The sequence below is a fragment of the Streptomyces sp. NPDC058864 genome, from assembly GCF_042742985.1.
GTDB lineage: Bacteria > Actinomycetota > Actinomycetes > Streptomycetales > Streptomycetaceae > Actinacidiphila.
Window position 1 is genome coordinate 1 of the sequence record NZ_JBHYMQ010000044.1, and the last position, 54,125, is coordinate 54,125.

The 54,125-nt window shown below is 73.0% G+C and carries 56 protein-coding genes and 2 riboswitches (1 of these 58 running past the window's edge); of the genes, 24 read left to right on the top strand and 32 right to left on the bottom strand.

The genetic code is table 11. From position 1 onward, the window contains the following. Window positions 1–37 precede the first annotated feature (37 nt). Complete coding sequence (locus ACFW3D_RS27705) at window positions 38–511, bottom strand: carboxymuconolactone decarboxylase family protein (RefSeq protein WP_500508254.1); 474 nt, start codon at window positions 509–511, stop codon at window positions 38–40. A gap of 110 nt (window positions 512–621) precedes the next feature. Here ACFW3D_RS27705 and ACFW3D_RS27710 point away from each other — a divergent pair, with 110 nt between their 5' ends. Then, a complete protein-coding gene (locus ACFW3D_RS27710; RefSeq protein ID WP_500508256.1) occupies window positions 622–1,368 on the top strand; it encodes a class I SAM-dependent methyltransferase in 747 nt (248 codons plus the stop codon). A 173-nt stretch (window positions 1,369–1,541) separates the two neighbouring features. Here the strand turns inward: ACFW3D_RS27710 and ACFW3D_RS27715 are convergent, their stop codons facing one another. The 3 genes from ACFW3D_RS27715 to ACFW3D_RS27725 all read right to left on the bottom strand — a co-directional run bounded on the left by ACFW3D_RS27715 (window position 1,542) and on the right by ACFW3D_RS27725 (window position 5,477). Next, window positions 1,542–3,842, bottom strand: a complete 2,301-nt coding sequence (locus tag ACFW3D_RS27715) for an esterase-like activity of phytase family protein (protein ID WP_500508258.1) — start codon at window positions 3,840–3,842, stop codon at window positions 1,542–1,544. 338 nt (window positions 3,843–4,180) lie between these two features. Then, a complete protein-coding gene (locus ACFW3D_RS27720; RefSeq protein WP_500508261.1) occupies window positions 4,181–4,798 on the bottom strand; it encodes a superoxide dismutase in 618 nt (205 codons plus the stop codon). Between the two features lie 79 nt (window positions 4,799–4,877). Beyond that, on the bottom strand, window positions 4,878–5,477 hold the full coding sequence (locus ACFW3D_RS27725) for a Fur family transcriptional regulator (RefSeq protein ID WP_500508264.1): 600 nt from the start codon (window positions 5,475–5,477) through the stop codon (window positions 4,878–4,880). A 122-nt stretch (window positions 5,478–5,599) separates the two neighbouring features. Here ACFW3D_RS27725 and nicT point away from each other — a divergent pair, with 122 nt between their 5' ends. Then, window positions 5,600–6,736: a Nickel transporter NicT gene (gene nicT, locus ACFW3D_RS27730; RefSeq protein ID WP_500508266.1), complete on the top strand. Its 1,137-nt coding sequence runs from the start codon at window positions 5,600–5,602 to the stop codon at window positions 6,734–6,736. 194 nt (window positions 6,737–6,930) lie between these two features. On the opposite strand, the gene ACFW3D_RS27735 is transcribed toward nicT, so the two are convergent. The 4 genes from ACFW3D_RS27735 to ACFW3D_RS27750 all read right to left on the bottom strand — a co-directional run bounded on the left by ACFW3D_RS27735 (window position 6,931) and on the right by ACFW3D_RS27750 (window position 9,930). After that, complete coding sequence (locus ACFW3D_RS27735; protein ID WP_500508268.1) at window positions 6,931–7,821, bottom strand: nickel/cobalt transporter; 891 nt, start codon at window positions 7,819–7,821, stop codon at window positions 6,931–6,933. Next, complete coding sequence (locus ACFW3D_RS27740) at window positions 7,818–8,615, bottom strand: hypothetical protein (protein ID WP_500508271.1); 798 nt, start codon at window positions 8,613–8,615, stop codon at window positions 7,818–7,820. The genes ACFW3D_RS27735 and ACFW3D_RS27740 overlap by 4 nt, the downstream gene beginning before the upstream one ends. A 450-nt stretch (window positions 8,616–9,065) precedes the next feature. Continuing rightward, entirely contained in the window at window positions 9,066–9,320 is a 255-nt protein-coding gene (locus ACFW3D_RS27745) for a hypothetical protein (RefSeq protein WP_500508274.1), read from the bottom strand. A gap of 61 nt (window positions 9,321–9,381) precedes the next feature. Continuing rightward, the gene (locus tag ACFW3D_RS27750; protein WP_500508277.1) at window positions 9,382–9,930 is read right to left on the bottom strand and encodes a universal stress protein; all 549 of its coding nucleotides are present in this window, start codon (window positions 9,928–9,930) and stop codon (window positions 9,382–9,384) included. A gap of 126 nt (window positions 9,931–10,056) precedes the next feature. Between ACFW3D_RS27750 and ACFW3D_RS27755 the strand changes: the two genes are divergently transcribed. Next, window positions 10,057–10,965: a LysR family transcriptional regulator gene (locus ACFW3D_RS27755; protein ID WP_500508279.1), complete on the top strand. Its 909-nt coding sequence runs from the start codon at window positions 10,057–10,059 to the stop codon at window positions 10,963–10,965. A gap of 55 nt (window positions 10,966–11,020) precedes the next feature. On the opposite strand, the gene ssuE is transcribed toward ACFW3D_RS27755, so the two are convergent. The 11 genes from ssuE to ACFW3D_RS27810 form a co-directional block, all read right to left on the bottom strand. Then, the gene (gene ssuE / locus ACFW3D_RS27760; RefSeq protein WP_500508282.1) at window positions 11,021–11,578 is read right to left on the bottom strand and encodes an NADPH-dependent FMN reductase; all 558 of its coding nucleotides are present in this window, start codon (window positions 11,576–11,578) and stop codon (window positions 11,021–11,023) included. A 68-nt stretch (window positions 11,579–11,646) separates the two neighbouring features. Beyond that, window positions 11,647–12,438, bottom strand: coding sequence for an alpha/beta hydrolase (locus ACFW3D_RS27765; protein WP_500508285.1), 792 nt, complete (start codon window positions 12,436–12,438; stop codon window positions 11,647–11,649). A gap of 1 nt (window position 12,439) precedes the next feature. Further along, the gene (locus ACFW3D_RS27770) at window positions 12,440–13,486 is read right to left on the bottom strand and encodes an LLM class flavin-dependent oxidoreductase (protein WP_500508288.1); all 1,047 of its coding nucleotides are present in this window, start codon (window positions 13,484–13,486) and stop codon (window positions 12,440–12,442) included. 20 nt (window positions 13,487–13,506) lie between these two features. Further along, the gene (locus ACFW3D_RS27775) at window positions 13,507–14,847 is read right to left on the bottom strand and encodes an NtaA/DmoA family FMN-dependent monooxygenase (protein ID WP_500508291.1); all 1,341 of its coding nucleotides are present in this window, start codon (window positions 14,845–14,847) and stop codon (window positions 13,507–13,509) included. A gap of 27 nt (window positions 14,848–14,874) precedes the next feature. Then, on the bottom strand, window positions 14,875–15,756 hold the full coding sequence (locus ACFW3D_RS27780) for an ABC transporter ATP-binding protein (protein WP_500508293.1): 882 nt from the start codon (window positions 15,754–15,756) through the stop codon (window positions 14,875–14,877). Beyond that, window positions 15,753–16,631 (bottom strand): ABC transporter ATP-binding protein, encoded by an 879-nt coding sequence (locus tag ACFW3D_RS27785; RefSeq protein ID WP_500508296.1) that lies wholly within the window; start codon window positions 16,629–16,631, stop codon window positions 15,753–15,755. The genes ACFW3D_RS27780 and ACFW3D_RS27785 overlap by 4 nt, the downstream gene beginning before the upstream one ends. Further along, entirely contained in the window at window positions 16,628–17,524 is an 897-nt protein-coding gene (locus tag ACFW3D_RS27790) for an ABC transporter permease (protein WP_500508299.1), read from the bottom strand. Before ACFW3D_RS27790 ends, ACFW3D_RS27785 begins: the two co-directional genes overlap by 4 nt. Then, window positions 17,521–18,549, bottom strand: a complete 1,029-nt coding sequence (locus ACFW3D_RS27795; protein WP_500508301.1) for an ABC transporter permease — start codon at window positions 18,547–18,549, stop codon at window positions 17,521–17,523. The genes ACFW3D_RS27790 and ACFW3D_RS27795 overlap by 4 nt, the downstream gene beginning before the upstream one ends. Window positions 18,550–18,580: 31 nt before the next feature. Beyond that, window positions 18,581–20,155: an ABC transporter substrate-binding protein gene (locus ACFW3D_RS27800; RefSeq protein WP_500508303.1), complete on the bottom strand. Its 1,575-nt coding sequence runs from the start codon at window positions 20,153–20,155 to the stop codon at window positions 18,581–18,583. Window positions 20,156–20,639: 484 nt separating this feature from the next. Further along, a complete protein-coding gene (locus ACFW3D_RS27805; protein WP_500508306.1) occupies window positions 20,640–21,557 on the bottom strand; it encodes a DsbA family oxidoreductase in 918 nt (305 codons plus the stop codon). Next, entirely contained in the window at window positions 21,554–21,988 is a 435-nt protein-coding gene (locus ACFW3D_RS27810; protein ID WP_500508309.1) for an RrF2 family transcriptional regulator, read from the bottom strand. The genes ACFW3D_RS27805 and ACFW3D_RS27810 overlap by 4 nt, the downstream gene beginning before the upstream one ends. A gap of 138 nt (window positions 21,989–22,126) precedes the next feature. Between ACFW3D_RS27810 and ACFW3D_RS27815 the strand changes: the two genes are divergently transcribed. Further along, the gene (locus tag ACFW3D_RS27815; RefSeq protein WP_500508311.1) at window positions 22,127–22,633 is read left to right on the top strand and encodes a cupin domain-containing protein; all 507 of its coding nucleotides are present in this window, start codon (window positions 22,127–22,129) and stop codon (window positions 22,631–22,633) included. A 71-nt stretch (window positions 22,634–22,704) separates the two neighbouring features. Here the strand turns inward: ACFW3D_RS27815 and ACFW3D_RS27820 are convergent, their stop codons facing one another. Continuing rightward, window positions 22,705–23,496: a glutathione S-transferase C-terminal domain-containing protein gene (locus ACFW3D_RS27820; protein WP_500508313.1), complete on the bottom strand. Its 792-nt coding sequence runs from the start codon at window positions 23,494–23,496 to the stop codon at window positions 22,705–22,707. Between the two features lie 200 nt (window positions 23,497–23,696). Next, a riboswitch (SAM riboswitch) is annotated at window positions 23,697–23,800 on the bottom strand. 170 nt (window positions 23,801–23,970) lie between these two features. Next, window positions 23,971–24,084: riboswitch (SAM riboswitch) on the top strand. A gap of 348 nt (window positions 24,085–24,432) precedes the next feature. Between ACFW3D_RS27820 and ACFW3D_RS27825 the strand changes: the two genes are divergently transcribed. The 3 genes from ACFW3D_RS27825 (at window position 24,433) to ACFW3D_RS27835 (ending at window position 28,237) form a co-directional block, all read left to right on the top strand. Continuing rightward, on the top strand, window positions 24,433–25,656 hold the full coding sequence (locus ACFW3D_RS27825) for an LLM class flavin-dependent oxidoreductase (RefSeq protein WP_500508315.1): 1,224 nt from the start codon (window positions 24,433–24,435) through the stop codon (window positions 25,654–25,656). A 15-nt stretch (window positions 25,657–25,671) separates the two neighbouring features. Further along, entirely contained in the window at window positions 25,672–27,048 is a 1,377-nt protein-coding gene (locus ACFW3D_RS27830) for an NtaA/DmoA family FMN-dependent monooxygenase (RefSeq protein WP_500508317.1), read from the top strand. A 61-nt stretch (window positions 27,049–27,109) separates the two neighbouring features. Continuing rightward, window positions 27,110–28,237, top strand: coding sequence for an LLM class flavin-dependent oxidoreductase (locus ACFW3D_RS27835; protein ID WP_500508319.1), 1,128 nt, complete (start codon window positions 27,110–27,112; stop codon window positions 28,235–28,237). An 18-nt stretch (window positions 28,238–28,255) separates the two neighbouring features. Here ACFW3D_RS27835 and rpmF read toward each other — a convergent pair whose 3' ends face one another. The 4 genes from rpmF to rpmG are packed head-to-tail and all read right to left on the bottom strand — an operon-like array spanning window position 28,256 to window position 30,147. Further along, entirely contained in the window at window positions 28,256–28,426 is a 171-nt protein-coding gene (rpmF, locus tag ACFW3D_RS27840; protein ID WP_500508321.1) for a 50S ribosomal protein L32, read from the bottom strand. 30 nt (window positions 28,427–28,456) lie between these two features. Further along, window positions 28,457–28,723 (bottom strand): 30S ribosomal protein S18, encoded by a 267-nt coding sequence (gene rpsR, locus ACFW3D_RS27845; RefSeq protein ID WP_500508323.1) that lies wholly within the window; start codon window positions 28,721–28,723, stop codon window positions 28,457–28,459. 34 nt (window positions 28,724–28,757) lie between these two features. Beyond that, window positions 28,758–29,933, bottom strand: a complete 1,176-nt coding sequence (locus ACFW3D_RS27850) for a CobW family GTP-binding protein (RefSeq protein ID WP_500508325.1) — start codon at window positions 29,931–29,933, stop codon at window positions 28,758–28,760. 49 nt (window positions 29,934–29,982) lie between these two features. Then, window positions 29,983–30,147 (bottom strand): 50S ribosomal protein L33, encoded by a 165-nt coding sequence (gene rpmG, locus ACFW3D_RS27855; protein WP_500508328.1) that lies wholly within the window; start codon window positions 30,145–30,147, stop codon window positions 29,983–29,985. A gap of 85 nt (window positions 30,148–30,232) precedes the next feature. Between rpmG and rpmB the strand changes: the two genes are divergently transcribed. The 4 genes from rpmB (at window position 30,233) to ACFW3D_RS27875 (ending at window position 32,034) form a co-directional block, all read left to right on the top strand. Next, entirely contained in the window at window positions 30,233–30,469 is a 237-nt protein-coding gene (gene rpmB / locus ACFW3D_RS27860; protein WP_500508330.1) for a 50S ribosomal protein L28, read from the top strand. Next, window positions 30,469–30,774, top strand: coding sequence for a 30S ribosomal protein S14 (gene rpsN, locus ACFW3D_RS27865; protein WP_500508332.1), 306 nt, complete (start codon window positions 30,469–30,471; stop codon window positions 30,772–30,774). Before rpmB ends, rpsN begins: the two co-directional genes overlap by 1 nt. Before the next feature lie 68 nt (window positions 30,775–30,842). Continuing rightward, on the top strand, window positions 30,843–31,115 hold the full coding sequence (locus ACFW3D_RS27870) for a type B 50S ribosomal protein L31 (protein WP_500508334.1): 273 nt from the start codon (window positions 30,843–30,845) through the stop codon (window positions 31,113–31,115). A 217-nt stretch (window positions 31,116–31,332) separates the two neighbouring features. Continuing rightward, window positions 31,333–32,034, top strand: a complete 702-nt coding sequence (locus tag ACFW3D_RS27875; RefSeq protein WP_500508337.1) for an alpha/beta fold hydrolase — start codon at window positions 31,333–31,335, stop codon at window positions 32,032–32,034. A gap of 49 nt (window positions 32,035–32,083) precedes the next feature. Here ACFW3D_RS27875 and ACFW3D_RS27880 read toward each other — a convergent pair whose 3' ends face one another. The 3 genes from ACFW3D_RS27880 to ACFW3D_RS27890 are packed head-to-tail and all read right to left on the bottom strand — an operon-like array spanning window position 32,084 to window position 34,373. Then, on the bottom strand, window positions 32,084–33,019 hold the full coding sequence (locus tag ACFW3D_RS27880) for an AraC family transcriptional regulator (protein WP_500508339.1): 936 nt from the start codon (window positions 33,017–33,019) through the stop codon (window positions 32,084–32,086). A 42-nt stretch (window positions 33,020–33,061) separates the two neighbouring features. Beyond that, window positions 33,062–33,769 (bottom strand): NADPH-dependent F420 reductase, encoded by a 708-nt coding sequence (locus ACFW3D_RS27885; protein WP_500508418.1) that lies wholly within the window; start codon window positions 33,767–33,769, stop codon window positions 33,062–33,064. 40 nt (window positions 33,770–33,809) lie between these two features. Next, on the bottom strand, window positions 33,810–34,373 hold the full coding sequence (locus ACFW3D_RS27890) for a TetR/AcrR family transcriptional regulator (protein ID WP_500508341.1): 564 nt from the start codon (window positions 34,371–34,373) through the stop codon (window positions 33,810–33,812). Between the two features lie 61 nt (window positions 34,374–34,434). On the opposite strand from ACFW3D_RS27890, the gene ACFW3D_RS27895 reads away from it, so the two are divergent. From ACFW3D_RS27895 to ACFW3D_RS27920, 6 genes are all read left to right on the top strand, one after another. After that, a complete protein-coding gene (locus ACFW3D_RS27895; protein ID WP_500508343.1) occupies window positions 34,435–35,214 on the top strand; it encodes an SDR family NAD(P)-dependent oxidoreductase in 780 nt (259 codons plus the stop codon). A 225-nt stretch (window positions 35,215–35,439) separates the two neighbouring features. Then, on the top strand, window positions 35,440–36,840 hold the full coding sequence (locus ACFW3D_RS27900; protein WP_500508346.1) for a hypothetical protein: 1,401 nt from the start codon (window positions 35,440–35,442) through the stop codon (window positions 36,838–36,840). 82 nt (window positions 36,841–36,922) lie between these two features. After that, the gene (locus ACFW3D_RS27905) at window positions 36,923–38,176 is read left to right on the top strand and encodes an AAA family ATPase (RefSeq protein WP_500508348.1); all 1,254 of its coding nucleotides are present in this window, start codon (window positions 36,923–36,925) and stop codon (window positions 38,174–38,176) included. Beyond that, entirely contained in the window at window positions 38,173–39,507 is a 1,335-nt protein-coding gene (locus ACFW3D_RS27910; RefSeq protein WP_500508350.1) for a vWA domain-containing protein, read from the top strand. Before ACFW3D_RS27905 ends, ACFW3D_RS27910 begins: the two co-directional genes overlap by 4 nt. A gap of 44 nt (window positions 39,508–39,551) precedes the next feature. Further along, window positions 39,552–40,961, top strand: a complete 1,410-nt coding sequence (locus tag ACFW3D_RS27915) for an APC family permease (protein ID WP_500508352.1) — start codon at window positions 39,552–39,554, stop codon at window positions 40,959–40,961. Continuing rightward, window positions 40,958–41,980: an acetamidase/formamidase family protein gene (locus ACFW3D_RS27920; RefSeq protein ID WP_500508354.1), complete on the top strand. Its 1,023-nt coding sequence runs from the start codon at window positions 40,958–40,960 to the stop codon at window positions 41,978–41,980. The genes ACFW3D_RS27915 and ACFW3D_RS27920 overlap by 4 nt, the downstream gene beginning before the upstream one ends. Before the next feature lie 120 nt (window positions 41,981–42,100). Here the strand turns inward: ACFW3D_RS27920 and ACFW3D_RS27925 are convergent, their stop codons facing one another. Both ACFW3D_RS27925 and ACFW3D_RS27930 read right to left on the bottom strand, forming a co-directional pair. Next, window positions 42,101–42,574 (bottom strand): carboxymuconolactone decarboxylase family protein, encoded by a 474-nt coding sequence (locus ACFW3D_RS27925; protein ID WP_500508357.1) that lies wholly within the window; start codon window positions 42,572–42,574, stop codon window positions 42,101–42,103. A 93-nt stretch (window positions 42,575–42,667) separates the two neighbouring features. Beyond that, the gene (locus ACFW3D_RS27930; RefSeq protein WP_500508359.1) at window positions 42,668–43,258 is read right to left on the bottom strand and encodes a flavodoxin family protein; all 591 of its coding nucleotides are present in this window, start codon (window positions 43,256–43,258) and stop codon (window positions 42,668–42,670) included. Window positions 43,259–43,808: 550 nt separating this feature from the next. Here ACFW3D_RS27930 and ACFW3D_RS27935 point away from each other — a divergent pair. Next, window positions 43,809–44,417 carry a flavin reductase family protein gene (locus ACFW3D_RS27935; protein ID WP_500508361.1) on the top strand — a complete coding sequence of 203 codons (609 nt, stop codon included), beginning with the start codon at window positions 43,809–43,811 and terminating at the stop codon, window positions 44,415–44,417. A 59-nt stretch (window positions 44,418–44,476) separates the two neighbouring features. Here the strand turns inward: ACFW3D_RS27935 and ACFW3D_RS27940 are convergent, their stop codons facing one another. Further along, a complete protein-coding gene (locus ACFW3D_RS27940) occupies window positions 44,477–45,505 on the bottom strand; it encodes a LacI family DNA-binding transcriptional regulator (RefSeq protein WP_500508364.1) in 1,029 nt (342 codons plus the stop codon). Between the two features lie 209 nt (window positions 45,506–45,714). Here ACFW3D_RS27940 and ACFW3D_RS27945 point away from each other — a divergent pair, with 209 nt between their 5' ends. From ACFW3D_RS27945 to ACFW3D_RS27960, 4 genes are read left to right on the top strand one after another with little or no spacing between them, the layout of a single operon-like run. After that, window positions 45,715–47,019, top strand: a complete 1,305-nt coding sequence (locus tag ACFW3D_RS27945) for an ABC transporter substrate-binding protein (protein WP_500508366.1) — start codon at window positions 45,715–45,717, stop codon at window positions 47,017–47,019. Window positions 47,020–47,024: 5 nt separating this feature from the next. Further along, window positions 47,025–48,011, top strand: coding sequence for a carbohydrate ABC transporter permease (locus ACFW3D_RS27950; protein ID WP_500508369.1), 987 nt, complete (start codon window positions 47,025–47,027; stop codon window positions 48,009–48,011). 16 nt (window positions 48,012–48,027) lie between these two features. Continuing rightward, window positions 48,028–48,849, top strand: coding sequence for a carbohydrate ABC transporter permease (locus tag ACFW3D_RS27955; RefSeq protein WP_500508371.1), 822 nt, complete (start codon window positions 48,028–48,030; stop codon window positions 48,847–48,849). Between the two features lie 33 nt (window positions 48,850–48,882). Beyond that, complete coding sequence (locus ACFW3D_RS27960) at window positions 48,883–50,826, top strand: glycoside hydrolase family 127 protein (protein WP_500508374.1); 1,944 nt, start codon at window positions 48,883–48,885, stop codon at window positions 50,824–50,826. A gap of 88 nt (window positions 50,827–50,914) precedes the next feature. Here the strand turns inward: ACFW3D_RS27960 and ACFW3D_RS27965 are convergent, their stop codons facing one another. Then, window positions 50,915–52,135, bottom strand: a complete 1,221-nt coding sequence (locus tag ACFW3D_RS27965) for a threonine synthase (protein WP_500508377.1) — start codon at window positions 52,133–52,135, stop codon at window positions 50,915–50,917. A gap of 75 nt (window positions 52,136–52,210) precedes the next feature. Here ACFW3D_RS27965 and ACFW3D_RS27970 point away from each other — a divergent pair, with 75 nt between their 5' ends. Both ACFW3D_RS27970 and ACFW3D_RS27975 read left to right on the top strand, forming a co-directional pair. After that, window positions 52,211–53,113 carry an alpha/beta fold hydrolase gene (locus tag ACFW3D_RS27970; protein ID WP_500508379.1) on the top strand — a complete coding sequence of 301 codons (903 nt, stop codon included), beginning with the start codon at window positions 52,211–52,213 and terminating at the stop codon, window positions 53,111–53,113. 42 nt (window positions 53,114–53,155) lie between these two features. After that, window positions 53,156–53,677, top strand: a complete 522-nt coding sequence (locus ACFW3D_RS27975) for a GNAT family N-acetyltransferase (RefSeq protein WP_500508381.1) — start codon at window positions 53,156–53,158, stop codon at window positions 53,675–53,677. A gap of 3 nt (window positions 53,678–53,680) precedes the next feature. Here ACFW3D_RS27975 and ACFW3D_RS27980 read toward each other — a convergent pair whose 3' ends face one another. Continuing rightward, a protein-coding gene (locus ACFW3D_RS27980) for a TetR/AcrR family transcriptional regulator (protein WP_500508384.1) crosses the window boundary here: on the bottom strand, window positions 53,681–54,125 show its 3' portion. 164 nt of this gene lie beyond the right edge of the window; the window shows 445 of its 609 coding nt (coding positions 165–609); its start codon lies off the right edge, out of view; the stop codon is at window positions 53,681–53,683.

Consider the following 54,125-nt stretch of genomic DNA (forward strand, 5'->3'; position numbering starts at 1 on the left):
GCCGGGTACCGGGCCGTCCGTGACCGGGAGCCCGGACTCAGCCGAACTGGCCGGGCTGGTAGTCGCCGGCGGGCTGACGGTTGATCACGTTGATGCGGTTGTAGGCGTTGATGACGGCGATGAGACCGATCAGGGCGACGAGCTGGTCCTCGTCGAAGTGCTTGGCGGCGTTCGCCCAGACCTCGTCCGTGACGCCGCCGGCGCCGTCGGCGATGCGGGTGCCCTGCTCGGTGAGTTCGAGGGCGGCGCGCTCGGCGTCGTCGAAGACGGTGGCCTCGCGCCAGGTGGCGATCAGGTTCAGGCGCACCGAGGTCTCGCCGGCCGCGGCGGCCTCCTTGGTGTGCATGTCGGCGCAGAAGGCGCAGCCGTTGATCTGGCTGGCGCGGATCTTCACCAGTTCCTGGGTCGCGGCCGGCAGGCCCGACTCCGCCGGCACCCTGCCCGCGGAATTGATGTGCTTGAAGAACTTGAGCGCGAGCGCGTTGCCGAACAGGTTCACACGGGCTTCCATCGTGGGCTCCTCCTGCGTGGTGACGGTTGTGCAGCCATGACGGACGGGCCGCCGGAAACGTGACGCGGACACGGATGTGACGTGGGTCTCCCCGGGGTAGCGTCACCCGCATGGCTGACGAGGAGTTCCGGAACCCGCGCCTGGCCGCGCTGTACGACGACCTCGACCCCGACCGCGGGGACCTGGACGCGTACACCGCCCTGGTGCGGGAGTTCGACGCGCGCCGCGTGCTGGACATCGGTTGCGGCACGGGGGTGTTCGCCCTGCGGCTGGCCGGGCTCGGCATCGAGGTCTTCGCCGTCGACCCGGCCCGTGCGGTCCTCGACGTCGCCCGGGCCAAGCGGGGGAGCGCGCGCGTGCATTGGATCCAGGGGGACGCCACGGCCCTTCCGCCGCTGCGCGTGGACCTGGCGACGATGACGGCCAACGTCGCCCAGGCGATCGTCGATCCCGGGGCGTGGCGGCGGACCCTGCGGGGGGCTTACGAGGCGCTGCGGCCCGGGGGCCGCCTGGTGTTCGAGACGCGGGACCCGGCCGCGCGCGCATGGGAGGGCTGGAACCGCGAGGCGTCGCACCGGGTCGTGGACGTGTCCGGCACCGGGCCGGTGGAGCACTGGGTCGAACTGCTCGACGTCAGCGGGCCGCTGGTGACCTTCCGCTGGACCTACGTTCTCGGCGCGGGCCGGGAGGTGCTGACCTCGACCTCGACCCTGCGGTTCCGCGGGCGGGAGGAGGTCGAGGAGGCACTCGCCGCGCAGGGGTACGTCGTGGACCATGTACGGGACGCCCCGGACCGGCCCGGCCGGGAATTCGTCTTCGTCGCGCGCCGGCCGGAAGCGCCACCGGAACCCCGCTGACACCCGCACGGCATCACGGCGGGCGCGACGGGTCCTGGCCGTCCCCGGCCCGTGCCGCCGCCGAACCGGGGTGGACGCCCCGGCACTCCGACCCGCCGGCCGAGCTCGCACGCAACTGACGCGTACGGCCGCCGGGGAACCGGCGGCCGTACGGGTGAGGTCGGCGCGGAGGATCAGCGCTTCCCGAAGACCTTCTTGCCGGAACCGAGGTCCAGGAAGACCGTCTCGCCGGTGGCGTCGGCCAGGCCGTCGTTGTCGGTCACGGCGTAGACGTGGCCGTCGCCGCCGACGGTGAGGCCCTCGAGCTTCTCCTGGGTCCACCCGTTCGTCGCCCGCAGGTCGGGCAGCACGTCGTGGGCCGGCTTCTTGGGCAGCACCTGGAGCGGGCCCGACGGGGCGGCGGACTTGGGCATGTCGACCGTGTACACGCGCTTGATCTTCGCGGAGGGGCCGTTGAGCTTGTCCCGCTCGATCAGGGCGAGCTTGTCGCCGACCGCCGTGATCTCGGACAGGCCGATCCAGTCGCCCGGGGTGTCGGTGGTGCCGATCCGGTAGCCGAACCAACTCCAGGTGCCCGACTGGACGTCGTAGCGGCCGATCCTGACGACCCCGGCCGGGTCGCCCTTGACCTCGCGCTGCAGGGTGGCCCAGACCACCTCGCGGCCGTCCCGGTCGGTGGTGGCGGTGACGCCCTCGAATCCCTGCTTCGCCAGGCCCGCGGCGACGTCCGCCGGGAGCGGGACGACCTGGCGGGTCACGCCGTCGCGGTCGAGCCGGACCAGCTTGTTGCCGTCGCCGGTCGCGCCCTCGACGGCGAGCCAGAAGCCGCCCTGGGGACGGGCGTGGATGCCCTCGGCGTCGTAGCCGACCGGCTTGCCGTCGGCGTCCTTGACGGTCAGGGCCCGGGTGATGACCGCCGGCTTCCGCGAGGTGTCGATGGTCATGATCCTGGTGACGGAGTACGCCGCGTCGGTGACCGTGTACAGCTCGTGCGGCCTGCCGGGGACGGCGGACAGCGCGCCGAGCGCGCCCCAGCCGATCGGCGCGCCGGTGGAGTCCGGGGCCGAGACGATGCCGGGGAACGACGGCGTGCCCTTGCCCAGCTGGAACAGGCTCACCGAGGCCCGCACGTTGACCGAGGCGTCGTCCTCCTCGCTGGAGACCGCGAGCATGTCGCGCGACGGGATCGGCAGCAGCCCCTCGGGGCCGTTGGTGGTGGCCAGCATCTGGCGGAAGACCGGGGCGGTCGGGCGGCTGACGTCGTAGACGGCGACGAAGTTGCTGCGCTCGGAGCCCACGAAGGCGTACCGCACTCCGTGGAACGTGGCGACGACCACGCCCTCCGGCTCGGTGCCCTTCTTGCCCGCGCGGTCCTCGTTGTGCAGGCCGTAGCGGACGGCCAGGCGCTCGAAGCTGTTGCCCGCGTCCCAGACGACCTTGCCGGTGCGGCTGTCGAAGACGGTCCAGCCGCGCGTGCCGCCCTTCCAGTCGCCCTCGTTGGCGGTCGCGAAGTAGCGGTCGTCGATCCAGTTGACGGCGTCGGGCTCGCGGCGCACATCGGTGATCGAGCCGGTCTGGTCGATGACGCCGTCCTTGACGGTGTCGATGCCGCGGACGGTGGCCGTGCCGGCGCTGAAGGCCTTGGTGATGCGGCCCGTCGGCAGGTCCACCAGGACGAGCCCGTTGTTCTCCTGCAGCGTCACGACCAGCTGGTCGCGGCCGTTGACCGCGACGTACTCCGGCTCCGGGTCGGTGGGCTCGACGATCCCGGCGGCGGTCAGCACGGGCAGCGCGCCGCCGTCGGGCCGGGTCAGCGGCACGGCCCGGGTGCGCCAGTGCTGCGGTGAGGCGCCCTTGAGGTCGACGATCTGCACGAAGCCGGCCGGGGCCTGGGGCAGGTCGCCCTCCTCGCCGCCGGGCGGGGTCGCCTCCTCGTCGCGCTCGTTCTCGATCGCGATGGCGGCGTACCGCTTGTCCTTGGTGATGGTGATGGAGTCCGGCTGGCCGCCCAGGTCGATGCTGGTGACCCGCTCGCGGTCGCGCAGGGATATGACGTCGAGGCGTCCGGAAGGCGTGGAGTAGCCGCTGCTGGTGTTCACCACGACCAGCACGTACTGGCCGACCACGGCCACGGAGGTCGGCTCGTCCTCGGTGTCGCCGAGTTCGGCCAGCGACAGCGTGCCCAGCCCGCGCGGGCTGCCCGGCCTGGTGATGTCGAGGAAGCCGATCCGGCGCGCCAGGGCGTCGGTGTAGACCAGGGTGCGGCCGTCCTCGCTGACCGCCGAGATCTCGGCGACGGTCGCGGTGGCCGGGTCCTCGCCCGCCGGGCGGTTCTGGAAGACCGGGTAGGTCGCGGTGCGCTGGAAGGTCGGCGTCACCTGCGGGTGGTGGGCACTCGCCGGGCTCGCGGCCACCAGCGTGCCGGCAGCGACAGCCGCGGTCGTGAGCGCGGCGTAGGTTCTCTTGGGGAGCATCGTCTCTCCGTTGCGCTAACGGTCGGAAAGGCGATCATCTCGCCACCGGACCAGCGCAATCGGGCGCACAGGTGAACAAACGGCGAAGATCGTCCGCATGGCGTGACCGGAACACCCCGGTCCGTGCGGGTGCGGGTGCGGGTGAGGGTGCGGGACGCGGGCCGGGCGCGGCGCGAACCGCGGGGTGGTGACGCCCTGTCGGTTCGGCCGGATCCCACGGGGTGGGAGCGGCCGCGGCGATGGCACGTGGTCGCATCGGCCGGGGCGGAGGCGTGGCCGTGCCCGCCGGCGCGGGGGCCCCGCCTGCTGTGCGGGCGGGGCCGGATGCGCGCCGTGCGTCAGACGCCGGACGCGGCCTTCGCCGCCTCGAAGCGGGAGATGACGTCGTTCCAGTTGACGAGGTCCCAGAGCTTGGTGACGTAGTCGGGGCGGACGTTCTTGTACTGGAGGTAGTAGGCGTGCTCCCAGGCGTCGAAGACCAGGAGCGGGGTGGTGCCCTGGCCGACGTTGCCGTGGTGGTCGTAGACCTGCTCGACGATCAGGCGCTTGCCGAGGGGTTCCCAGGCCAGCACGCCCCAGCCGGAGCCCTGGACGGAGGCGGTGGCGACGGTGAGCTGCTTCTTGAAGGCCTCGAAGCCGCCGAGGTGTTCGTCGATGGCATCCGCGAGGGCGCCGTCGGGGCGGTCGCCGCCGTCGGGGGAGAGGTTCTGCCAGAAGATCGAGTGCAGGACGTGGCCGGAGAGGTTGAAGGCGAAGGTCTTCTCCAGGCCGACCAGGCCGGTCGGGGTGAGCTGGTCCTTGTCCCGGATCTCGGCGATCTGCTCGAGGGTGTCGTTGGCGCCCTTGACGTAGGCGGCGTGGTGCTTGGCGTGGTGGAGCTCGAGGATCTGCCCGGTGATCGCGGGCTCCAGTGCGGCGTAGTCGTAGGGCATATCGGGAAGCGAGTACGTGCCCATCAGGCACAACCCCTTTCAGGCGATGTGATCGGTTGAGCCACGGTCAGCCTACGTCGTTATTGCGAAGAACTTGCAACAGCTACATTAGTGCAGCAGTATGTCCTTCAGGCGGGGTCGGCCCGTCAGCCTTCGGAGTCGTCGTGCCCGCGGTCCCGGGTGCGGTCCTTCCCGCGGGGTGATCGTCTTTCCAACCGGCAACCCGCCGGCCCTGGCCGGCCCCGCCCGTGCGGCAATCGGGGCACAGGCCGCGCAGCATGAGGCCGTCCTCCGCGTCGAGCCGGAAGCCGGTGGCCTCCTCGGCGGCGCGCATCGCGGTCGTCAGGCGCTCTGCATCCTGCTCGGTGACGGATCCGCAGCGGCTGCAGGTGGCGTGATGGTGTGAGCTGCGGGTGAGGCAGTAGACGGTGGTGGCGGGGCCGTGGGTCATGCTCACCACGCCCCGGTCGGTGAGGGTTTCCAGGGTCCGGTAGACCGTCGTGATGTCGACGCTCACGCCCCGGTCGGCCAAGTGGCCGCGGATCTGGTTCGCGGTCAGGTGTCCGCCGTGGTCGCGGAGCAGGGCCAGGAGGCTGAGCCGGGGCCGGGTGCACCGCAGTCCGTACGCTCGCAACACGTTGGCCTCATGCCCGCTCGGGCGGTTCGCGTTCCATGCGTCCCTCGTTGCTGCCGTCGGCCTCATGCCCGCCTTCCCCTTGACCACTTCATTGCCTTATGAGCACTGTTAACTGCAAAGAGATTGCAGGTAATTTTCGCTCGCGCCTAATTTGACATGTCGGCAGGCATGTCCAGAAAGAGGCGCTCATGTCCACCGCTCCACCCGCCGTACCGGCGGCCCAGCCCCTGCTCCACCGCGTCCGCCACGCGCTCAGCCGCCAGGAATGGGCCCGCGTGGGGGGCATGGCGGCCTTCGTCGTCGGCCTGCACGTGATCGGCTGGTTCACTCTGGTGGCCGTCGTCGCCCCGGAGCACTACAACCTCGGCACGAAGTCCTTCGGAGTCGGCATCGGCGTGACCGCCTACACCCTCGGCATGCGGCACGCCTTCGACGCCGACCACATCGCGGCCATCGACAACACCACCCGCAAACTGATGGGCGAAGGGCGGCGGCCGCTCTCGGTCGGCTTCTGGTTCTCCCTCGGACACTCCTCGATCGTCTTCGGGCTGGCGTTCCTGCTGTCGCTGGGCGTCAAGGCGCTCGCGGGGCCGGTGGAGAACGACGACTCCGGGCTGCACAACGTCACCGGCTGGATCGGCACGACCGTCTCCGGCACGTTCCTCTACCTCATCGCCGTCATCAACCTGCTGATCCTGGCCGGGATCTGGAAGGTCTTCCGCCAGATGCGCTCCGGCCACTTCGACGAGGCCGCCCTGGAGGAGCAGCTGAACAACCGCGGCTTCATGAACCGGCTGCTCGGCCGGCTGATGAAGTCCATCACCAAGCCCTGGCAGATGTACCCGCTCGGCCTGCTCTTCGGACTGGGCTTCGACACCGCCACCGAGGTCGCCCTGCTCGTCCTCGCAGGGTCCGGCGCCGCCTCGGGGCTGCCCTGGTACGCGATCCTCTGCCTGCCGGTGCTCTTCGCGGCCGGCATGTCGCTGCTGGACACCATCGACGGCTCGTTCATGAACTTCGCCTACGAATGGGCCTTCTCCAAGCCCGTCCGGAAGGTCTACTACAACCTCACCATCACCGGACTGTCGGTCGCCGTCGCCCTCATCATCGGCACCGTCGAACTCCTCGGCCTGATCGCCGACAAGGCCGGCCTGCACGGCGCGTTCTGGGACCGGGTCTCCGGCCTCGACCTCAACATCATCGGCTTCGTCATCGTCGGGCTGTTCTTTGCCACCTGGCTCGTCGCCGTGCTGGTGTGGAAGTTCGGCCGCATCGAGGAGAAGTGGACGGCGAACCTGCGTCCCGCGGAACCGCACGCCGACTGAGCCCTCTTCTTCGGGATCCCGCCCGATACCGACGCCCCCGGACCACGCCGACCGGTCCGGGGGCGTCCGCGTTCCTTCGGACGGAGGTGCCCGGGCAGCGACCGGACCACCGACCGGCCGTGCGGGGCCCGGGAGGCCGACGAGTTCGAGCAGCTTGTGACCGAGAGGGGAGGGCGACTACACACGCACCAGACCTACGGCACCCTCGCGGTGCTGGAGGTGGGCACCAGGTTGTCGTTTCCGTCGTCCTGCAGCGTGGAGACCGCACTGAAGATGTAGAAGCAGCCCGCCGTCACCACCGCCACACCGGCCAGGAGGGGCGTCCACGTGCGCAACTTGGCGGTCGCCGTGCGGCCGCGGAACTGCCGCTCCACGAGCGAGAATCCGCGGATGGTGGCGACACCGACGCCGGTGAGCGTCAGCGCCATGCCGACTCCGAAGGTGATCACGATGGCGAGGGCCCCGAGCGCGCGACCCGTCAGCAGTCCGCTGACGAAGATCAGGAACGCCGACGGCGACGGCAGCAGACCACCGGAGAGGGCCAGCGCCGCCAGTCCCTTGCGTGACCAGGGATTGGTCAGTTGCTCCACGTGGTGGTGGGCGTGGGCGCTGTCGTCCTGTGCGGCCGCGTCGTGGGTGTGATGTTCGTGGGTGTGGTCATGCCCATCGGTGTGCTCATGGGAGTGACCGTGCCCGTGGGAGTGCCCGTGGGAGTGGCCGCGGCCACGCAGGTGCCGGTTCACCAGGCCCGCGCCCACGATCGCGACGACCGCTCCCGCCGCGACCTGCATCCATGCTGTCGCGGTCTTCGTGCTGACCGCCGTGCTGCTGACTCCCACCCACAGGAGGGCGAGGACGAGTACCGAGAAGGTGTGCATCGTCGCGACGATGACGCCGAGGCGTGCCGCGTCCTTGTAGTGTCCGCGTGTCCCCACCAGGTAGGCGGCCGTGATGCTCTTGCCGTGGCCGGGGGCCACCGCGTGAGCGGCACCGACGCCGAGCGCGACGATCAGGACGACCCAGAAGAGGGATCCACCGTCGAAGAGGGCGAGCAGGTGGTTGTCGAGACTTCCTATCCCTGTCATGCGTTGCTCCTGGAAGGGGTGCCGTTGTCGGCGGGCGCCGCGGCTTGCTCGCGTGGCGCAGTCTGCGTGTGCCGAACCGAGGTGGGAGTGCCGCCCACTCCGGCGGCTTTGCGGCGGCGCGACCGCCAGAGGACGAACCCGCCGATGCCGAGGGCGGCGACGAAGGTGCCGACGGAGAAGGCCGCGACCGTTCTGCGGACACCTCCGCCGGAGGCCGTGAACCGCAGGTGCGTGGACGGCCGGGCGGAGGTGAACAGCGTCTGCTGGGGCTGAGCGGGGCCGGTGGAGGTGAGCATGGTCCGATACGCCGGGTGGAGATCCGTCAGCGCGCTGATCGTGACGTCCACGTCGACCACGGGAGCCGGGCAGTCGAAGGCGACCTGCGCTCCTCGGGCAAGGAAGTTCTCCATGGCCCCGACGACCGCTGCGTGGCACGGACGTCCGGCCTGGGCGACGGCAAGGTGCTTGAGCAGGTAGTCGCGGACGACCGGCGAGCCCTGCAGCCGCTGCGCGAAGGAAAGGCTCGACGGACTCCTCCCGCCGTCCTGCCCCTTGAACACTCCGAGCGACTGGCCGAGCGCCACCCAGTCGAGCTTGTCCGTGTTCCACGCGATCACGAGGCGCGAGCCGTCGACGCTCACCTCAGCCGTCGACGGCGGGCCGAACGGATGCGCGGATGCGGAAGGAGCCGGTCCGGCAACGGCGGAGCAGATCGCAAGTGCGGCTCCTGCCAGCGCGGTGCGCAGCGCCGGGCGGACCGAAGCCCTCAGGCGGCCCAGGCGGAGAAGGGACAAGGCAGTGCATCTTTCGTGCGGCCCGACTCGGGCGGAGTTCCGGCGCGCAGTGAGGTCACGCCGAAACGGCACTCTGTACAACTGGCCGGACTTTCTCCCGACCATCACGTGGAGGCCAGATGAACTTGCTTCCCCACGAGTCGCACGGGCACCGCACATGCAGCTTGCCGGCCCCCGAGGTCTGCCCTGTGAAGACGTGGGTACAGGGGGTCCTCGGGGTCTGTCCGAGCGGGACCGACCTGTGGCGGAAGGAGTCCACGAGCTTCGTTCGAGGCCGCCCACGAGGGACTTGCGAGGTGACACGCCTCGCCCCCGAGGGCGCACACGCCCTCGGACACGGCCGACTGTTCCGAAGTGTCGACAGCAGCGTCCTGGCCGGAGCCGCGCCGGGAGGCCCCGCGGGACGGCGTCCGGAGGGGTGACCCCGTCCGGTCGGCGCCGCCCCGGGTCTCAGCGCCCGATGGCGGTGCGGCGGACGGCCGGTGCGGCCGCGCAGTACCGGGCGGCGCGCCGCGGGGCAGCCTCCGGGGCGTACGGGACGGCGGGGCCGGACCGCTGATCGGGGAACTGGCAGCCCCGGCACAGGGCGAGGCCGCCGGGAGCGGCGACCAGCGTGCCCCAGCCGCGGCAGGTCCGGCACTCACGGGCGCTGCGGGGGTCGGGGAGGAGGCCGGGGTGGGCTACGGGGCCGGGCCCTTCGGTCATACGGGGGTTACCTCCTCGGGTCCGGGGGGCCGCGACGCGGACGCGCACGCGGTGTCCGGGCTCAGCACCGGTCCTGACGTGCCCCCGGCCGGGCGTCGCGCCTGCGGCCGCGGCGCAGGAGTCGCGCCTCGCGGGGCAGCAGCCTCGGCCCGCCGACGATCAGGACGTCGCACACCGCGTGCGCGAGGACGGCCCGCTGCACGGGCCTGCGGTGCAGACCCAGCGCTGTCCGCGAGGGGCGTGCCGCGCCGACGAGCAGGAGGTCCGCGGCGCCGTGCGCGACGGCGCACAGCACCGCCCCCGGGGTGCCCATGACGACCCACCGCTCGATCCGTACGTCCGGCGGGACACCGCCGAGCGCGTCGTCCAGGGCCCGGTCCAGCCGCCGAGCCGCCTCCTTGGCCCACGCGTCCGCCCAGGAGGACTCGGGCAGCAGGCGGTAGAGGACCTCGCCCTCCGGCGGCTGCCACGCCATGACGGCGAGGAGCCGCCGGCCGGTGGCCCGGGCCTCGAGGAGGCCGCGGCGCAGCGCCGCGAGGCTGGCCAGGGAACCGCTCGCGCCGACGACGACCCGGCCGGCCCGTTCCGCGCGTCCCGCCCGGCCGGTCATGCGCCGGCCCCCGGAACGGTCGCCCGATAGGAGAGCGGTGTCGGCTTCGGCATGGCCGCGTCTCCTTCTGCGGGTCCGGTGGGAACCCTGCCAGCGTGGCCGAGCGCCGTAGGATGAGGCAAATCGATGGCATTCATCCCGAGATGCGAGGTGCCGATGGACGTGACCCTGCGGCAACTGAACGTCTTCGTCGCGATCGCGGACCACCGGGGTTTCGGTACGGCCGCCGCCGCGCTGGGCATGAGCCAGTCCTCGGTGTCGCATTCCCTCGCGTCCCTGGAGCGTGCCGTGCGGGGCGAACTGGTGCGGCGGACCGCCCCCGTCGCGCCCACGCCCCTGGGCGACGCGCTGCTGCCGCACGCACGCGCCACCCTCGCCGCGGCCCGGGCCTTCGCCGCCGCGGCGGCCGCCCGGCAGGACGCCGGCGCCGAGGGCACGATCACCCTGGCGGTGCCGCCGACCGCCGCGCACGGGCTGCTGCCGCGGCTGCTGAAGCTCTGGCGCGAGCACGCCCCGCACGTCGAGATCAGGCTCTTCGAGGGCTTCGCCGAGGAGATCGCCCAGTGGCTGGAGAGCGGCACGGTCGACGCGGCGATCCTCATCGACCCGGACCCGGCGCCCCGTGGGGCCGTCCCGGTCGGGACCGACGCGCTCGAGGCCGTCATGCGCGGCGACCACCCGCTGGCCGGTGAGGAGTCCATCGAGCTGGCCGACCTCCTGGACGACCCGCTGCTCGCCACCACCTCCGGCGCCGAGAGCCAGCTCAGGGAACTCCACACGCTGGCCGGGGTTCCGTACCGTCCCACGCAGCACATCCGCGAACTCGGCACGCTGCTCTGCATGGTCGAGGCCGGCCTCGGTGTCGCGGTCGTCCCTTCCCTGACAGGGAGCATGCTGCCCGGCGGACTCATCCTCGTGCCCGTACTGCCGCGGGTGGAACGGCGGTTGTTCCTCACCGGCCCGGCCACGCGCCCCTGGCACCCGCACGTGACCGCGATCCGCGACCTGTGCGAGGAGACCGGACCCTCGATGTGATCGCCGGACGCGGGTCGCGGCGCGCGGGCGGCCAGGGGGAAGGCTCACCCGGTGCTCACCCGGTGGGTGCCAGTACGGGCGCACGGCCGCCCAGTGCGGCGGAGAAGCGGTCGGTGACCTGCGTCAGCGCCTCGGCCGTGGCGGGCGCGACGGTCAGCGTGCCGTCGTCGGCGACGGTGAGGTCCCTGTCGAGCGTGAACCACCCCGGGACGATGTGGGCGGCGCCCATCGAGCTGAGCACCGGACGCAGCGCGTAGTCGATGGCCAGGACGTGGGCCGTGGTGCCACCGGTGGCCAGCGGCAGCACGGTCTTGTCGGCGAGGGCGAACTGCGGAAGCAGGTCCAGCAGCGACTTCAGCAGACCCGAGTAGGCGGCCTTGTAGACGGGCGTGCCGATCACCACCCCGTCGGCCCGCTGGAACAGGGCCGCGGCCCCGGTGATCGCCGGGTGGCGGACGTCGGCGCCGAGCAGGGCGTCGGCGGGCAGGGTGCGCACGTCCAGGGGGACGACCTCGTGGCCCTGGAGCCGCAGCCGGTCGTCCAGGTGGCGCAGCAGGCGTGCGGTGCGGGAGGTGGCGGAGGGGCTTCCGGAGACGGACAGGATGACGGCCATGGGGACCTTCCGGGTTCGGGCGGGCGGGAGAACGTGCGGTGTCCGGACGGGCCGGGGCCGCGGGGCGGTCACCAGCCGCTGGATTCGACCGCCACGACGGGCACCAGCCCGTTGCGCAGGGTCTCCAGGAAGGTGACGACCTCGGCGGCCACCGAGCGGTGCTGCAGGTCGTTGAGCACGTCGTGGTGGGCGCCGCGGACCACCGAGAGCCGGGCGCGGCGCTGGGACTTGGCGGTGCGCGCGAGTGCGCCGTGATCGGCGAGCGGGTCGGCGTCACCGACGAGGAAGAGCGCGGGGAGGGCGAGTTCGGCCTCGTACGCGGCGGTCAGCAGGCGGTCCGGCACGGCCTCGCCCAGCGAGCCCCGGCGTACGCGCGGGTCCCGGGTCAGCGTGTCGCGGTGGGCGGGGCAGGAGGTGCGGACGTCGAGTTCCCCTTCCCAGCCGCCGTCCTCGGCGGAGGTTGCCCGGCCGGGGAGCCCGGCGAGGACGAGGCCGTCCGGCAGGACGACGCCGGCCGGGCCGGGGCCGCCGAGGAGCGCGGCGAGCGCGGCGGCGCCCGAGTCGGCGCCCACCAGGACGACGGGGGCGGCCGGCGCACCCTCCGCGGCGGTGCCCCCTACGGCGTCCGCGAGACGTTCGCCGAACCGGGTCAGGGAGCCGGCGAGGTCACCGGTGCCCGGCTCCGGGGGATCGACGACGCGGACGCGGTAGGCGTCGGCGGCCAGCCGCCGCCCGAAGCGGGTGTAGGTCGCCCGTGTCTCGCCCCGGCCGGGCACCACGACGACCGTGCCGCGGGTGAGCAGGCCCTCCGGGCCGTGGTGGTCGGTGTGTCCGGCGCCGCTTGTGGCGTGTTCGGTCATGTCAGACTCCTGCCGGCTCGGGGCGGGGCCGGGGCCCGGACCCGGCGGCGCGCCGCCAGCCGAGGGCCGGCGCCACCTCGGTCGCGATGAGCTCCAGGGCGCGCAGCGCCGCGTCGTGGTCGGGGACGGCGGGGTTGAACTGAGTGATCAGGTCGGTCGCGACGGGCAGGACCCGCTCCTGCCGCAGCGCCGCGACGATCTCCTCGGGATGCCCGTGGAAGGAGTGGAAGCGGCGCAACGCCTCGTCCACGTCCAGGCCCTTCGGGAAGGCGCCGCCCTCCGCCATCCGCAGCGCGGCCCGGTGGACGTCCTCGCCGATCTGCCGCAGCGCCGTCCGCCGGTCCTTCGCCGGGAAGACGAACCGCGACAGCCCGATCCGCGGGCGGCGCGGCCGGTCCCAGGCGTCGAGGTACGCGTCCGCCCACGGGCGCTGCACGACGTCGGTGGGGGAGTCGAAGCCGTACGCCGCCCGGTTGAGCAGGAGGTTCGACCCGCCGGCCGCCGCGTACGCGGCGCCCTGCGCGCTGAAGGCGCCCTGCCAGAGGCGGTCGCCGAAGTCGCCGGCTGCCGGCTGGACACGGAAGCCGGGAGCCCCGACCTCCTGACCGGCCAGTGCCCGGCGCAGCACGCCGAGGTGCTCACTGGTCAGCTCGCGTTTGCGGCCGACGTCCCGGCCGAAGGCGGCGTACTCCAGGGCGTTGTAGCCGCTGCCCACGCCGATCTCGACGCGGCCCCCGCTGAGGGTGTCGACGGTGGCGACGTCCTCGGCGAGCCGGACCGGGTCCTCCAGTGGCAGGATCGTGACGGCGGTGCCGAGCCGGATCCGGGTGGTGTGCGCCGCGGCGTGGGCGAGGAACGTCCAGGGCGAGGAGAGTCCCCCGCCGCCGAGGGGTACGTGGTGCTGGGCGACCCAGCCGGTGTCGAAGCCGAGTTCGTCGGCGGCGACGAAGAGCTCCAGGGCGTTGCGGTAGGTGCGGACCGGGTCGTCGTCCCGGCCCTGGACGTGGGTGAGGAAGCCGAGCCTGAGGCGCGGGCTCTCGGTGGTCATGACCTGTTCCCGTCCCGTCCTCAGTCGGCCACGAGCAGACGCTCGCGGGTGTGGCGGTTGGCGGGCACCGGCAGGCCGAGGTTGCCGCGCAGGGTGCCGGCCTCGTACGCGGTGCGGAACAGGCCGCGCTCCTGCAGGAGGGGTACGACGCCGTCGACGAAGAGCTCGAGTTCGTCGTTGGTGCGGAAGGCGAGGTTGATGCCGTCGAAGGTGCCGGCGTCGAACCACTGCTCGATGGTGTCGGCGACGGTCCGCGGCGACCCGACGAAGGGGGAGGCGCGGAACTCGTTCGCCGACTGGGCGACCTGGCGCAGCGTCAGGTTCTCCGTCCTGGCCCGCTCCATGATGCGGGCCGCGCCCGTGCGTCCGCCCTTCTCGGCGAGGTGCGCGACGTCCGGGAAGGGTGCGTCGAGGTCGTGCACGCTGAAGTCGTAGGCGCCGAAGGAGCGGCCGAGCAGGGCGAGGTTGCGGTCGAAGTCGTTGTCCTCCTCGAAGATCTCCCGCTCGCGGCGCCGGGCGGCCTCGTCGGTGGCGGCGACGACCGGTCCGCCGTGGATGAAGATCTTGATGTGGTCGGGGTCGCGGCCGTGGGAGGCGGTGCGCGCCTTGATGTCGGCGTAGTACTCCTGCGCCTGCCGGAGCGTGCCGCCGGGCGCGTAGATGCCCTCGGCCACCTGGGCGGCCAGGTCGCGGCCCTCCTCGGAGACACCGGCCTGGAAGATCACCGGCTGGCCCTGCGGGGACCGGGACAGGTTGAGGGGGCCGGCGACCGTGAAGTGCTCGCCCACGTGGTCGAGGGCGTGCAGCTTGGCCGGGTCGAGGAAGACGCCCCGTTCCACGTCGGCCGGGAACGCGTCGTCCTCGTACGAGTCCCACAGGCCCCGGGCGACCTTCACGAACTCCAGGGCCCGGCCGTACCGGGAGGCGTAGTCCAGGTGCTCCTCGAACCCGAAGTTCCTGGAGGTCCCGGTGTCGAAGCTGGTCACGACGTTCCAGCCGGCGCGGCCGCCGCTGATGTGGTCGAGGGAGCCGAAGCGGCGGGCGAGGTTGAACGGCGAGTTGTACGTGGAACTCGCGGTGCCGACCAGGCCGATGTGACGGGTGTGCGTGGCGACCGCCGACAGCAGGGTCAGCGGCTCCAGCCGGTTGAGGTAGTGGGCCGGGTAGGTGGCGTTGATGAACTGGCTGTCTACGATGAAGAGGGCGTCGAAGAGGGCGTGTTCGGCAGCCTTGGCCTGCGCGATGTAGTAGTCGATGTCGATGCTGGCGTTCTTGGCGACGCGGGCGTCCTTCCACAGGCCGTGCTGGCCGGGGCCGCCGACGCCGTAGGGGTGGAGCGCGAGGTGGATCCTGCGGGACATGGTGGCTGTTCCTGTTCTGTCGTGGGGTCAGGTGTGCAGCAGGGCGCGCAGCGCCTCGCGTTCGGCCCGGTCCGCCGGGGCGGAGTGCAGGGTGGGAGCGGAGCCGATGAGCAGGCGCGTGTAGGCGTGGCGGGGGTGGTTGACGACGTCGTGGGTGGTGCCGGTCTCGACGAGTTCGCCCTGGTGGAGCACGGCGACGCGGTCGGAGACGCCGGCCACGGAGCCGAGGTCGTGGGAGATGAAGACCAGGGCCGCACCGGAGGCGCGGAGCTCCTTGAGGATCTCCAGGATCTGCACGCGGTTGGCCGCGTCGAGGGCGCTCACCGGTTCGTCGAGGATGACCAGGCGCGGTCCGGTGACCAGCGCCCGGGCGACCGCGATCCGCTGGCGCTGGCCGCCGGACAGCTCCCCGGGCAGCCGGCCCAGGAGTTCCCCGTGCAGACGGACGCGGGGGAGGAACGCCCGCGCCCTTTCGGCCGCCTCCTCACGAGGGACGCCCTGCAGGAGCAGCGGTTCGGTGAGGGACTCCTCGACCGTGAGGTCCGGGTCGAGGCTGCGCAGCGGGTCCTGGAAGACGTACTGCACGACGCCGCGGCGGCGCAGGGCGCGCCACTGCCGCGGGCCGTGACGGGTCACGTCCTCCCCGCCGACGACGACCGAACCCGCCGAGGCGCGTACCAGGCCCAGCACGGTCCGGGCCAGGGTGGACTTGCCGGATCCCGTCTCGCCGATGAGGCCGACGGTCTCGCCGGGCGCGACGGTCAGGCCGACCCCGCGCAGCGCCTGCCGGCGCCGGTGGCGCGGACCGTAGTGCACGTCGAGGCCGGTGATCTCCAGTACGGGGCCGACGGGTTCCGCATCGTCGTGGGAGGCGGCGGTGGTCCTCGTCGGCGATGGCTCGCCGGTCATGCGTCCTCCTTCACGGTGCGGAACCTGTCCAGGCCGTACTGCTCGTGCTCGGCGATCAGCAGACGGGTGTACTCGTGCCGCGGGTCGTGCAGCACCGTGCGGGTCGGGCCCTGCTCGACCACCTCGCCGTCCCGCAGGACGACGACCTCGTCGCAGATCTGGGCGACCACCGCCAGGTCGTGGGAGACGACGACGAGGGCCAGCCCCGTCCGTTCGCGCAGTTCGGCGAGCATGTCGAGGATCCCGGCCTGGACGGTGACGTCGAGGGCGGTCGTGGCCTCGTCGGCGATGAGGATCCGCGGGCCCGCGGCGATCGCCGCCGCGATCAGGACGCGCTGGAGCATTCCCCCGGACAGCTCGTGGGGGTAACTGCCGTGGACCATCTCGGGATCGCGCAGTTGCACCGTCCGCAGCAGCTCGACGGCCTGCCGGCGGGCCGCACGGCGCCGCTGCCCCTTCTTGGCCCGCAGGACCTCGGCGATCTGGGCGCCGACCCGGATCGACGGGTTGAGGTAGGAGGCCGGGTCCTGGAAGACGGCGCTGATCGTGCTGCCCCGCAGGGCCCTCCACCGGGCGGGTGTCAGGGTGGCGATGTCGGTGCCGTCGATCTCGATCGACCCGCCGGTGACCTCGAAGTGCGCGGGCAGGATGCCGAGCGCGGCGCGGCAGGTGAGGGTCTTGCCGCTGCCGGACTCGCCGACGATGCCCACCGCCTTGCCGGGTGCGAGCTCGAAGCTCACCCCGTGGACGACCTCGCGGTCGCCGGACCGGTCGCCGATGCGCACGTCGCGCAGCGACAGCAGCGGCGACACCTGGCCGCCCTGCACGGCCTCCGGGGCACGTCGGGGGAGCAGGCCTTCGGACACGGTCGTCATCGCGCACCTCCGGTAGGGGCGGGTTCGGTCCTGCCGGGCCGGCCGGCGCGGGCCCCGCGGCTGTCGAGCAGCGCGCGGCCCGCCTCGCCGGACACGTCGCGGATCGCGTCGGCGAGCAGGTTGCTGGCCCAGACGGTGGCGGTGATCAGCAGCGCGGGTGCCACCGGGGCCCACGGCTGGTGGCTGAGGTAGCCCAGGTCGGAGGCGAGCAGGCCGCCCCAGGTGGGGGCCGGCGGCTGCACACCGATGCCGAGGAAGGTCAGGCTGGAGACGATCACGAAGCCGACGCCGATGGTCTGGGCGAGTGCGACCGCGACGGGCGGGAGGATCTTGCCCCATACATGGCGGCGTACGATCCAGGCCGTGGAGGCGCCCGAGACGATCGCCGCCTCCACGTACGGTGAGCGCGCCACCGCCAGGGTGGCGGCGCGGGTCACCCGGTAGAACAGCGGTGACACCAGCACACCGGTGACCAGCATGGCCTGGGTGAGGCCATTGCCGAGGAGCGCGACCACGGCGACGGCGAACAGCAGGAACGGCAGCGCGACGAGCGTGTCGGCCAGGCGCAGGGTCGCCCACTCGAAGACCCGGCCCCAGTAGACGGACAGGATGCCGGGCACCGCGCCCACGACCAGTGCCGTCAGGGCGACTTCGAGTGAGCCGAGCACACTGACCCGGGAGCCGTCCAGGAGCCGGCTGAGGACGTCACGGCCGAGGTAGTCCGTGCCCAGCCAGTGCGAGCCCGAGGCGGCGGCAAGGGTGTTGTCGCCGGTGGCCAGTGGATCGAGTGGCGCGAGCCAAGGGCCGAGCAGCGCCAGCAGCGCGATCACGGTCAGGACGGCCGCGGCGATCCGGCCGGAGGTGAGGGCGAGGACGCGTCGCACCCTGGTCACACCCCCCGTTGTGCGGCCGGCGTCACGCGCGCCAGCGCCAGGTTGACGATCAGGTTGAAGGAGACGACCAGGACGATCGACACCACGAGGACGCCCTGGACGGCGGGTACGTCCCCGGCCTGGGCGGCGTCGTTGGCGAACCTGCCGAAGCCCTGCAGACCGAAGATCCATTCGGTGACGACGGAGGCGCCCACCAGGGCCGGGAACTTCAGGCCGAGCGTGGCGAGCGCGGGACCGAGGGCGTTGCGCAGGACGTGGCCGAAGAAGATCCGGCGCGGGCCGAGTCCCCGGACCACCGCGCCCGTCACGTAGTTCTCGCGGTGGGCCGCCACGAGGCCCGCGCGCAACTGGCGGGCGACGTCGGCGATCACGTCGAAGCTCAGCGCGACGGCGGGCAGGGTGATGTGCGCCAGCCACGGCCCGACCCCCTGCTCGGCCGGTACGTAGCCGCCGGAGGGGAACCAGTGGAGCCCTACGGCCAGGACGACGACCAGCACGATGCCCACCACGAAGGCCGGCATCACCGAGACGACCGTGACGAAGCCGGTGATCGCGCGGTCGATCCAGGTGGTGCTGCGCAGCGCAGCCAGCGTGCCGAGCGCGAATCCGACGACCACGCCGATGAGCAGGGCCAGTGTCGCGACCGAGAGGCTGACGCCCAGGCCGAGACCGATGAGGGTGGAGATGTCGGCGCCGTTGGCCCAGCTGGTGCCGAGCCGCCCGTGCAGGATCCCGTTGAGCCAGTCCCCGTACTGGACCAGGAACGGCCGGTCGAGCCCCCACTGGGCCTCGACGCGGGCGATGGCCTCCGGTGTCGCGTCCTCGCCCAGCTGGATGCGTGCCGGGCTGAGCCCGCTCAGCGCCCGCAGCGCGAAGGTGACGAAGGTCGCGACCAGGAACACGGGCACGATGATCGCCACGGAGCGGGCGAGGGCGGCCAGGACCCGGCCCGCCGTGTGCCGGGCCCGGGCCGCGGCGGCGCCGCGGCGGGGGGTGGGGGCGACCGGCGCAGCGGTCGTCGTCATCGGGTTGCCTCCCCTCGGTGGTGGACGGTGGTCAGCTGCCGCCGGCGATGGTCACGCCGGTCCAGTCGATGTGGGCCGGGTTCTTCGGCAGGCCGGAGATCGTCTTGCTCTTGGCGAAGAGGTTCGGCGAGGAGTAGGTGAACACCAGGGCCTTGCTCTTCAGCCCCGCCCGGGTGGCGGCCTGGAGGTTCCGGACGTAGTCGGGGGAGTCCAGCGGCGTGCGGCGGACCTTCGCCACGGCAGCGTCGAAGCCGGCCGGCTCGTAGGGCGTGCTGAGGTTCAGCGGGCCGTTCGGCCCGAAGTGTGCGGTCAGGGTCTGCACGGCGGAGTCGCGGCCCGTTGTGCCGTAGAGCGAGAACGTCAGATCCTTGGCGAAGAAGGGCGTCGCCCAGTTCTTGTCGATCCTGATACGGACGGTGATGCCGACCGCCGCCAGCTGCGACTGCACGATCTCGGCCTGCGGGTCCTCGGCCGGGATGACGAGGTCGAGCTTGATGTCGCCCGCCTTGTGTCCGGCCTCGGCGAGGAGCTTCCGGGATTTCGCCGGGTCGTACGGGTAGGCGTCCCGGGACTGCGGGTCGTAGGCCACGTACCCCTTGGGGAAGGGTTGGTCGGTCGTCTCGCCGTAGCCGAAGGTCAATTTGTCGACGAATTCGCGGCGGTTGACCGCGTGGCGGACGGCGTCGACGACCCTGTCGTCGTCGAACGGCGGCTTGTTGACGTTGAGGCTGAGGTTCGAGGCGTTGAAGCCGGGCTGCACGAAGACGTCCAGGCCGGCCTTCTGGGCGGCGTCCGCCTGACTCGGGTCGAGGTCGGCGAAGTTGTAGACGCCGGTCTGGAGGCCGGAGACGACCGTGGACGCGTCGGGGGCGGAGACGAGTTCCACGCCGTCGATGTGGATGTTCTTCGCGTCCCAGTAGTCCGGGTTCTTCTTCAGCAGCACCTTGGTGCCGGGGACCAGCTGCTCCACCACGAACGGACCAGCGCCGACGGGGCTTTGGTCCAGCTTCCGCGGGTTCGCGGCCGCCTTGGGGCTGGCGATCTGCAGGACGCGCTGACCGAGCAACTGGGGTATCTGGTAGTCGATCTGGGTGAGGTGGACGACCGCGTCCAGTCCGTTCGCGTCCACCGACCCGATCGACGTCAGGTCGCCGAAGAGCGCCGAGTTCTTCTGCTTCTTGGCCCGCTCGATCGCGGCCTTGACCGCCGCGGCGTCGACCGGCTCTCCGTCGCTGAACTTCAGGCCGGGGCGGAGGTGGAAGGTGACCTCGTCGCCCTCGTCGTTGTACTCCCAGCTCCTGGCGAGGTCGGGGACGGCGTTGCCCTTCTCGTCGGTGCGCGTCAACGAGGCGTACACAAGGGCGAGTTCGCGGAACTGGGCACCGCTGCCGGAGACCACCGGGTCCCAGTGGGCGGGGAAGTAGGAGGAGGCCCACTTCAGTGTGGCGCCGCCGGTCGACGCGCCGGCACCACCACCGCAGGCGCCGAGGACGGGGACGAGGACGGAGACGAGGGCGGTCCCGAGGGCCGCGCCGCGCAGCCGGACCGGGCGCCGGGCGGCAGGAGAGGCGGGTCCGGGGCGGCGGGGCGTGAGTCGTCCGGGCATGTGAGTGCTTTCTTCGAGGGCCCCCGGACCGGATCAGGGCAGGCGGGGGCGTGGCGGCGGGCACGGTGCGCACCCGCGCCGGACGCCGTCCCGTGCCGGTGCGGTCGTGCCGACGGGGGCTCGCGAGCAACGTCGGGCACACCGCGCTCAGGGCAGGGCGTTCGGGGGTACGCGGGGGCTCACCGGGATGCGGTGGGAGAAGGCGGCGAAGCGCGGAAGGGGTGGCGCGGGCGGCCGGCGCGGCTCGACGGGGCGGCGGCGCGGCCGGTGCTGACGGATACGGTCAGGCGCCTGTGGGCCGTGGGCGGCCGGTCAGCGACAGAGGGCGCTGCAGGTGCGCCGCAGGTCCACGTAGCGGCACACCACACCGGGGTGCGTCGTGAGCATGCTGTTCATCCTGGCGAGCGCCGAGAGCGGCTGTCAATAGACACCAATTGGTGTCTCATTTGGCGGGACGGCGTCCTGACGGCTGATCAGCGGCCGTTCACCGCAAGCCGAGAGCACCGTGAGCGGTCGCGGGGTGCGTCGCGGCCTCCTCTGGGTGCAGCCACAGCGGACCGTTGCCGGTGTCCACCCGGACCGCCTCCGGCGGTGGCCAGGTCCCCGTCACCAGCACCGCCCGCTCGGGATCGGTGAGGCTGCGGTGGCGCCGCAGCGCCTCGGACGGCGGCAGCGGCTCGGGGGGCCGCAGCAGTCCCGGGGCCGACTCCTCGACGGCCGCGGCGTACTCCTCGTAGGGCCGCCAGCCGGGCACCACGCGCTGCCCGGCCGGGGAGCGCACGAGCAGGGTCGGCAGCGCGTACCGGTGCCCGCCGTCGCCGGTCTCCTTGGCCGCACCGGGATGCGGAGACGGGCTCCGCACCGACAGCACCTCGCGCACCGGGCGACGCGCCTCCGCGCGGTCGGCTCGTACCCGCTCCAGGACGTCGCCGGACGCCGCGTCGGCGGCCAGCCGTACCGGTTCCAGTCCCGGCGTGCCGCGAACCGCGGCGAGCGCGAGCGCGGGCGTGTCGGCGGGCTCGCCGAGTACGAAGACGGTCTCCCGGAGCCGGCGCAGCACCCGCCCGGCCGCCTCCTCGCCCTGCAGTTCGGCGGCCTTGGCGACCAGCGAGGCGGGCCAGGAACTCGCCGCCACCCGGCTCAGACGCTCCGGCCGCGGGGCCCGGGTGTGCGCGCTGATCTCCTGCACGTACCGGGCGTACCAGGCGGTCTCCGCGGCCGGGTCGGGCGCCGGGTCGTCGTCGGCGTCGAACAGGACGCCGTACACCCGGCGCCATCGCACCCGGCCGCCCAGTGCCGCCCGCAGCCTCCGGAACACCGGCTCCGACCCCCAGGCCCACGGGCACAGCGGATCGGTGTACTCCACCACCTCCACGGCCGGCTGCGGAGGTGCCGCCGTCACGCGGCTCCCTTCCGGTCCAGGCCTTCCGCGGCGTCCGCGGGCAGGAGCGAGGCCAGGGTCACCACACCGAGCACCGCCGCCGCCCCCGCCTCGACCTGGCGCCACACCCCGGGCAGACCGGCCGCCGGACCGGGGTAGCCGAGCCCGGCCAGCGACTCGCCCCGCAGGGTGATCAACTCGCCGTCCACGGCGCGTGCCACGTCCAGGAGGGTGATCTCGCCGGCGGGCCGGCCGAGCCAGTAGCCGCCCTCGCAGCCGCGCTGGCTGCGCACCAGCCCGGCCCTGCGCAGCTCGCCCACCACGGACTTCAGGAAGCGGAACGGGATCTGCTGCGCGGAGGCGATGGCCTCGCAGGTCAGGGGGCGGGCAGGCTCACAGGCGAGCTCCAGCAGAGCCCGCGTGGCGTAGTCCGCCTTCGCGGAGATGTGCATGGGCCCATCATGCCCGAACCCGCCCGTACGGCCCGGGGGTTCCGCCGCCGCGCCCGTACATTGCGGCAGCATTGCCGCAGGTGAACCCCAAAGGACACTTCTTGACATCCTTTTCGGGGCCGCCCTAGCGTCCCGGCCATGAGCGAGCCCCTGACGAACCCCGGTGAAGGCTTCCACCCCCATCTCCACGACGCGCCCGGGCACGGGGCGGCGCCCCTGCACACGCGGCTGCACCACATCCGCGCGGACGCCCTGGACGGGGAGACCGCGCAGACCGGCGGGATGCGCAGGTTCGCCGCCGTCAGCGGGCGGACCGTGGGGTCGGAGAAGCTGTGGCTGGGGCAGACCCACGTGGCCCCGGCGACCTCGTCCTCCGACCACCACCACGGCGAGTCCGAGACCGCGATCTACGTGGTGAGCGGGCACCCCGAGTTCGTCTTCCTCGACGACTCGGGCGACGCGCCCGAGGAAGTGCGCCTGCGCACCGCGCCGGGCGACTACGTCTTCGTCCCCCCGTTCGTGCCGCACCGCGAGGAGAACCCGGACCCCGCGGAGGAGGCCGTGGTCGTCATCGCCCGCAGCACCCAGGAGGCGATCGTGGTCAACCTCCCCGGCCTGTACGCCCTTCCGGCCGAGGACGCCTGAGCGGGCCGGCGCGCGCCCCGGGGCCGTCCCCGCTCCAGCCCCGTACGGTGGGAGCGGGGACGGCCCGTGCGTCAGGCGACAGGCGCGAGCGGGGCGGCCGTCCGTTGTGCGTGGAAGGCCGGGTGCGCGTCCAGCCGGGCGAGGTACGCCGTGAGGTGGCCGTAGGGGGAGAGCAGGTCCTTCGCCAGGTGGGCGAGGGCCACCCACACGTCGATGTCCGCGGCGGTCAGCTGTGCGCCCAGTACGTGGGGCCCGCCGTGGGCCAGCCGGTGCTCCAGCAGTCCGAGCGCGGCGTGCACGGTCCGCAGGGCCGTGTCCCGGTCGGGCGGCGCACCGTCCGCGGCCGGTTGCACGGCCCGCGTGATACCCGAGTCGACCGTGTGCCGGACGGCCTCGATGTCGGTCAGGAGCGCCGGTGGACACAGCGGGGTCCCGGAGCCGCACACCTCGGCGCCGAGGCGGCCCGCGAGGTCCCCGAGGATGTCCGGGGTGTGGTTGCTGACGACCCGTCCGGTCCACCGGTCGCACAGCGCGGGCACGGTGAGCGGCCCGTCGTAGCGGTGCCACGTGGCCTCGTACGCCCTGCGCAGTGCCGCGGTCGCCGTGTCGCCGGCCGCCCCTGCCGGGACGGGCGTCGTGACGACGGAGTCCCGCAGCCCCAGCAGGTCGAGGGTGATGGCGACCCGCTGCGAGAGCGGGCACCCCGGTGACAGGAACAACTCGTAGCGGCGCGGCGCCGGATAGAAGCCACCGGCCAGGTCCACTCCGATGCGGCTGCGGAAGCGGTCGGGGCGGGACGTGCGCGGCAGTGCGGAACAGGAGACGTGGAGGCCGGGGTCCTGCGGGATCGTCGTCTCGGTCATGCGCTCTCCAAGGCGTGGCGGGGCCACCGGTCGCCCCATGGGCACCGGCGGCGGGACGGCCGAAGGTCCTGAGCGGGGGTCAGCCGGCCGTGCCGGACGAGCTGCAGACGCGGAGGAAGTCGATGTGCAGGCGGCGGGTGAGGAGAAGGGCTCGTGCCCTGGGCATGTCCACCTCCCCGGCTCGGGGCCCGCTGGACGCGGGACCGCGCTTGCCCCGCCGCACCGGCGGGACCAGGTCGTCACCCGGGGCACCCCACCGCGATGTGAGGGTTGCCGGTCAGCGGGCCGGGGCCGATGACCCACCGTGCCGCGGAGCGGCGTCGGGGGGCGCTGACGATCGTGACCTGCCCATCAGTGTCGAGTCGTCAAACCCCGTGCGTCAAGGCGGTCGTTCACGTCTCATGACACCGCTCACGATGTGAGACGGCGTCGTTGACATTCCCCGCGGGCCGTGCCTAACTTACGCCGCAGATCGGGCATGAGCTCCGGCATGAACCCGGGCTCGCCGGCCGGCGACCTCCGCGTCGCGGTGCGGCGCCCCGGACGACGACCGGACCGTACGTCCGATGACGACGGTGAACGCGAGGCCCCGCGGGGCGGAACGGCGACGGTGACGACGATGCACGCAGCCCCGGGGACGGCCGCACGGCGGCCCCACGGCCGCGTCCCGTCGCATCCACGGCTCCCCCTCGCCGCGCTCCCCGTCCACGGCGCCTCCTGTCGCGCGTGTACCGCGCCCTGTCGCGCCCTCTGTCAAGGCTGACGGCTTCCTGAACCCCGGCGCCCGCCACCGCCGCTGACGCGGTGGCGCGCCCTCCCGCACATGCCCGCTCCGCCCGCCTCTCCGCCCTCTCGCCACGCCCGCCGGCACCCGATCCCGGCGGGGTGCCGCCGCCGCGTGCGCGACCGGGGCGTACCGATCCGCTGGAGTCCCCCATGACCGAACCGTCGCCGCACGCCCCGTTGCACCTCGCCGTGGCCCTCGACGGGGCCGGCTGGCACCCGGCCGCCTGGCGTGAGCCGGAGGCCCGGCCCCGTGAACTGCTCACCGCCCGCTACTGGCAGGACGTGGTCACCGAGGCCGAGCGGGGGCTGCTCGACTTCGTGACGATCGAGGACTCCCTCGGCCCGCAGTCCTCCCACCCCACCGAGCCCGACGGACGCACCGACCAGGTGCGCGGCCGCCTGGACGCCGTCCTGGTCGCCGCGCGCGTGGCTCCCCTGACCCGGCACATCGGTCTCGTGCCGACGGTGGTCGCCACGCACACCGAGCCGTTCCACCTCTCCAAGGCCATCGCCACCCTCGACTACGTGAGCACCGGCCGGGCCGGTCTGCGCGTCCAGGTCTCGGCCAGGCGGAACGAGGCCGCGCACTTCGGCAGGCGCGTCATCCCCCCGTTCGGCGTCGAGGACCTGGACACCCCGGCGGTACGCGAGCTGGTGACCGGCCTCTTCGAGGAGGCGGCCGACCACGTCGAGGTGGTGCGCCGGCTCTGGGACAGCTGGGAGGACGACGCGGAGATCCGCGATGTCGCCACCGGCCGCTTCATCGACCGCGACAAGCTCCACTACATCGACTTCGACGGCCCGTACTTCAGTGTCAAGGGTCCCTCCATCACACCCCGGCCGCCCCAGGGTCAGCCCGTCGTCAGCGCCCTCGCCCACAGCGGCGTGCCGTTCCGGCTCGTCGCCCGCTCCGCCGACATCGGATACGTCACCCCGCACGACGGCGACCAGGCCCGGGTGATCGTCGCCGAGATCCGCGCAGCGCAGCAGGACGCCGGCCGCGAGCGCGAGACCCTGCACGTCTTCGGTGATCTCGTGGTCCTGCTCGACGAGGACGCCGCCGCGGCGCGGGCCCGCCTGGACCGGCTCGACGGACTCGCCGGCACGCCGTACACCAGCGACGCGAGGGTCTTCGCCGGCACTCCCGGGGGCCTCGCCGACCTGCTGCTGGAGTGGCAGCGGGCCGGGCTGACCGGCTTCCGGCTGCGCCCCGCAGTGATCGGCCACGACCTGCCGGCGATCACCCGGGGCCTCGTCCCGGAACTGCGGCGCCGCGGCGCGTTCCGGGACGCCTACGAGGCCCGCACCCTGCGCGGCCTGCTCGGGCTGCCCCGCCCCGCCAACCGCTACACCGCCACCAGCGCGACCGCCTGAGCCGGAGGAACCGCCATGAGCAAGCCCCTGAAGCAGATCCATCTGGCCGCCCACTTCCCCGGGGTCAACAACACCACCGTGTGGAGCGACCCGCAGGCCGGCAGCCACATCGAGTTCGGCTCCTTCGCGCACTTCGCCCGGACCGCCGAACGCGCCAAGTTCGACTTCCTGTTCCTCGCCGAGGGCCTGCGGCTGCGCGAACAGGGCGGCAGGATCCACGACCTGGACGTGGTCGGCCGCCCCGACACCTTCACGGTCCTCGCCGCGCTCGCCGCCGTCACCGAACGCATCGGACTCACCGGCACCATCAACTCCACCTTCAACGAGCCCTACGAGGTCGCCCGGCAGTTCGCCAGCCTCGACCACCTCTCCGCGGGGCGCTCCGCGTGGAACGTCGTCACCTCCTGGGACGCCTTCACCGGGGAGAACTTCCGCCGCGGCGGATTCCTCCCCCAGGAGGAGCGCTACTCCCGCGCGCGGGAGTTCCTCGCCACCGCGGGCGAGCTCTTCGACTCCTGGGGCGGCGACGAGATCCTCGCCGACCGGGCGACCGGCGCCTTCCTGCGCGACGCGCGGGCCGGATCCTTCGTGCACCAAGGTCAGCACTTCGACATCCACGGACAGTTCGACGTCCCGCGCAGCCCCCAGGGGCGCCCCGTGATCTTCCAGGCCGGAGACTCCGAGGAGGGCCGGGAGTTCGCCGCCGCCGACGCGGACGCCATCTTCAGCCGGTACAGCACGTTCGAGGAGGGCCGCGCCTTCTACCGCGACGTCAAGGGCCGGCTGCCCAAGTACGGTCGCAGCCCCGGGCAGTTGCTGATCCTGCCCGCCGCGACCTTCGTCCTCGGCGACACCGACGCGGAGGCGGCCGAACTCGCCCGAGAGGTAAGGCGGCAGCAGGTCAGCGGGGCCACCGCGATCAAGCACCTGGAGTTCGTGTGGAACCGCGACCTGTCCGCCTACGACCCGGACGGACCGCTCCCGGACGTCGACCCCGATCCCGGCGAGAACACCGTGGCGCGCGGCCGCGCCCAGGTGCGCATGTACCGCGACCCGCTGACCACCGCCCGCGAGTGGCGGGAGCTGGCCGCCGCGAACAAGTGGTCGATCCGCGATCTGGTCATCGAGACGGGCAGCCGCCAGTCCTTCGTGGGCTCCCCGGCCACCGTCGCCAAGGCCATCGACGACTTCGTGCAGGCCGACGCCGCCGACGGCTTCATCCTCGTCCCGCACGTCACCCCGGGCGGCCTGGACACCTTCGCCGGCACCGTCGTCCCGCTGCTCCAGGAACGGGGCGTGTTCCGCGCCGACTACGAGGGCACCACCCTGCGCGACCACCTCGGACTCGCCCACCCCGACGCGGCCGTGGCAGAGGCCCGGGCGGCGTCGTGAACCTCCGCGCCGTCACGGCGCCGCCGGAACCCGCCCCCCACCGCTGAGGAGAACGCCCATCGTGTCCCGTGCACCGCTCGGAGTCCTCGACCTCGTGCCGATCTCCTCCGGTTCCACCGCCGCGCAGGCCCTGCGCAACAGCGTCGACCTCGCCCGGCGGGCCGAGGAGTCCGGCTACGCCCGCTACTGGTTCGCCGAGCACCACCTCAACCCCGGTGTCGCCGGCACCTCGCCCGCCGTCCTGCTGGCCCTCACAGCGGCCGCGACCTCCACGATCCGGCTCGGCTCGGGGGCCGTGCAGCTCGGCCACCGCACCGCCCTGTCCACCGTCGAGGAGTTCGGCCTCGTCGACGCCCTGCACCCCGGGCGGCTCGACCTGGGACTCGGCCGCTCCGGCGGCCGCCCGCCGGGCGGCACGCCGGACCCGGTGCCGTCCACGACACCCGTCGTGGACGGGCGCACGCCCAACGGACTCAGGATCCCGCCGAAGTTCTCCTTCGAGCACCTGCTCGGCTCACCCCGCATCGCGCTGCAGCGGCAACTGCTGCAGCAGCCCGGCGCCCGCTCCCAGGACTACGGGGAGCAGGTCGACGACATCCTGGCGCTGCTGCGCGGCACCTACCGCTCGGCGGACGGCGTCGAGGCACACGTCGTGCCGGGGGAGGGCGCGGACATCGAGGTGTGGATCCTCGGCAGCAGCGGCGGCCAGAGCGCCGAGGTCGCCGGCCGCCACGGCCTGCGGTTCGCCGCGAACTACCACGTCAGCCCGGGCAGCGTCCTGGAGGCGGTCGAGGGCTACCGCGCCGCCTTCCGCCCGGGCGGCGTGCTCGACAAGCCGTACGTCGGCGTCTCCGCCGACGTCGTCGTCGCCGAGGACGACGCGACCGCCCGCGAACTCGCCGCCGGATACGGCCTGTGGGTGCGCAGCATCCGTACCGCCGAAGGCGCCATCGAGTACCCCACCCCCGGCGAGGCCCGGGCCCACCCGTGGACGGAGGCGGACCGGGCGCTGGTGGCCGACCGCGTCGGGACCCGGTTCGTCGGCTCGCCGCAGCGCGTGGCCGACCAACTGGAACAGCTCCAGGAGGCCACCGGGGCCGACGAGTTGATCGTCACGACCATCACCCACGATCACGCGGACCGGGTGCGGTCCCACCGGCTGCTGGCCGAGGAGTGGCAGCGCCGCTGACCGTCCCGTGCGGAGCCGTCAGTCCCGCCCGGGCAGCAGTCCGCGCCGGAAGGCGCGGACGAGGTGGACGGGCACCAACCGCTCGCGGCCGTCCACGGTGACGGGGACCAGATGGGGAGCCTCGGCCTTCCAGCGGGCCCTGCGGTGACGGGTGTTGCTGCGGGAGGTCTTGCGCTTGGGTACGGCCATGGGGTTCTCCTCTGCGGGTGGGGCGCGCGGTCAGCGCGAGGCGTACGGCAGCAGGGCCATCTCGCGGGCGTTCTTCACGGCCCGGGCGAGGGCCCGCTGCTGGCGGGCGGTGACGCGGGTGACCCGCCGGCTGCGGATCTTGCCCCGGTCGGAGATGAACTTCCGCAGCAGGTCGGTGTCCTTGTAGTCGACGTACTCGATGCCCGCGGCGAAGAGCGGGTTCGGCCGGGTCTTGCGGGCGTCCTTGCCCTTGCCCTTGTTCCGGTCCCTGGTCGTGCCGGTGCGGACGGTCGTCATGGTGCTGTCTCCTGTCGTCGTCGCGGTGTGCGGTTCAGGCCGCGTGGTCGAGGAAGCCGTCGAAGGCGTGGGGGAGCCGGCGCCAGCCGTCCGGTCCCGCCGCGTACTCGGCGTCCGTGAGCAGGCACCGGTCGAGGGTGGCCGCGAGCCCCTCGCGGTCGAGGCCGGGCGAGGTGAACGTGAGGTGCTGGCCGCGGTCGCCGTGCTCGGGGTGCCAGTCCAGGGCGGCCGCGACGCGCCGTTCGGGCGGCACCATCTCCCACGCCGCGTCGGGGAGCGCGGCGAGCCACGGACCGACGTCCTCGATGCACAGCGCGCCTCCGGCGGCCTCCCAGGAGAGCAGGGTGTCGGGGTGGTCGGCCAGCCAGAAGCGGCCGCGGCTGCGGGCGGCCGCGCAGCTGAGGTCCTCCAGCGCCGCGTGCAGCCGCCCCGGGTGGAAGGGGCGGGCGGAGCGCCACACCAGGGTCGCGACGCCGTGGGCGTCGGCCTCCTGGGGCAGCAGGGCGCAGGCCGGGTGCTGTCGTGCGGCGGCCGCGGCGACGTCGAAGCCGGACCGTGCGGCGTCGGCCAGCCGGTCCGTGCCGATGGTGACCTGACGGGCCGTCGGGTGGAGCTGGGTGAGTAGTTCGACGTCACCGGGGTCGGCGTCCTCGACCGGTGCCAGGGCGAGGACGCCGGCGTACTCCAGCTGCCGGGCCAGGGTGTCGGCGACGGTGCGGTGGTCGCCGGGGGCCACGGCGAGGCCGTGATCGGTGAGGTCGTCGCCGCAGCCGAGGTGGTCGAGCAGGAGCGCGGGGTCGACGCAGGTGACCACCCCGGCCGCCGTGAGCAGGCTCCCCGAGACACTGCCGTCGGGCAGCGGGGTGCCGACCAGGACCTCGGCCATCGCCTGCGGTTCCACGGAGTCCCACAGCTCGACGACGGCGAGCCGGCAGGACGGGTCCGCGGCCAGCCGCAGCAGTTCGGGGAGCAGGTCGGCGCGGAGCGCGCAGCAGGCGCAGTCGTTCACGAGTTCGGTGTCGGCGCGGGAGAGTACGCCGCTGCGGTCGCTGATGACGCGCCGGACGGGGCCGCCGACGGCGGGCTTCAGGTCGTGGTGGAGGGCGAGCGCGCCGGGGGCGGAGTGCAGGAGTTCGCGCACCGCGGCGCGGCGGGCCTCGGCGTGCAGACCGCCGACGAGGACGACGGGCAGCTTGGGGCTGCTGTCCACGGGAGGTGCCTTTCGTGTCAGGGGGAGGAGCAGGTGAGCGGGGCGCGGATCAGCGTTCCTCGCGGAACTCGACGTGGCGCCGGACCGCGGGGTCGTACTTGCGCAGGACCAGGCGGTCCGGGTCGTTCCGGCGGTTCTTGCGGGTCACGTAGGTGTGGCCGGTCCCCGCGGTGGAGCGGAGCTTGATGACGGGGCGTAGGTCGGTGCGTGCCATGGCGGGTACTATACAGAACTGGTTTTCATTTCCAATAAGCTCGACGGGTCCTCCGCCCACCGTCGAGAGAACAGAACGGACCGTCATGCCCGCACACTGCCAACTCACCGGTCGCAAGCCCGGCTTCGGCAACTCCGTCTCGCATTCCCACCGGCGCACCAGGCGCCGCTTCGACCCGAACGTCCAGCACAAGCGCTACTGGCTGCCCAGTGAGGGCCGTGCCGTCCGGCTCACGCTGAGCGCCAAGGGCATCAGGACCGTGGACCGCATCGGCATCGAGAAGGCCGTCGCCGTCATCCGTGCCCGGGGAGGGAAGGTCTGATGGCCAAGGCCGGGAAGATCGCGAAGAACGAGCGGCGCAAGGCCGTCGTGGCACGGTTCGCCGCGCGGCGCGCCGAGCTGAAGGATGTCCTGCGCCGTCCCACCGCCACACCGCACGAGAAGGCCGCGGCGCGGCGGGAGCTGGACCGGCAGCCCCGCGACGCCAGCGCCACCAGGGTCCGCAACCGGGACTCCCTCGACGGCCGGGCCCGCGGCCATCTGCGCGCCTTCGGCCTCTCGCGGATCAACCTGCGCGCCCAGGCCCACGCGGGCCATCTGCCCGGGGTGCGCAAGGCCTCCTGGTGACAGGACCCGTCCCCGGCGTACCACACCAGCGGCCCCCGGCGGGCCGTACGACACATCACGGAGAACCCATGAAACCCGGCATCCACCCGGACTACCGTCCGGTAGTCTTCCGCGACCGCGCGGCGGACTTCGCCTTCCTCACCCGCTCCACGATGACCAGCGAGAAGACCGTCGTCTGGGAGGACGGAAACACCTACCCCGTGGTGGACGTGGAGATCTCCTCCGCGAGTCACCCCTTCTACACCGGCACCGCCCGCGTGGTGGACACCGCCGGCCGCGTCGAGCGGTTCCGGCGCCGTTACGGGAACGGGAACGGGGACACGGCACGCGGCGCGAGCTGACGCCCGCCGCGCTCCTCGGTGGCGCCCGGATACCGGCCCCCGGTGCCGGGCGCCGTCCCGCCCCCGCGCGCGCGGGCGTCCGCGGAAGCGGGCGCGGGACGGGCGCGCAAGAACCCCGGACGGATGCGCATGGTCCGCCCAAAGGCCCCGGAAATACGGTCGGTGACGGACGCCGTCACCGTCGTCCGCGTACCCGACCGTGTACCGAAGGCCTCACATGACCACTGCAGACAACAGCCGGCCCGCCATCCTCCTCGTCCCCGGCGCCTGGCACGGCGCCTGGTGCTACGACCGGCTCGTGCCCGAGCTCACCGAGCTGGGCTGGCGCGTCGAGACCGTCGACCTGCCGAGCACCTCGGCCGACGAGGCGAACACGGCCGGGATGCACGACGACGCGCGGGCGATCCGGGAGCGCCTGGACGTCCTCGACGGCCCGGTGACCGTCCTCGCCCACTCCTACGCGGGTATCCCCGTCACACAGGCCGCCGCGGACGCGCCGAACGTCGCCCGCATCGTCTACCTCTCCGCCTTCGTGCTCGACGAGGGCGAGTCCATCGACGGCATGAGCGGCGGCAAGATCTCCGGCGCCGGCGTCGACTCGCTGTCCGCGCACGGGCACTACGAGGACCCCAAGGCCGCCTTCTACGCGGACGTCGCACCCGAGGACGCGGAGGAGGCCACCGCGCGACTGGTGCTCCAGACGGCCAGGTCCTTCTGCGAACCGCTCACCGCCGCCGCATGGAAGACGGTGCCCTCCACCTACATCCTCACCGAGCGGGACACGGCGCTCGCCCCCGAGTTCCAGGAGGCCATGGCGGCCCGCACGGAGCGCGTCCACCGGCTGCCCTCCGGCCACTCGTCCTTCCTGTCCATGCCGGTCGAGCTGGCCAAGCTGATCACCACCGACGCCGGCCGCTGACCGTCGCACCCCGGCTGCGAGGGCCCCCGGAGGTCATCTCCGGGGGCCCTCACCCGGTCTCTCCGGGGCGATGCGGTCCCGCCGCGCGGTAGCGTCCGGGCGACGACCCCATGAGCCGCTTGAAGGCGTGGCTGAAGGAGCTCTCCGAGCCGTAGCCCCAGCGCGCCGCGATCGCCGCGACGGTACGGTCGCCCGACCTCAGCTCGCGCGCCGCCGAGCGGATGCGCCAGCCGGCGAGGTACTCCAGCGGCGGGACGCCCACGGTCCTGGTGAACCGGTCGGCGAACCGGGACCTCGACATCCCGCTCTCCCCGGCCAGTTCGGCCACCGTCCAGGGGTGCGCGGGCCGGTCGTGCATCAGGCCGAGCGCGGCCCCGATGTGCCGGTCGGCGAGCGCGGTGAGCCAGGCGCCGCCCTCCGGTCCGTGCTCGGCCACATGTGCTCTGAGCAGGTGCACGAGCAGGACGTGCGCGAGCCGCTCCGTCACGAAGGGCGTGCCCAGCGCGGGCTCGCAGCTCTCCGCGCGGAGCAGTTCGAGCGCCGCCCGGATGCCCTCCGCCGCGGGGGACCCGGCACCGACGTGGATCAGGGGCGGCAGTACGTCCAGGAGTACGGCGGCGTTGCCCTCGTCGAGGTCGAATCCGCAGCCCACCATGACCACGTCGCGCACCGTGCCGATCCGGAGCGTGCCGCCCGGCTGGAAGCCCGCGAAGACCTCCTCGCTCGCCGCCGCCGGGACCTCGGGGCCGCCCGACAGCTCGTAGACGCGACCGCCGCCCAGCAGGTAGCAGTCGCCCTCCTTCAGGGGCACCGGCTCCGGCACCCCGTCCACGACGATGCGGCAGTTCCCCTCCAGCACGGCGCCGAACTTGACGTGCCGGAAGCCGGGGAAGCCGATGGCCCACGGCTCCTGGGCCTCCAGCCGCGCGAACTGCGCGCTGCGCAGTTCCAGCAGCCCCAGGACGTCGGTCAGCGGATCGGTCACGTGTCCTCCGGCGCCGTCGGCGGATGCCGCGCGGCGCGTCCTTCAGCGGGTGGCGGCGGCGAGCGCGGCCCGGATCGCGTCGGCGGGTACGGGGGTCGCGGCGACCTTGTTGAATTCGGCCTCGCCGCCCCCGTAGGGCAGACCGTAGACGGGGGTGCCGGGCTGGGAACGCCAGCTGTCGGCGAGGGCGCCGTAGCCGACCGCATCGTAGCCGAGTACGTCGAGGAGTTCCGCGGCGTGGTCGACGGCGGCCGGGTCGTCGCCGGCGATCGGCAGGGCGGTCCGGTCGGGTGAGCCCTTGGGGCGGGGGAGGTCGGCGAGGTGGCGGAAGAAGATGTTGTTGAACGCCTTCACCACATGGGCGTCGGGCAGGTGGCTCTGGAGCAGCCCGCTCTCCGTGGTGGTCCCGTCCTCGAGCGCGGCGATCCGGCCGTCGCGCTGGGGGTAGTAGTTGCCGGTGTCGATGACCGTCTTCCCGGCCAGCGGGGCCGCGGGGACCTGGTCGAAGGCCGCGAGCGGGATCGTCACCACGACCCAGTCGCCCGCCGCGGCAGCCTCGGCCGGGGTCGCCGCCCGTGCCCGGGGGCCCAGCTCGGCCACCAGACCGTCCAGGGTCTCCGGCCCGCGCGAGTTGCTGAGCACCACGTCCAGGCCCGCGTTCACGGCGAGCCGCGCCAGGGTGCCGCCGATGTGTCCGCTGCCGATCAGTCCGAGAGTAGCCATGTAGAGGGAAACCCCGTGCCGCGCGATTCTGTTTCCGGACCCGGAACGAGGGCGAAGCGGTCTGCGGTCAGTCGCCGAGGAGCAGGGTGAACACCTGCTCCAGCCTCTGCGCCAGAGCCTGCTCGTCGGTGTCGTTGAGCGCGGTGCTGCCGATGATCCTGCGCATCAGCCAGAAGCCGGCGATGACGGAGAGGGCCATGGCAGCCCGGTCCGTTCCCCGCAACTGGGGTGCGACGTCGAGCAGATGCGTCTCGACGTGGTTCTCGATGCCGGCCCGCAGGATCTCCGCGGCGCGGGGGTTGGGCGCCGAGCGCAGCATGAGGAGGAAGGGATCGAGGCTCTCGGCCTCCGGTGCGGTGCGGCGGACCAGCGCTGCGGCCACGTCACGGGCGAGGGTGGCCGGGTCGCTGCCGAGGACCGTGCGCTCGGTCATGGACGCCTCCACCACCTCCGCGAAGAGCCCTTCCTTGGAGCCGAAGTAGCGGCCCACCAGCATCGCCGTGACCCCGGCGGCCTTGGCGATCTCCCGGACCCCGACGCCGTCGTAGCCGTACCGGGTGAAGGCCTCGATGCCCGCCCGCAGGATGGCCTCCCTGGTGGCGGTCGCGTCGCGGCGTCGCGGAGTCGTCATGTTTACGAGTGTAGACTACAGCCATGTCTACGAACGTATACATGATCGGAAGGGCAGTGGGATGGATCTGAACCTGACCGGCCGCCGGGCCCTCGTGACCGGCTCCAGCTCCGGCCTCGGCGCGGCGATCGCCCGGCTGCTCGCCGCGGAGGGTGCCGACGTCGTGGTGCACGGCCGCGACGGGGCGCGCACGCGCGAGGTGGCGGAGAAGACCGGCGCGGTCGCCGTGGCGATCGGTGACCTCGCCACGGACGACGGCGCGGACGCCGTGGCCCGCGTCGCGGGCGAGGTCGACGTCCTGGTCAACAACGCCGGCTCGTACGACCACGTCGGCTGGGCCGGAGCCACCTCGGCGGATTGGCTGCGGACGTACGAGGTGAACGTGGTCTCGGGCGTGCGCATGATCCAGCGGCTGGTGCCCGGAATGCGCGAGCGAGGCTGGGGCCGGGTGATCCAGATCGGCGGCGGGCTCGCCTCGCAGCCGATCGCGATGCAGCCCCACTACAACGCGTCGCTCGCGGCGCGGCACAACCTGGCCGTCTCCCTGGCGCGGGAGCTGAAGGACACCGGGGTGACCTCCAACGTGGTCTCTCCCGGGGCGATCCTCGTCGACGCGGTGGAGGAACTGATCACCGGACTCGCGCCGGAGCGCGGCTGGGGCCGGTCGTGGGAGGAGATCGAGCGCAACGCCGCCCGGGAGTTCGTGCCCAACGACGTCGGCCGCTTCGGCCGCCCCGAGGAGATCGCCGGCGCCGTCGCCTACCTGGCGAGCCCCTACGCGGACTACATCAGTGGCGCCACCATCCGCGTGGACGGCGGCACCATCCGCTCCGTGACGTGACCCGGGACGTCGGCACCCCGGGCGTCCTCGGGGTGGCCGGGGCAGGTCGCCGGGCCGGCGGCGTCCGCCGTGCGGTGCGCTCGCGGACCTCCCGCACGGGGCCGTCCGGCACCTGTTTCCCCGCGGTGGGGCCTGACAGATCGTGGCGGGGACCGCTATGCTCCCCGCGATGAAGACTCTTTCCTCTCCCGGATTGGGGGTCCCGTCCGCGCAAGGTGAGTGCTGATGCCCACTCACATCGCGAACGAGGATTCCCGCCTTTCCTTCTGGCTGCGCGTGCGCGAGTTCGCCGTGCCGCCCTCCATGGTCGAGACCGCGACCGTCCGCCGCCGCAACGGTGACTGGGCCGGGGCGTGTGCCGCCGCCGGCATCGACGTCGACCTCGACCTTCGTTCCCTCGCCCGCACCCACGGCCGCGAACTCGCTGCCCGGGTCCGGGCCGACCTCCGTCATCTGGCTCCCGACCTGCTGCGCTGGCACATGCCGCGGGTCGCCCCCGACGGTCTGCTGCGCCCGGGCCTGACCATCACCCTGGCCCGGTACGGGGCCACCGGGGCGGACGGTGGCGAGCGGTTGGACCTCGTGGTCAGGACCCCGCCCGCATGGGCGGACGGGGGGCAGCGGTTCAGCCTCGCGCTGTGGGACCCGGCCCGCCCCGGGGCGGGCGCCCTCCACCATCCGCACCACCGGCCCCACCGCCGGTTCCGCCTCGACCTGCACCGTCATCTGTGGGACGAGCGCAGAACCGGTGAACTCGCGTTCCGTGCCGGGACCGGCCGCCAATCGGCTGCTCTGCCCGGGCCGCTGCCGCCGCACCAGCGGTGCGCCGTCGACCGGTGGGAGGACGAGGCGCGCACGGTGCTGCGCGCCGAGGGCCTGACCAGCGGTGCCGTCACCGTGCGCCTGGGCTCCCGCCACCGGCTGCTCGTCGACGTGACCGGCGACGGCGACGGCGCGGAACCGCCCATCGAACGGATAACGGAGACGACCGCGGACGGCGGGGGCCCACGGGGCCTGCCGGTGCTGCCGGACGCGGCGACCTGGGTGCCACCGGACGTCGAACTGCTCCACGCCGGCCTGATCGGTGCCGACGGGCTGCACCCGCTGGTCGCCGCCGCGCTCGTGCCCGGCCACACGCCGTCCGCTCCGCCCCTGCCGCAGGGGCGGCCGGGACGACCGCGCGTCGTGGAGTGCCGGGGCGCGCTGCACCGGATCGGCATGGTCGACGGTGTCCTGGCCGCGCTGGACCACGACCCGGACGAGATCCGCCGCGAGGAACTGCTGGTCGCGCTGACCGGCACTCCGCTGCCGTGCCTGCAGGCGATCGACCGGGCGCACCGCCGTCCGGAATCGCTCGCCGACGTACGGGCACGTCTGGACCACGGCGACATCACCGGCGCACTGGCCGTCGTGGAAGGCCTGCTCGGTCCCGGTGCCGTGCTCCGCGACGGCCCGCTGCGGGACGAGCTGGAGGCGGCCGCCCAACGGCGCATCGCCTACGGCCTGTTCAGGGCCGGCCTTGCCGGGCCCGCCCCCGGACGTGTCCCGCCGCGCGAGTGCTTCCCGGCGCCCCGCGGCCGTTCCCGCTCGGGCCGACCGCAGCCGCGGCCCCGCACCTCCCGCTGACCGCGGGGCGGGCGCGGCATCCCCGCGCACGCCCCGCATCCCCTTACCCCCTTCGGCTTCACGACCCCCGAGGTGATCACCCATGCCCACGCACGCCCCGTCCGCCCTGCCCTCCGACCCGGCCACCGAGACTCAACTCGACGTGGCCAACACCCTGTTGACCCTGCTGCGGCAGACCGCCACCGAGCCGCGCCCCGACACCCAACTGGAGGCCCTCACACTGGCCGTCGCGGCCGACCTGCCGGTGCTGCTGTGGGGCGAGCCAGGGATCGGCAAGACCGCGGCCCTCACCCAGCTCGCGGCCGCCCTGGACCTCCCGCTGACCACGGTGATCGCCAGCGTCCACGAGCCGTCCGACTTCTCGGGTCTGCCCGTCGTGGGGGACGACCCCGCCGAGCAGGGCGTTCCGATGGCACCGCCGGACTGGGCCGTGCGCCTGGTGCGGGCCGGCCGGGGCCTGCTCTTCCTCGACGAGCTGTCCACCGCGCCTCCCGCCGTGCAGGCGGCCCTGCTCCGCCTCGTGCTCGAACGGCGGATCGGGGCCCTGCGGCTGCCACCCGGGGTGCGGATCGTGGCCGCCGCGAACCCACGCTCCTCCGCGGCCGACGGCTGGGAACTGAGCGCGCCGCTCGCCAACCGGTTCGTCCACCTCCAGTGGACCCACGACCACGACGTGGTGGTCCGCGGCCTCGGAGGGACCTGGCCCCGGGCGGCACTGCCGCGGCTCGACCCCCGAAAGCTGCCCGAGGCCGTGGACTTCGCCCGGCGCGCGGTGTGCGGGCTGCTGGCCGCCCGCCCCGGTCTCGTCCACCGCCTCCCCACCAACGAGACGCGCCGCGGCGGCGCCTGGCCGTCCCCGCGCAGCTGGGAGATGACGCTCTCCCTGATCGCCTTCGCGACCGCGGCCGACGTCTCCCGGGAGGTGCTCTCGCTGCTCGTCCGGGGCGCCGTGGGCGACGGTCCGGGGCTGGAACTGCTGGCGAGCATGGACCGGATGGACCTCCCCGACCCCGAGGAACTGCTCGCCGACCCGGCCGGTGCCGTACTGCCCGAACGCGGGGACCTGCGCCAGGCCGTCCTGGACGGTGTGGTGGACGCCGTCCGCAACCGGCCGGAGAAGTCCCGCTGGGACGCGGCGTGGACGTTGCTCGTCCGGGCCCTCGAAACCGGCGCTCCCGACCTGGTCGTGGTCCCCGCGACCACGCTCGCCTCGCTGCGCCGCGAGGACTGGGACGTCCCCGCGGCCATTGAGCGGATGGCCGGAGTGGTGTCCTTGTCCCGTCGGGCCGACCGGGCGGCCGACCGGTCCGGGCTCGTCGCGAAGGCCGGAAGGTGAGCGCGCAGGCGCCTGCGGCGCTGGACCTCGAGAAGCTCTTCGCCGCCCGGCTGTACGCCGCCCGGGTCCGGCCCTACCTGGCGACGGCCCTGTTCGCGCTGCACGTCGTGGAGTCCCGGCGGGTGCCGACGATGGCCGTCGACCCGCACTGGCGGTGCTACGTCTCCCCGGCGTTCGTGGACCGCACGCCGCTCGAGGAACTGGCCGGGGTGTGGGTGCACGAGGTGTCGCACCTGCTGCGCGACCACCACGGGCGCGGTGACCGCGTCGCCCGCGAGCAGGGGCTGGAGGGTCCGGCGGAGCGGCTGCGGATGAACATCGCCGCGGACTGCGAGGTCAACGACGACGCCTTCGGGGAGGGGCTGGAGGTGCCGCAGGGAGCGGTCCTCCCGCGTTCCCTGCGACTCCCCGAGGGGTTGCTCATGGAGGACTACCTCGGGCTGTTCGGGATCGGCCCGCTCACCCAGGACTTCGTCTGGCTGGACTGCGGCAGCGGCGCGGACGGACTGGAACGGGAGTGGGACCTCGGGCCGGAGGGCGCCGACGGCCTGAGCGAGCAGGAACGCGACGGCGTCCGCTTCCGCGTGGCGCAGGGCATCAACGGCCGCCCCGGCCATGCGCCGGAGAGCTGGCGGCGGTGGGCCGAGGAGGCGTTCCACCCGCCGCAGCCGTGGCGGGAACTGCTGGGCGCGGCGGTGCGCTCGGCGGCCTCCGGTGCCGGCGCGGGCCAGGACTACAGCTACGGCCGGCCCTCGCGCCGGTCGGCCGGTGTGCCCGGCGTCGTCCTGCCGAGCCTGCGGCGCAGACCGCCCCGGGTCTGCGTGGTCATCGACACCTCCGGCTCGGTCAGCGACGCCGAACTCGGCAGCGCGCTCCTCGAAGTGGCGGCCATCTCCCGCGCCGTGGGCGGCCGCCGCGACCTGGTCACCGTCGTGCCGTGCGACGCCGCGGCACGGATCGCCCACCCGCTGTGCAGCGCCCAGGACATTCCGCTGGTGGGCGGTGGCGGCACGGACCTGCGCAGCGGCTTCGCGAGGGCGCTGCGCACGCGGCCCCGGCCGGACGTCGTCGTGGTGCTGACCGACGGTCAGACGCCCTGGCCCGAGTCGCGTCCGGCCTGCCGCACGGTCGTGGGCCTGTTCCCCCGGCAGGGCGGGCGCCGCTCGTGGCGCGAGGACGACCCCGACCGCGTGCCGGACACGCCGCCCGACTGGGCACGCGTGGTCCACATCGGGCCGTCCGCCCCGCCGGATGACGGTGCCGGGGAACATCTCATGTTCCGTCAGAATCCCTGTGCACAAGCGTTCCCCTGCGTCGGCCGCGGACCCTAAGATCACCCCGCCAGTCAGGGGACCGCGGCCGCCGGGGAGGCGACGTGAGCGACAGCGCACCTCAAGGGCAAGATCTCGAGAAGTACGGCTACACCCAGCAGTTGGCCCGGTCACTGGGCTACCGGGACCTGGTGGTCTACGGCCTGGTCTTCATGGTGCCGATCGCGCCGTTCGGCATCTTCGGCGGCGTGTTCCAGGGCTCGGGCGGCATGGTCGCCCTCGCCTACGCCATCGGCATGCTGGCGATGATGTTCACCGCGCACTCCTACGCGCAGATGTCCCGGGCCTTCCCGATGGCAGGGTCGGTCTACTCCTACGCGGGGCGGGGCATCGGCAGGCCGTTCGGCTTTCTCTCCGGCTGGATGATCCTGCTGGACTACATCCTGGTCCCCGCGCTGCTCTACCTGATCGCCGCGGTGGCGATGAACTCGCTGGTCGAGTCGGTGTCCGTGTGGATCTGGCTGATCGGATTCGTCGTCCTCAACACCGTCGTGAACTGGCTCGGCATCGAGATGACCGCCCGGATCAACAAGATCATGCTCGTGGCCGAACTGGTCGTACTCGCGATCTTCCTGGCCTTCGGGATCGTCTCTCTCGCCCAGGGCAGGGGCAGCTTCAGCCTGCACGCCTTCTACGACTCCGGCACCTTCTCCTGGTCCCTGATCTTCGGGGCGGTGTCGATCGCCGTGCTCAGCTTCCTCGGCTTCGACGGCATCTCCACCCTCGCCGAGGAGAACCGCGAATCCGCCCGGGCGATCGGCCGGGCCATGGTGGCCGCGCTGCTGCTCGCCGGTGTGCTGTTCATCGTCCAGACCTGGATCGCGGCGATGCTGGTGCCCGAGGCGCCGACGCTGATCAAGGAGGGCGACCCGGACGGCACCGCCTTCTACCAGGCGGCCGAGGTCGCCGGAGGCCGCTGGCTGGGCACGCTCAGCGCGCTGGCCACCGCGATCGCCTGGGGCTTCGCCAACTCCCTGGTCGCGCAGGCGGCGACGTCCCGGCTGCTGTTCGCGATGGCCCGCGACCGGCAACTGCCCCGCTTCCTGGCCACCGTCGACGATCGCCGCCGCGTCCCGGTGAACGCCACCCTCCTCGTGGCGGTGGTCTCGCTCGGCCTCGGCCTGTACATGAACTCCCGCGACGACGGCATCACCCTGCTCAGCTCGCTGGTCAACTTCGGGGCCATGACCGCCTTCCTCGTGCTGCACGTATCGGTCGTCGTCCACTACGTCGTCCGCCAGGGCAGCCGGGACTGGTGGCGCCACCTCATCGCTCCGCTGATCGGCTTCGCGATCCTCACCTTCGTGGTGATCAACGCCAAGGTCACCGCCCAGCGACTCGGCTTCCTCTGGCTGGCCGTCGGCGCCGCCCTGCTGGTGGGCCTGCTCGTCGCCGGGCGACGCACCGAGATACCCGACGAGCCCACCGCGGCAGAGGAGGCCGGACAGGCATGAACGATCCCGACGTCGTACGGCTCCACCCCACCGCCGAGCAGTACGCCTACGCCTTCGGCGGCACCCGCGAGCCACTGCTGCGCGTACGCCCGGGCACGGTCGTGGAGCTCTTCACGGAGGACTGCTTCGGCGGCCTGGTCCGGGGCCCCGACGACCTCCCGAGCAAGGTGTGCGAGTTCCCGTACCTCAATCCGGTCACCGGCCCGATCCACGTGGAGGGGGCCGAGCCGGGGGACACCCTGGCCGTCCACTTCGTCGACATCGCGCCGGCCCGGGACTGGGCGGTGTCCACCACCTTCCCGCACTTCGGCGCGTTGACCACGACGCACTCCACGGCGATGCTGCACGACCCGCTGGAGGAGGTCGTCTGGCGGTACGGGATCGACCGCGAGCGCAACAGCTGCCGGTTCCGGGCCCGCTTCTCCGACCACACGGTCGAGCTGCCCCTCGACCCGATGCACGGCACCGTGGGGGTCGCCCCCGCGGCCGGCGAGGTCGTCATGAGCATCACGCCGGGCGCGCACGGCGGGAACATGGACACCCCCGAGATGCGCGCCGGCACCACCCTCTACCTGGGCGTCAACGTGCCGGGGGCGCAGCTGGCGATCGGCGACGGGCACTGCCGGCAGGGCGAGGGCGAGGTGTGCGGCACCGCGGTCGAGGCCGCGATGCACACGGTGGTCGTGATCGACCTCCTCAAGGGCGGTGCCCCCGCCTGGCCACGCCTGGAGGACGACCGCTTCCTGATGTCGACCGGGTCCGTACGGCCGCTCGAGGACGCCTACCGGATCAGCCAGCACGACCTGGTCGGCTGGACGTCCTCCCTCACCGGTCTGCACCGGCTCGACGCGTACCAGCTGGTCAGCCAGGCCGGACTGGCGCCCATCGGGAACGTGGTCGACACCAACTACACCGTGGTCGCCAAGCTGCCCAAGACCGTGCTGGGCGGTGCCCCGGCCTACGACGGCCTGCACCGGTCGCTGCGCGAGAAGGGCCTCGAGTACCTCCGCACGCGCTGAACCGCCGCCGGCGACGCCTCGGGGACGGCCGGAGTACGCCGTCCGTCCCCGTCCCGCGGTCGGGAACGGGACGGGGACGGACGGCCCGGCCTGGGCGACGCCGGCGGCGGGAACCGCAGGTCAGCCGAACATGCCGAGCTGGTAGCCACCCGCCGGCTGCTGGTTGATCACGTTGATCCGGTTGTACGCGTTGATCACGGCGATGAGCGAGATCAGTGCGACCAGCTGGTCCTCGTCGAAGTGCTTGGCGGCGTTGCCCCAGACGGTGTCGGAGACGCCACCGGAGGCGTCGGCGATCCGAGTGGCCTCCTCCGCCAGCTCCAGGGCCGCGCGCTCGGCGTCGTCGAAGACGGTGGCCTCGCGCCAGGTGGCGATCAGGTTCAGGCGCACCGAGGTCTCGCCGGCCGCGGTGGCCTCCTTGGTGTGCATGTCGGTGCAGAAGCCGCAGCCGTTGATCTGGCTGGCGCGGATCTTCACCAGCTCCTGGGTGAGGACCGGCAGCGTGGACTCGGCCAGCACCTTGCTCGCCGAGTTCAGGTGCCTCATGACCTTGCCGGCGAGGGCGTGGCCGAAGTAGTTCACGCGGGCTTCCATGGGAGCTCCTCTGTCTGTGGGTTGCGATTCGCAGTGATGACCGGGCTGCCCCGCGGAATGTGACAGCGGGGCGGAGGCGACGACGGCGACCGGTCAGGCGCCGACGACCGCGCGTCCCGCCGCGTAGACGCGGGCCTGCTCGGCGACCCGCCGGCCGAGGTGCTCCGCGGTCGCGATGTCGGCCTTGTGGACCTCGTCCGCGCCGACGTCGGTGTGCGTCTGGGCACCCGCGCCGAGGTAGATGCCGAGGCGGTTGAGGTCGTTCTCGGAGGCGGTGGTGCTGTTCCACCCCGGGTGCAGGCCGAGGTTGACCCAGGTCATGCCGTGCTGGGCCGCGAGGATGGCGAAGTACTGCAGTGTGTGGAGCTTGTCGCCGCTCTTTGCACCGGAGTTGCTGAAGCCGGCGGCCAGCTTGTCCTTCCACGAGTGGACGAACCAGCGCTTGGAGGTCGTCTCGGCGAACTGGTGGAAGGCACCCGAGGCCGTCCCCATGTAGGTCGGCGAACCGAAGACGATGGCGTCGGCGGCGTCGAGCAGGGCCCACTGCTCCTCGGTGATCTCGTCGACCTTGACGAGGTGGACGACGGCGCCGGCCTGCACGGCACCGTCACGCACGGCCTCGGCGAGGACGGTCGTGTGGCCGTAGCCGGAGTGGTAGGCGATCGCGACGACGGGGGTGGTCATGGACGTGCTCCTCCTGCGGTGGTCTTTCCGGCCCCCACGGGGGCCCTCATCCACCAGGACCGAGCAGTGCCCGCCGCTATGACACCCAGCGGCCGTTTGTGACCAGGAGCACGCCGCCCGCCGACGTGGTCCTCGGACGGGATTCCGGCGTGCGGGCGGTCAGCGGTGCGCGGCGCCGGGCTCGAAGGGGCCGGTCTCGGGGGCCGCGAAGAACTCGATGTCCGTCCTGGGGCCGGCCGCCGTCCTCTCCAGAGCGAGCGCACCGCCCCCGGTTCGGCGACCGGGAACGCGTTCCCGGACCGGACGGCGCGGTCACGGTCCTGGGCGACCGGGCCGGCCCCGATGTCCACGAGCAGCACCGCCAACGGCGCCGGCACGGGCGACAGCCCACGTCGGCACGGATCGGGCGCCCCGAGACCGTGACAGGCGAACCTCACCGCCGCACCACCCTCCCCGGACGAGCGCCCGAACCAACCCCACCCGCGGCCCGACACGCCGGGGGGCCGCCGGACGGGCGGGACGACGGGGGGCGGCCGTGGATACTGCGGCCATGCGCGTCGACTTCGATCCCGGGGCCATGGGCGGCTCCGCCTTCTACCGCTTCCTGACCTCCGTGGTCGTGCCCCGGCCGATCGCGTGGATCTCCACCCTCACCCCGGACGGCCTCGCCGAGAACCTCGCGCCGCACTCCTTCTTCAGCATCGCGAGCACGGATCCGCCGATCGTGCAGTTCACCTCGATCGGCCGCAAGGACTCACTGCGCAACGTCGAGGACACCGGCGAGTTCGTGGTGAACTTCGCCACCGAGGCGCTGATGCCACTGGTCAACGCCACGGCCACCGACTTTCCGCGGCACGTCAGCGAGTTCGACCACGCGGGCGTCGAGCGCGAGCCCAGCCTGAGGGTGCGTCCGCCGCGGGTCGCCGCGTCGCCGGTCGTGCTGGAGTGCCGCTCGCACACCAGCCTGCGGATGGGCAACTCCACCCTCGTCTTCGGGCGGGTGGTGCACGCCGTCGCGGACCGGGAGGTGCTGGTGGAGGGGCGCCCCAGCGCCCCTCTGCTGCGGCCGCTCACCAAGCTCGGCGCCGACGAGTGGGGCACGCTCGGCGAGATCCGGCACCTGAACCGCATCCCGTACGAGGAGCCCCGTCCCCTGTGAGCGCCGATCAGGAGCCGGTCGGGGAGGAGCCGATGGGCGTCACGGCGCTGCTGCGCTGACTACGCCAGCGGCGCCGTCGACCCGCGGATCACCAGGCGGCAGGGCTGCGGTTCGGTGCCGGAGCGGCGCTGGCCGGCGATGGCCGCGGACAGGGCGCGGGCCGCCACGCGGCCGAGGTGCTCCAGTTGCATGTCGACGCTGGTCAGCGGAGGGCGGGAGGCGGTGGTGACGACCTTCCAGTCGTCGAAGCCCATGACCGCCACGTCGTCCGGTACCACCCGCCCCCGCTCCCGCAGGATGTCGATGGCGCCGCGGGCGATCTGGTCGTTGCCGCACATGATGGCGTCGACCTCGGGGTGCCAGTCGAGGAGCATGACGGTCGCCGCGCGGCCCCAGCCCTCGGACCACTCGCCGAAGCGGGCCTCGCCCACCGGCGCGGCACCTGCCTCGGCGAGCACCTCCAGCGCGCCCTGCACGCGGTCGCGGCCCGCGGCGTAGGTCGGGTCGCCCGAGATGTGGGCGATGCGGGTGCGGCCGCAGGCCAGCAGGTGGCGGGCCGCGGTCCGTCCGGCGTCCACGTTGTCGGGGACGATCGACAGGTCGTCCGGGTCCTCGGACGGCGCGTACGCGTACACCACCGGCACGGGCAGTCCGCGCCCCAGCGAGGGGCGCGGGTCGGTACGGCTGCCGACCACGATCAGCCCGTCGACGCGCCGGTCCAGCAGGGCCCGGACATGGTGCCGTTCGCGGATCGCGTCGCCGCGCGCGTCGCAGAGCAGGACGGCGAGCTCACCCGCACCGAAAGCGTCTTCGGCGCCCATCAGAATCGGGATGCTGAAGCGTCCCTCCAGGTCGCCGGTGAGCAGTCCGACGGTGCGGGTCGGTCCGGCCTGCAGGCTGCGGGCGACGGGATTGGGCCGGAAGGACAGCTGCTCGGCGGCCTCGATGACGCGTTGCCGGGTCTCCTCGCGCACCTGGCTGCGGCCGTTGAGCGCCTTGGAGGCCGTGGCGGGGGAGACCCCGGCCAGCCGCGCCACGTCGTTGAGAGTCGCGGGTCGGCCTGCGGCGTGTTCGGCCGGCTGGACCATGGCTGCATCCCTCCTCGTGTTCGTCGCGGGCCCGCGAAGCTGCGCCCCGCGGGTGGGGAAAGGCTACTCGAAAGTCTTTTTCCGCGATGCGTGCAGGGTGGTTGACGCCCGTGGGCGCCGCTTCTACCTTAACGGAAAACGTTTTCGGTGAGTTTAGGCGGCCGGTTCCGCCTCCTCGACATGCAGGCCCTCCGAGCAAGGAGCGAGACATGAACACCACCGACGTACGGGGACGAAGGCGCCTGCGGGTCCTGGCCGCGGCCGTGGGCCTGCTCACCGTCACGAGCGCACTCGCGGCCTGCGGTTCCGGCGGGAACGGTTCGACCGAGGACAAGGGCGGGGTCATGGGCCCCGACGACGGTGCGAGCCTGACGATGTGGACCCGCGCCGCCACGCAGCAGCAGAGCCAGGCCCTGGTCGAGGCGTACAACAAGTCCCACAAGAACAAGGTGCAGTTGACGGTCATCCCCACCGACGACTACCAGGCGAAGGTGGGCGCCGCGGCCGGCTCCAAGTCCCTGCCCGACATCCTCGCCTCCGACGTGGTGTTCGTGCCCAACTACACCGCCAGCGGCCTGTACGCCGACATCACCGACCGCCTCGACGCCCTGCCGTACGGCAAGGAGCTGGCACCCGCCCACATGGCGGCAGGCACGCACGACGGCCGCAAGTACACCGTGCCCCACACCATCGACTCCTCCGTGCTCTTCTACAACAAGACGCTCTACAAGAAGGCGGGCCTGGACCCGGAGAAGCCGCCGACCACGCTGAAGGAGTGGGACGAGCAGGCCCGCGCCGTCGACAAGCTCGGCGGCGACGTCAACGGCACCTTCTTCGGCGGCAACTGCGGCGGCTGCGGGGTCTTCACCTGGTGGCCGTCGATATGGGCCGCGGGACAGGAGGTCATGAACGAGGACGGAACCGCCGCCACCCTGGACTCGCCCGTCGCGAAGGAGGTGTACGCGACGTACCGCGGCTGGGCCCAGGACGACATCACCGCCCCCGGCGCCGCCGAGGAGACCGGCGCCACCTGGACCGGCCTGTTCCCCAAGGGCACCATCGGCGTGATGCCGATGCCGTCCACCACCCTCGGCCTGATGCCGGCGGACCTGGACTTCGGGGTCGCCCCGATCCCCGGCCCGGACGGCGGGCAGTCGACCTTCGTCGGCGGTGACTCCCTCGGCATCTCGGCCAACAGCAAGAAGGCCGGCCAGGCCTGGAACTTCCTCGCGTGGTCGGTCGGCGACGAGGCCCAGGTGGAGGTGCTCGCCGCCCACAAGGACATCGTCGTCCGCACCGACCTGGCCGAGAACAAGTACGCCAAGGCCGACCCCCGCCAGGTGCTGATCAACACCACGGTCGCCAAGGGCAAGACGCCCATCTCCCAGAAGTTCGGCCAGACCTTCAACGACCCCAACGGCCCCTGGCTGGCACTGATGCGGGACGCCGTGTTCGGTGACCCCGCGAAGGTCGACGCGGACAACAGGGCCATCACCGAGTCCCTGAAGGACTGACCGGCATGCTGCTCGCGCGATCGCGCGGCTCCGGCTCCGGCTCCCCGCCCCCCGGCGGGGAGCCCCCTTCCCGGTCCCCGTCCGGGACCGGGAAGGCCCGCACCGCCCACCGCGTCCCCTGGTGGCGGACCCGCCCGGCGCAGGGCATCGGCTACGCGGCGCCGACCGCCCTGTTCGTGGCGCTCTTCTTCGTGGTGCCGCTGGTCCTGGTCGGCCGGATATCCCTGAGCGACTGGCCGCTGCTGGCCGGGAACCGGGGCTTCAACGCGCCGGACAACTTCACCGAGGCCGCCACCGACGACCTGCTGTGGCCCGCCGTCCGCTTCACCCTCACCTACACCGCCCTCGTCACGGTCCTGCTGCTCGGACTCGCCCTCCTGCTCGCCCTGCTGGTCCAGGAGACCCGTCCCGGCACGGGGCTGTTCCGCACGGTCTTCTTCCTGCCCAGCGCGCTCGGGCTGGCCTCGGCGTCGCTGCTGTTCCTCGGCATGTACAGCCCCAACGTCGGCCCGATCAGCCCGCTCCTGGAGAGGTTCGGCCTCGTCGACGGACCGGTCTCCTTCCTCGGGACCCCGACCGCCGCCCTGTGGTCCACCGTCGCCCTCATCGTCTGGAAGTACGCCGGCTTCTACATGCTGATCCTGCTCGTCGGACTCCAGCGCATCCCGCAGGACGTCTACGAGGCGGCCCGCATGGACGGCGCCGGACGCTGGCAGACCTTCCGCAGCATCACCCTCCCGCTCCTGCGGCCCTCCCTGGCGCTGACGCTGCTGCTGTCGGTCACCGGCTCGCTGCTCGCCTTCGACCAGTTCTTCATCCTCACCAAGGGCGGCCCCGACAACAGCACCATGACGGTCGTCTCCCTGATCTACCGGGAGGCGTTCCAGCGACTCGACCTCGGGGCCGCGGCCGCGCTGTCCGTCGTCGTGCTCGCCGTGCTGCTGATCCTCAACGTCGCCCAGTTCCGCGGACTGCGCGGCACGGACACCTAGCGGACAGGGACCCGTCATGAAACCGCACGGCCTCGGCCGCACCCCGTACCACGTCCTCGTCGGAGGGCTCGCGGCGCTCTTCCTGTTCCCGCTGGCCTGGAGCGCATGGGCCTCCGTCAGCGGACAGCCCGGCACCGCGCAGCAGTCGGGCTACGGGCTCGGCAACTACCGCTCTCTGCTCCACTACGACGCGGGACTGGCGCAGTACCTCTGGAACTCCACCGTCGTCTCGCTGCTGACCGTCGTCCTCACCCTGCTCGTCTCCCTCCTGGGCGGGTACGCCTTCGCGCGCTTCGCCTTCCCCGGGAAGAACGCCCTGTTCCTGCTCACCCTGGCCATCCTCATGGTCCCGTACGCCACGCTGCTGATCCCGCTGTACGTGCTGCTGGGCGACCTGGGCCTGCAGAACTCGCTGTTCGGGCTGAGCCTGGTGCTGACGATGTACCAACTCCCCTTCGCGACCTTCATGATGCGGATCTCCTTCGAGTCCGTACCGCACGAACTGGAGGAGTCCGCGCTTGTCGACGGCTGCGGCACGGCCCAGGCCCTGGTCCGCATCCTCCTGCCCGCGGTGTGGCCCGGCCTGGTCACCGTGGGGCTCTTCGCCTTCCTCGCCGCGTGGAACGACTTCATCGCCCCGCTGATCCTGATCTCCGACAGCGCCAAGGCGCCGCTGCCGCTGGCCATCGCCAACCTGCGGCAGCGGTCCATGGGGGCCATCGACTACGGGACCACCGAGGCGGGGGTCGTCGTCCTGGCCCTGCCCTGCCTCGTGCTCTTCCTCCTCCTGCAGCGCCATTACATCCGCGGCTTCATGTCCGGCGCGCTCAAGGGCTGACCCCGCTCCGGCACCACGACCGAAAGAGAGACCATGACACAGCCGATCCCGGCTCCCGTGCTGCCCACCCGCGGCAGCCGACGTCCTCTCGGCCTCGGCGAAGTCCGCATCACCGGCGGCTTCTGGGCCCGACGCCAGCAGGTCAACGCCTCCGCGACCCTCGACCACTGCCGGCAGTGGATGGAACGCGTCGGCTGGATCGACAACTTCCGCATCGCCGCGAGCGGCGGCCCCCTCGGCGAACGCCGCCGGGGACGGGAGTTCTCCGACTCCGAGGTCTACAAGCTCCTCGAGGCCATGGTGTGGGAGGCGGCCCGGGCCCCCGGCAGCGGCCTCGACGCCGCCGTCGACGAACTCACCGACACCGTCGTCTCCGCCCAGGAGGCCGACGGTTACCTCAACACGGCCTTCGGGCACCCCGGCCGGCCCGCGCGCTACAGCGACCTCGAATGGGGCCACGAGCTCTACTGTGCGGGCCACCTCATCCAGGCCGGGGTGGCCCAGCTGCGCACCCGCGGCGACGGCGCGCTGGCCAAGGCGGCGATCCGCGCCGCCGACCACATCTGCCACGTCTTCGGACCCGAGGGCGCCAACCCCGGCCTGTGCGGGCACCCCGAGATCGAGACCGCGCTGGCCGAACTCCACCGGGCCACCGGTGAGCGCCGCTACCTCGACCAGGCCGCCCTCTTCCTCGACCGCCGCGGCCACGGCAGCCTCGCCGGGGGCGAGTTCGCCCCCGCGTACTTCCAGGACGACGTTCCGCTGCGGCAGGCGCACACCCTGCGCGGGCACGCCGTCAGGGCCCTTTACCTGGCCTCCGGCGCCGTCGACGTGGCCGTCGAGACCGGCGACGACGAACTGCTCGCCGCCGTCGTCCGGCAGTGGGAGCACGCCACCGCGCGCCGTACCTACCTCACCGGCGGCATGGGTTCCCACCACCGCGACGAGGGGTTCGGCGAGGACTTCGTCCTGCCCCCGGACCGCGCCTACTCCGAGACCTGCGCCTCCGTCGCCTCGCTCATGCTCAGCTGGCGGCTCCTGCTGGCGACCGGCGACCCACGCTACGCGGACCTCGCCGAACGCACCCTCTACAACGTCATCGCCGCCTCGCCCGCGGACGACGGCCGCTCCTTCTTCTACGCCAACACCCTCCACCAGCGCGTCCGTGCGACCGTCCCCCCGCACGACAGCGACCGCCCGCGCTCCGAATCCGGCCTGCGCGCCCCGTGGTTCGCCGTCTCCTGCTGCCTGCCGAACGTGGCGCGCACCCTGGCCGCGCTCGCCGGGTACGTCGCCACCGCGGACACCGGCGGGCTGCAACTGCACCAGTACGCCGACGCCGACATCGCCACCCGCACCGCCGGCGGGGAACGCCTCGCGCTGCGCGTGCGGACCGGCTACCCGGCGGACGGCACGGTCACCGTCACCGTCGACGAGGCGCCCACGGGCGCGTGGAGCCTGTCGCTGCGCGTGCCCGGCTGGGCGGGCGGCGGGGCCCGGCTCGTCACCCCCGACGGACGGCGCCGTCCGGTGGGGCCCGGTACGGCAGTCGTCCCGGGCGCGCTCCGCACCGGCGACGAGGTCCGCCTCGAACTCCCCGTCGCCCCGCGGTGGGTGCACCCCGACCCCCGGGTGGACGCGGTCCGCGGCACGATCGCCCTGGAGCGCGGGCCCGTGGTCTACTGCGTCGAATCCGCCGACCTGCCCGGCGGCCTCGACGTCGACGCGGTCACCGTGGACCCTTCCGTGCCGCCGCGCGACGGCGAGGGTGACCGGGTGGTCGTCGCGGGCGGGCTGACCCGCGCCCCCTCGGGGGGCTGGTGGCCCTACGCGTACGAGAAACCCCCGGCCCCGGAGGGCGAGCGCACCGAGCTGACCCTGGTGCCGTACCTCGGCTGGGCGAGCCGCGGACCCTCCACCATGCGGGTCTGGATGCCCACCACCACGGGGGAGAGCGACCAGGCGGCAAGGAGCTGACCAATCGTCAGGGCAATTCCGTCCAGGGCGGGTCGAGGCGGGTCGAGGTGGGACGCCGCCGGGCGGGAAGCCCGGCGGCGGCGCGGGCTCACGGGATGCGGTCGGTCAGCTCCAGGACCGGCGGGTCGACCCGGAACGTCTCCGGGTACTTGGCCGCCGCCCCGGTGTTGAGCACCACGACCTCCTCGTCGCCGGACAGCCACCCCTGCTCGCGCAGGACCCGGACCGCCGACAGCGTCGCCGCGCCCTCGGGGCAGAGCAGGGCCCCGTCGGCGGCGGCGCACCTGTCGCGGTCGGCGAGCAGCTCCTCGTCGTCGACGGCGACGGCCCGGCCGCCGGTCTCGTACAGCGCGTCCAGGACGAGGAAGTCGCCCAGCGCCTTGGGCACGGTGATGCCGAAGGCGACCGTGCGTGCGTCCTGCCACGGCTCGCTGGTGCGCTCGCCCTTGTCGAAGGCCCGCACGATGGGGGCGCATCCGGACGCCTGCACGCTCACCAGCCGGGGCATCGGCCCCCGCAGCCACCCCAGGGCCCGCAGTTCGAGCAGGGCCTTGTGGATGCCGATGAGACCGACGCCGCCGCCGGTGGGGTAGACGATGACGTCGGGGGCACGCCAGCCCAGCTGCTCGGCGATCTCCAGGCCCATCGTCTTCTTGCCCTCGATGCGGTAGGGCTCCTTCAGCGTCGCCGCGTCCATCCAGACGCCGGGCTCGGCGGCGATCTTCTCCGCCACCAGCCGGCCCGCGTCGCCGATCAGGCCGTTCACCAGGTACAGGTCGGCCCCGGCGGCGGCGCACTCGGCCCGGGGGATCGACGGCGCGTCCGCCGGCATCGCGATGAGCGCGTCCAGGCCCGCCCGTGCGGCGTACGCCGCCCACGCCGCCCCCGCGTTGCCGTTGGTGGGCATGGCGATCCCGCGCGCGCCCAGTTCGAGCGCCCTGGCCACGCCGACGGCCGCGCCCCGCGCCTTGAAACTGCCGGTGGGTATCAGCCCCTCGTCCTTCATCACCAGCCCCGGCACGCCGATCGACGCGCCGTACCGCGGCAGCGGCACCAGCGGTGTCATGCCCTCGCCCAGGGTGACGACGTGTGCCGGATCCCGTACGGGCAGCAGTTCGTGGTAGCGCCACAGGGTCCGCGGACGGTCCGCGAGGTCCGCGGGCGTGAGCGCGTCCCGGACCCGGTCCAGGTCGTAGCGGGCGAGCAGCGGGGATCCGCAGGCGCACAGGTTCTGCACCCGGTCGGCGTCGTGGCGGCGGCCGCACCGCGCGCACTCCAGATGCGTCAGCACACTGAATGGCAAGGTCATGATTCCCTTCATACCTCGCCGGGTGCCTAGTATGGAAAGGCGCCGCATGCGCGGCGCGCGAATGCCATGGACGACGTGACGACCGGCCGCCCGCCCGCGGAACGCCGCGAGGGCGAGGTGGTCACCAACGACGGCGTGCGCCTGCACTACACGGAGGCCGGCGCCGGGGAACCGCTCGTCCTCATCCCCGGTTTCGCGCAGAGCGCCGCCGAGTTCGGCCCGCAGATCGACGGCCTGAGCAGCGGCCGCCGTCGCGTGATCGCAGCGGACAACCGCGGGCACGGCCGGTCGGGTAGACCCGGCCACGGCTACCGGATCGCACGGCTGGCGATGGACCTCCGCAACGTCCTGGACACCCTGGCCCTGCGGGACGTCAGTCTGCTCGCCCACTCCATGGGCTGCCAGGTCGTGTGGTCCTACTGGGACCTCTTCGGCGGGGAGCGGATCGCCCGCCTCGTCCTGGTCGACCAGCCGCCCGTGATCTCCTCGATCCGGGCCGGCGCCGGGGACGAGGCGCCGCCCTCCGCGGTGTTCACCCCGGAGATGTCCCAGGGCATCGTCGCCGGGCTGCGGGGCACGCCCGACAGTGTCGCCGCCACCTCACGTGCCATCGTCGGCATGCTGCACGGTCCGTCGTTCCCGGACGCGGAGGTGGAGTGGCTGGTGGAGCAGAACCGCCTCTTCCCGCCGCAGAACGCCGCCGCGCTGCACCTGGACCACTGCGGCGCCGACTGGCGGGACGTCCTGCCGCGGATCGACGTCCCCACCCTCGTGGTCGGGGGCGAGCTGAGCTTCTTCCCGCCCGGGACGACCGAGTGGGTCGCCTCCCTCATCCCGGGCGCGCGGGCCCGCGTCTTCTCCGCGGCCGAGGGCGGCAGCCACCTGATGTTCCTGGAGAACCCGGACCTGTTCAACCGCGTCGTGGCGGGCTTCCTCGACGAGTCCGGGCCGGGGCCCTGTTCGGTGGGCCCCGGATAATCCGGTGCGGCCCGGTCACCGCTCCTGGTATCCCTGCGTGCCATGGACGATCTTGCGACGGCACGGCTCGTGCTGCATCCGATGACCGCCGACGAGGCCGAGCGCGTGCTGGCGGGCGAGCCGGGCGACGCCGCCCGCTGGGCACCCGGATACCCCACCGACGGCGACGTGTTCGCCGCCAGGCGCTTCCTGGGCACCTGCGCGGCCACCGGCGATCCCCGGCCGTTCGGCAACTACGAGATCCGCCGCCGCGAGGACGGCCGGGCGATCGGTGGCATCGGCTTCCACGGCCGCCCGGACGAGCACGGCGACGTCACCATCGGCTACGGCCTCGTCCCGTCGGCGCGCGGCAGCGGATACGCCTCCGAGGCCCTGCGCGGACTGCTTCTGTTCGCGCGGGCGCACGGCGTCACCCGTGTGAAGGGCGACGCCGACCTGGACAACACCGCGTCCCAGCACGTCATGACGGCCGCCGGCATGCGACCGGCCGGAGAGGACGAACGCCTCAGGTACTTCGTCACCACCTGGGCCGACGCGCCGGCGGACACCGATCCGCGCTCCTGAGCGTCAGCGGTCGGGGGCGGGACCGCGCCGGCGCACCAGGGGCAGGTACACCTCGTCGACGATCTCCACGAGGACGTCGTCCGGCGCCGTGGGCACCCCGCGGACGACGAACTCGTTGCGCAGCAGGACGACCGCGACGGTGGCGACCCTCGGGTGGAGCGCCTCGGGGGCGGCCTGACCGCGGGCGACCGCGCGGCCCAGGACGGTCAGCCACGGGGCGGCGACCGCGTCACCGGACTGGTCCTGCAACTGCCCCAGGAGTTCCGCCGCGCCGCCGGCCGCGGCGAACAGTTCGCGCAGGACCGCGCCCAGCGGCGAACTCCAGTGGCGGTTCGCCCCGCGCAGCAACTCCAGTACGTCCTCGCGCAGATCACCCGTGTCGGGGAGGGGGACGGACGTCGTCATGCGCCGGTAGGCGGCGATCCCCAGGGCGAGGCGGTGGGGCCAG

What these genes read in the sequence shown, in the direction of transcription:
- ACFW3D_RS27705 (WP_500508254.1), bottom strand. Translation starts at nt 511, where the DNA reads ATGGAAGCCCGTGTGAACCTGTTCGGCAACGCGCTCGCGCTCAAGTTC.
- ACFW3D_RS27710 (WP_500508256.1), top strand. Translation starts at nt 622, where the DNA reads ATGGCTGACGAGGAGTTCCGGAACCCGCGCCTGGCCGCGCTGTACGAC.
- ACFW3D_RS27715 (WP_500508258.1), bottom strand. Translation starts at nt 3,842, where the DNA reads ATGCTCCCCAAGAGAACCTACGCCGCGCTCACGACCGCGGCTGTCGCT.
- ACFW3D_RS27720 (WP_500508261.1), bottom strand. Translation starts at nt 4,798, where the DNA reads ATGGGCACGTACTCGCTTCCCGATATGCCCTACGACTACGCCGCACTG.
- ACFW3D_RS27725 (WP_500508264.1), bottom strand. Translation starts at nt 5,477, where the DNA reads ATGAGGCCGACGGCAGCAACGAGGGACGCATGGAACGCGAACCGCCCG.
- nicT (WP_500508266.1), top strand. Translation starts at nt 5,600, where the DNA reads ATGTCCACCGCTCCACCCGCCGTACCGGCGGCCCAGCCCCTGCTCCAC.
- ACFW3D_RS27735 (WP_500508268.1), bottom strand. Translation starts at nt 7,821, where the DNA reads ATGACAGGGATAGGAAGTCTCGACAACCACCTGCTCGCCCTCTTCGAC.
- ACFW3D_RS27745 (WP_500508274.1), bottom strand. Translation starts at nt 9,320, where the DNA reads ATGACCGAAGGGCCCGGCCCCGTAGCCCACCCCGGCCTCCTCCCCGAC.
- ACFW3D_RS27750 (WP_500508277.1), bottom strand. Translation starts at nt 9,930, where the DNA reads ATGACCGGCCGGGCGGGACGCGCGGAACGGGCCGGCCGGGTCGTCGTC.
- ACFW3D_RS27755 (WP_500508279.1), top strand. Translation starts at nt 10,057, where the DNA reads ATGGCATTCATCCCGAGATGCGAGGTGCCGATGGACGTGACCCTGCGG.
- ssuE (WP_500508282.1), bottom strand. Translation starts at nt 11,578, where the DNA reads ATGGCCGTCATCCTGTCCGTCTCCGGAAGCCCCTCCGCCACCTCCCGC.
- ACFW3D_RS27765 (WP_500508285.1), bottom strand. Translation starts at nt 12,438, where the DNA reads ATGACCGAACACGCCACAAGCGGCGCCGGACACACCGACCACCACGGC.
- ACFW3D_RS27770 (WP_500508288.1), bottom strand. Translation starts at nt 13,486, where the DNA reads ATGACCACCGAGAGCCCGCGCCTCAGGCTCGGCTTCCTCACCCACGTC.
- ACFW3D_RS27775 (WP_500508291.1), bottom strand. Translation starts at nt 14,847, where the DNA reads ATGTCCCGCAGGATCCACCTCGCGCTCCACCCCTACGGCGTCGGCGGC.
- ACFW3D_RS27780 (WP_500508293.1), bottom strand. Translation starts at nt 15,756, where the DNA reads ATGACCGGCGAGCCATCGCCGACGAGGACCACCGCCGCCTCCCACGAC.
- ACFW3D_RS27785 (WP_500508296.1), bottom strand. Translation starts at nt 16,631, where the DNA reads ATGACGACCGTGTCCGAAGGCCTGCTCCCCCGACGTGCCCCGGAGGCC.
- ACFW3D_RS27795 (WP_500508301.1), bottom strand. Translation starts at nt 18,549, where the DNA reads ATGACGACGACCGCTGCGCCGGTCGCCCCCACCCCCCGCCGCGGCGCC.
- ACFW3D_RS27800 (WP_500508303.1), bottom strand. Translation starts at nt 20,155, where the DNA reads ATGCCCGGACGACTCACGCCCCGCCGCCCCGGACCCGCCTCTCCTGCC.
- ACFW3D_RS27810 (WP_500508309.1), bottom strand. Translation starts at nt 21,988, where the DNA reads ATGCACATCTCCGCGAAGGCGGACTACGCCACGCGGGCTCTGCTGGAG.
- ACFW3D_RS27815 (WP_500508311.1), top strand. Translation starts at nt 22,127, where the DNA reads ATGAGCGAGCCCCTGACGAACCCCGGTGAAGGCTTCCACCCCCATCTC.
- ACFW3D_RS27820 (WP_500508313.1), bottom strand. Translation starts at nt 23,496, where the DNA reads ATGACCGAGACGACGATCCCGCAGGACCCCGGCCTCCACGTCTCCTGT.
- ACFW3D_RS27825 (WP_500508315.1), top strand. Translation starts at nt 24,433, where the DNA reads ATGACCGAACCGTCGCCGCACGCCCCGTTGCACCTCGCCGTGGCCCTC.
- ACFW3D_RS27830 (WP_500508317.1), top strand. Translation starts at nt 25,672, where the DNA reads ATGAGCAAGCCCCTGAAGCAGATCCATCTGGCCGCCCACTTCCCCGGG.
- rpmF (WP_500508321.1), bottom strand. Translation starts at nt 28,426, where the DNA reads ATGGCCGTACCCAAGCGCAAGACCTCCCGCAGCAACACCCGTCACCGC.
- rpsR (WP_500508323.1), bottom strand. Translation starts at nt 28,723, where the DNA reads ATGACGACCGTCCGCACCGGCACGACCAGGGACCGGAACAAGGGCAAG.
- rpmG (WP_500508328.1), bottom strand. Translation starts at nt 30,147, where the DNA reads ATGGCACGCACCGACCTACGCCCCGTCATCAAGCTCCGCTCCACCGCG.
- rpmB (WP_500508330.1), top strand. Translation starts at nt 30,233, where the DNA reads ATGCCCGCACACTGCCAACTCACCGGTCGCAAGCCCGGCTTCGGCAAC.
- rpsN (WP_500508332.1), top strand. Translation starts at nt 30,469, where the DNA reads ATGGCCAAGGCCGGGAAGATCGCGAAGAACGAGCGGCGCAAGGCCGTC.
- ACFW3D_RS27870 (WP_500508334.1), top strand. Translation starts at nt 30,843, where the DNA reads ATGAAACCCGGCATCCACCCGGACTACCGTCCGGTAGTCTTCCGCGAC.
- ACFW3D_RS27875 (WP_500508337.1), top strand. Translation starts at nt 31,333, where the DNA reads ATGACCACTGCAGACAACAGCCGGCCCGCCATCCTCCTCGTCCCCGGC.
- ACFW3D_RS27890 (WP_500508341.1), bottom strand. Translation starts at nt 34,373, where the DNA reads ATGACGACTCCGCGACGCCGCGACGCGACCGCCACCAGGGAGGCCATC.
- ACFW3D_RS27895 (WP_500508343.1), top strand. Translation starts at nt 34,435, where the DNA reads ATGGATCTGAACCTGACCGGCCGCCGGGCCCTCGTGACCGGCTCCAGC.
- ACFW3D_RS27900 (WP_500508346.1), top strand. Translation starts at nt 35,440, where the DNA reads ATGCCCACTCACATCGCGAACGAGGATTCCCGCCTTTCCTTCTGGCTG.
- ACFW3D_RS27905 (WP_500508348.1), top strand. Translation starts at nt 36,923, where the DNA reads ATGCCCACGCACGCCCCGTCCGCCCTGCCCTCCGACCCGGCCACCGAG.
- ACFW3D_RS27920 (WP_500508354.1), top strand. Translation starts at nt 40,958, where the DNA reads ATGAACGATCCCGACGTCGTACGGCTCCACCCCACCGCCGAGCAGTAC.
- ACFW3D_RS27925 (WP_500508357.1), bottom strand. Translation starts at nt 42,574, where the DNA reads ATGGAAGCCCGCGTGAACTACTTCGGCCACGCCCTCGCCGGCAAGGTC.
- ACFW3D_RS27930 (WP_500508359.1), bottom strand. Translation starts at nt 43,258, where the DNA reads ATGACCACCCCCGTCGTCGCGATCGCCTACCACTCCGGCTACGGCCAC.
- ACFW3D_RS27935 (WP_500508361.1), top strand. Translation starts at nt 43,809, where the DNA reads ATGCGCGTCGACTTCGATCCCGGGGCCATGGGCGGCTCCGCCTTCTAC.
- ACFW3D_RS27940 (WP_500508364.1), bottom strand. Translation starts at nt 45,505, where the DNA reads ATGGTCCAGCCGGCCGAACACGCCGCAGGCCGACCCGCGACTCTCAAC.
- ACFW3D_RS27945 (WP_500508366.1), top strand. Translation starts at nt 45,715, where the DNA reads ATGAACACCACCGACGTACGGGGACGAAGGCGCCTGCGGGTCCTGGCC.
- ACFW3D_RS27950 (WP_500508369.1), top strand. Translation starts at nt 47,025, where the DNA reads ATGCTGCTCGCGCGATCGCGCGGCTCCGGCTCCGGCTCCCCGCCCCCC.
- ACFW3D_RS27955 (WP_500508371.1), top strand. Translation starts at nt 48,028, where the DNA reads ATGAAACCGCACGGCCTCGGCCGCACCCCGTACCACGTCCTCGTCGGA.
- ACFW3D_RS27960 (WP_500508374.1), top strand. Translation starts at nt 48,883, where the DNA reads ATGACACAGCCGATCCCGGCTCCCGTGCTGCCCACCCGCGGCAGCCGA.
- ACFW3D_RS27965 (WP_500508377.1), bottom strand. Translation starts at nt 52,135, where the DNA reads ATGACCTTGCCATTCAGTGTGCTGACGCATCTGGAGTGCGCGCGGTGC.
- ACFW3D_RS27975 (WP_500508381.1), top strand. Translation starts at nt 53,156, where the DNA reads ATGGACGATCTTGCGACGGCACGGCTCGTGCTGCATCCGATGACCGCC.